Source organism: Sphaerisporangium sp. NPDC088356, from assembly GCF_040685555.1.
GTDB lineage: Bacteria > Actinomycetota > Actinomycetes > Streptosporangiales > Streptosporangiaceae > Sphaerisporangium.
Map to the genome: position 1 here is coordinate 1 of NZ_JBFBIK010000043.1, position 57,671 is coordinate 57,671.

The 57,671-nt window shown below is 69.6% G+C and carries 48 protein-coding genes and 1 pseudogene (1 of these 49 running past the window's edge); 24 read left to right on the plus strand and 25 right to left on the minus strand.

Features of this window, described 5'->3' with window-relative positions; all coding sequences use genetic code 11:
* Positions 1 to 717: 717 nt before the first annotated feature.
* The 3 genes from AB0O34_RS17945 to AB0O34_RS17955 form a co-directional block, all read right to left on the minus strand.
* Positions 718 to 1,299 (minus strand): hypothetical protein, encoded by a 582-nt coding sequence (locus tag AB0O34_RS17945; RefSeq protein ID WP_363916509.1) that lies wholly within the window; start codon positions 1,297 to 1,299, stop codon positions 718 to 720.
* 125 nt (positions 1,300 to 1,424) lie between these two features.
* On the minus strand, positions 1,425 to 1,793 hold the full coding sequence (locus AB0O34_RS17950; RefSeq protein WP_363916510.1) for a hypothetical protein: 369 nt from the start codon (positions 1,791 to 1,793) through the stop codon (positions 1,425 to 1,427).
* 592 nt (positions 1,794 to 2,385) lie between these two features.
* Positions 2,386 to 5,526, minus strand: coding sequence for a tetratricopeptide repeat protein (locus AB0O34_RS17955; protein ID WP_363916511.1), 3,141 nt, complete (start codon positions 5,524 to 5,526; stop codon positions 2,386 to 2,388).
* 320 nt (positions 5,527 to 5,846) lie between these two features.
* On the opposite strand from AB0O34_RS17955, the gene AB0O34_RS17960 reads away from it, so the two are divergent.
* The 3 genes from AB0O34_RS17960 to AB0O34_RS17970 all read left to right on the plus strand — a co-directional run bounded on the left by AB0O34_RS17960 (position 5,847) and on the right by AB0O34_RS17970 (position 8,826).
* The gene (locus AB0O34_RS17960; protein WP_363916512.1) at positions 5,847 to 7,088 is read left to right on the plus strand and encodes a hypothetical protein; all 1,242 of its coding nucleotides are present in this window, start codon (positions 5,847 to 5,849) and stop codon (positions 7,086 to 7,088) included.
* Positions 7,089 to 7,177: 89 nt separating this feature from the next.
* The gene (locus tag AB0O34_RS17965; RefSeq protein ID WP_363916513.1) at positions 7,178 to 7,843 is read left to right on the plus strand and encodes a hypothetical protein; all 666 of its coding nucleotides are present in this window, start codon (positions 7,178 to 7,180) and stop codon (positions 7,841 to 7,843) included.
* Positions 7,840 to 8,826, plus strand: coding sequence for a carbohydrate kinase family protein (locus tag AB0O34_RS17970; RefSeq protein ID WP_363916514.1), 987 nt, complete (start codon positions 7,840 to 7,842; stop codon positions 8,824 to 8,826). Before AB0O34_RS17965 ends, AB0O34_RS17970 begins: the two co-directional genes overlap by 4 nt.
* 82 nt (positions 8,827 to 8,908) lie before the next feature.
* Here the strand turns inward: AB0O34_RS17970 and AB0O34_RS17975 are convergent, their stop codons facing one another.
* Together AB0O34_RS17975 and bla are read right to left on the minus strand one after the other, a co-directional pair.
* The gene (locus AB0O34_RS17975; protein ID WP_363916516.1) at positions 8,909 to 11,011 is read right to left on the minus strand and encodes a tetratricopeptide repeat protein; all 2,103 of its coding nucleotides are present in this window, start codon (positions 11,009 to 11,011) and stop codon (positions 8,909 to 8,911) included.
* Between the two features lie 282 nt (positions 11,012 to 11,293).
* Positions 11,294 to 12,292: a class A beta-lactamase gene (gene bla / locus AB0O34_RS17980; RefSeq protein WP_363916518.1), complete on the minus strand. Its 999-nt coding sequence runs from the start codon at positions 12,290 to 12,292 to the stop codon at positions 11,294 to 11,296.
* A 417-nt stretch (positions 12,293 to 12,709) separates the two neighbouring features.
* Between bla and AB0O34_RS17985 the strand changes: the two genes are divergently transcribed.
* On the plus strand, positions 12,710 to 12,934 hold the full coding sequence (locus AB0O34_RS17985) for a hypothetical protein (RefSeq protein WP_363916520.1): 225 nt from the start codon (positions 12,710 to 12,712) through the stop codon (positions 12,932 to 12,934).
* Positions 12,935 to 13,442: 508 nt separating this feature from the next.
* Here the strand turns inward: AB0O34_RS17985 and AB0O34_RS17990 are convergent.
* Complete coding sequence (locus AB0O34_RS17990; RefSeq protein WP_363916521.1) at positions 13,443 to 14,132, minus strand: DUF305 domain-containing protein; 690 nt, start codon at positions 14,130 to 14,132, stop codon at positions 13,443 to 13,445.
* Between the two features lie 254 nt (positions 14,133 to 14,386).
* On the opposite strand from AB0O34_RS17990, the gene AB0O34_RS17995 reads away from it, so the two are divergent.
* Complete coding sequence (locus tag AB0O34_RS17995; RefSeq protein ID WP_363916523.1) at positions 14,387 to 16,123, plus strand: hypothetical protein; 1,737 nt, start codon at positions 14,387 to 14,389, stop codon at positions 16,121 to 16,123.
* A 66-nt stretch (positions 16,124 to 16,189) separates the two neighbouring features.
* On the opposite strand, the gene AB0O34_RS18000 is transcribed toward AB0O34_RS17995, so the two are convergent.
* The 3 genes and pseudogenes from AB0O34_RS18000 to AB0O34_RS18010 form a co-directional block, all read right to left on the minus strand.
* Positions 16,190 to 16,615: a DUF6508 domain-containing protein gene (locus tag AB0O34_RS18000; RefSeq protein WP_363916599.1), complete on the minus strand. Its 426-nt coding sequence runs from the start codon at positions 16,613 to 16,615 to the stop codon at positions 16,190 to 16,192.
* Between the two features lie 21 nt (positions 16,616 to 16,636).
* Positions 16,637 to 17,143: pseudogene (locus AB0O34_RS18005) on the minus strand (O-acetyl-ADP-ribose deacetylase); the annotation flags it as partial.
* 243 nt (positions 17,144 to 17,386) lie between these two features.
* On the minus strand, positions 17,387 to 18,328 hold the full coding sequence (locus AB0O34_RS18010) for an acyl-ACP desaturase (RefSeq protein ID WP_363916525.1): 942 nt from the start codon (positions 18,326 to 18,328) through the stop codon (positions 17,387 to 17,389).
* A 449-nt stretch (positions 18,329 to 18,777) separates the two neighbouring features.
* Here AB0O34_RS18010 and AB0O34_RS18015 point away from each other — a divergent pair, with 449 nt between their 5' ends.
* From AB0O34_RS18015 to AB0O34_RS18045, 7 genes are all read left to right on the plus strand, one after another.
* Positions 18,778 to 19,371, plus strand: coding sequence for a hypothetical protein (locus AB0O34_RS18015; RefSeq protein WP_363916527.1), 594 nt, complete (start codon positions 18,778 to 18,780; stop codon positions 19,369 to 19,371).
* Positions 19,372 to 19,484: 113 nt separating this feature from the next.
* Positions 19,485 to 19,790, plus strand: coding sequence for a hypothetical protein (locus AB0O34_RS18020; protein WP_363916529.1), 306 nt, complete (start codon positions 19,485 to 19,487; stop codon positions 19,788 to 19,790).
* 42 nt (positions 19,791 to 19,832) lie between these two features.
* Positions 19,833 to 20,486, plus strand: coding sequence for a hypothetical protein (locus AB0O34_RS18025; protein WP_363916532.1), 654 nt, complete (start codon positions 19,833 to 19,835; stop codon positions 20,484 to 20,486).
* Positions 20,487 to 20,517: 31 nt separating this feature from the next.
* Entirely contained in the window at positions 20,518 to 20,796 is a 279-nt protein-coding gene (locus AB0O34_RS18030) for a type II toxin-antitoxin system Phd/YefM family antitoxin (protein ID WP_363916534.1), read from the plus strand.
* Positions 20,793 to 21,068 carry a type II toxin-antitoxin system RelE/ParE family toxin gene (locus AB0O34_RS18035; RefSeq protein ID WP_363916536.1) on the plus strand — a complete coding sequence of 92 codons (276 nt, stop codon included), beginning with the start codon at positions 20,793 to 20,795 and terminating at the stop codon, positions 21,066 to 21,068. Before AB0O34_RS18030 ends, AB0O34_RS18035 begins: the two co-directional genes overlap by 4 nt.
* Before the next feature lie 217 nt (positions 21,069 to 21,285).
* Positions 21,286 to 23,019, plus strand: coding sequence for an ABC transporter ATP-binding protein (locus tag AB0O34_RS18040; protein ID WP_363916538.1), 1,734 nt, complete (start codon positions 21,286 to 21,288; stop codon positions 23,017 to 23,019).
* An 83-nt stretch (positions 23,020 to 23,102) separates the two neighbouring features.
* Complete coding sequence (locus AB0O34_RS18045; RefSeq protein WP_363916540.1) at positions 23,103 to 25,019, plus strand: ABC transporter ATP-binding protein; 1,917 nt, start codon at positions 23,103 to 23,105, stop codon at positions 25,017 to 25,019.
* A gap of 47 nt (positions 25,020 to 25,066) precedes the next feature.
* Here AB0O34_RS18045 and AB0O34_RS18050 read toward each other — a convergent pair whose 3' ends face one another.
* From AB0O34_RS18050 to AB0O34_RS18065, 4 genes are all read right to left on the minus strand, one after another.
* Positions 25,067 to 25,894: an SAM-dependent methyltransferase gene (locus tag AB0O34_RS18050; protein WP_363916542.1), complete on the minus strand. Its 828-nt coding sequence runs from the start codon at positions 25,892 to 25,894 to the stop codon at positions 25,067 to 25,069.
* 74 nt (positions 25,895 to 25,968) lie between these two features.
* Entirely contained in the window at positions 25,969 to 26,877 is a 909-nt protein-coding gene (locus AB0O34_RS18055) for an alpha/beta fold hydrolase (protein WP_363916544.1), read from the minus strand.
* Between the two features lie 3 nt (positions 26,878 to 26,880).
* Positions 26,881 to 27,591: a response regulator transcription factor gene (locus tag AB0O34_RS18060; RefSeq protein ID WP_363916546.1), complete on the minus strand. Its 711-nt coding sequence runs from the start codon at positions 27,589 to 27,591 to the stop codon at positions 26,881 to 26,883.
* A 320-nt stretch (positions 27,592 to 27,911) separates the two neighbouring features.
* Positions 27,912 to 29,075 carry a cytochrome P450 gene (locus AB0O34_RS18065; protein WP_363916548.1) on the minus strand — a complete coding sequence of 388 codons (1,164 nt, stop codon included), beginning with the start codon at positions 29,073 to 29,075 and terminating at the stop codon, positions 27,912 to 27,914.
* A gap of 267 nt (positions 29,076 to 29,342) precedes the next feature.
* On the opposite strand from AB0O34_RS18065, the gene AB0O34_RS18070 reads away from it, so the two are divergent.
* Positions 29,343 to 30,392: a methyltransferase gene (locus AB0O34_RS18070; protein WP_363916550.1), complete on the plus strand. Its 1,050-nt coding sequence runs from the start codon at positions 29,343 to 29,345 to the stop codon at positions 30,390 to 30,392.
* A 68-nt stretch (positions 30,393 to 30,460) separates the two neighbouring features.
* Here the strand turns inward: AB0O34_RS18070 and AB0O34_RS18075 are convergent, their stop codons facing one another.
* From AB0O34_RS18075 to AB0O34_RS18100, 6 genes are all read right to left on the minus strand, one after another.
* The gene (locus AB0O34_RS18075; protein ID WP_363916552.1) at positions 30,461 to 32,122 is read right to left on the minus strand and encodes a prenyltransferase/squalene oxidase repeat-containing protein; all 1,662 of its coding nucleotides are present in this window, start codon (positions 32,120 to 32,122) and stop codon (positions 30,461 to 30,463) included.
* 54 nt (positions 32,123 to 32,176) lie between these two features.
* Positions 32,177 to 33,190: a UbiA family prenyltransferase gene (locus AB0O34_RS18080; protein WP_363916554.1), complete on the minus strand. Its 1,014-nt coding sequence runs from the start codon at positions 33,188 to 33,190 to the stop codon at positions 32,177 to 32,179.
* Positions 33,187 to 34,548 (minus strand): cytochrome P450, encoded by a 1,362-nt coding sequence (locus tag AB0O34_RS18085; protein WP_363916556.1) that lies wholly within the window; start codon positions 34,546 to 34,548, stop codon positions 33,187 to 33,189. The genes AB0O34_RS18080 and AB0O34_RS18085 overlap by 4 nt, the downstream gene beginning before the upstream one ends.
* Before the next feature lie 48 nt (positions 34,549 to 34,596).
* The gene (locus AB0O34_RS18090) at positions 34,597 to 35,802 is read right to left on the minus strand and encodes a cytochrome P450 (RefSeq protein WP_363916559.1); all 1,206 of its coding nucleotides are present in this window, start codon (positions 35,800 to 35,802) and stop codon (positions 34,597 to 34,599) included.
* A 118-nt stretch (positions 35,803 to 35,920) separates the two neighbouring features.
* Positions 35,921 to 37,555: an MDR family MFS transporter gene (locus AB0O34_RS18095; RefSeq protein ID WP_363916561.1), complete on the minus strand. Its 1,635-nt coding sequence runs from the start codon at positions 37,553 to 37,555 to the stop codon at positions 35,921 to 35,923.
* Complete coding sequence (locus tag AB0O34_RS18100) at positions 37,515 to 38,153, minus strand: MarR family transcriptional regulator (protein WP_363916563.1); 639 nt, start codon at positions 38,151 to 38,153, stop codon at positions 37,515 to 37,517. The genes AB0O34_RS18095 and AB0O34_RS18100 overlap by 41 nt, the downstream gene beginning before the upstream one ends.
* Positions 38,154 to 38,333: 180 nt before the next feature.
* On the opposite strand from AB0O34_RS18100, the gene AB0O34_RS18105 reads away from it, so the two are divergent.
* A complete protein-coding gene (locus tag AB0O34_RS18105) occupies positions 38,334 to 39,512 on the plus strand; it encodes a class I SAM-dependent methyltransferase (protein WP_363916566.1) in 1,179 nt (392 codons plus the stop codon).
* 13 nt (positions 39,513 to 39,525) lie between these two features.
* Entirely contained in the window at positions 39,526 to 40,698 is a 1,173-nt protein-coding gene (locus AB0O34_RS18110) for a nucleotide disphospho-sugar-binding domain-containing protein (RefSeq protein ID WP_363916568.1), read from the plus strand.
* On the opposite strand, the gene AB0O34_RS18115 is transcribed toward AB0O34_RS18110, so the two are convergent.
* The 5 genes from AB0O34_RS18115 to AB0O34_RS18135 form a co-directional block, all read right to left on the minus strand.
* On the minus strand, positions 40,695 to 41,525 hold the full coding sequence (locus AB0O34_RS18115; RefSeq protein WP_363916570.1) for a TylF/MycF/NovP-related O-methyltransferase: 831 nt from the start codon (positions 41,523 to 41,525) through the stop codon (positions 40,695 to 40,697). The genes AB0O34_RS18110 and AB0O34_RS18115 overlap by 4 nt on opposite strands.
* Positions 41,512 to 42,486, minus strand: a complete 975-nt coding sequence (locus tag AB0O34_RS18120; RefSeq protein WP_363916572.1) for a 4-hydroxy-3-methylbut-2-enyl diphosphate reductase — start codon at positions 42,484 to 42,486, stop codon at positions 41,512 to 41,514. Before AB0O34_RS18120 ends, AB0O34_RS18115 begins: the two co-directional genes overlap by 14 nt.
* Before the next feature lie 31 nt (positions 42,487 to 42,517).
* Positions 42,518 to 43,705, minus strand: coding sequence for a flavodoxin-dependent (E)-4-hydroxy-3-methylbut-2-enyl-diphosphate synthase (gene ispG, locus AB0O34_RS18125; protein WP_363916574.1), 1,188 nt, complete (start codon positions 43,703 to 43,705; stop codon positions 42,518 to 42,520).
* A 100-nt stretch (positions 43,706 to 43,805) separates the two neighbouring features.
* Complete coding sequence (locus AB0O34_RS18130; protein WP_363916576.1) at positions 43,806 to 45,602, minus strand: 1-deoxy-D-xylulose-5-phosphate synthase; 1,797 nt, start codon at positions 45,600 to 45,602, stop codon at positions 43,806 to 43,808.
* 41 nt (positions 45,603 to 45,643) lie between these two features.
* The gene (locus tag AB0O34_RS18135) at positions 45,644 to 46,612 is read right to left on the minus strand and encodes a polyprenyl synthetase family protein (RefSeq protein WP_363916578.1); all 969 of its coding nucleotides are present in this window, start codon (positions 46,610 to 46,612) and stop codon (positions 45,644 to 45,646) included.
* A 390-nt stretch (positions 46,613 to 47,002) separates the two neighbouring features.
* On the opposite strand from AB0O34_RS18135, the gene AB0O34_RS18140 reads away from it, so the two are divergent.
* Complete coding sequence (locus AB0O34_RS18140) at positions 47,003 to 48,958, plus strand: KedN5 family methylcobalamin-dependent radical SAM C-methyltransferase (protein WP_363916601.1); 1,956 nt, start codon at positions 47,003 to 47,005, stop codon at positions 48,956 to 48,958.
* Positions 48,959 to 49,001: 43 nt separating this feature from the next.
* On the opposite strand, the gene AB0O34_RS18145 is transcribed toward AB0O34_RS18140, so the two are convergent.
* Positions 49,002 to 50,183, minus strand: coding sequence for a hypothetical protein (locus AB0O34_RS18145; protein ID WP_363916580.1), 1,182 nt, complete (start codon positions 50,181 to 50,183; stop codon positions 49,002 to 49,004).
* 257 nt (positions 50,184 to 50,440) lie between these two features.
* Between AB0O34_RS18145 and AB0O34_RS18150 the strand changes: the two genes are divergently transcribed.
* From AB0O34_RS18150 to AB0O34_RS18185, 8 genes are all read left to right on the plus strand, one after another.
* Complete coding sequence (locus tag AB0O34_RS18150) at positions 50,441 to 51,037, plus strand: class I SAM-dependent methyltransferase (protein ID WP_363916582.1); 597 nt, start codon at positions 50,441 to 50,443, stop codon at positions 51,035 to 51,037.
* A 454-nt stretch (positions 51,038 to 51,491) separates the two neighbouring features.
* The gene (locus AB0O34_RS18155; RefSeq protein ID WP_363916584.1) at positions 51,492 to 52,565 is read left to right on the plus strand and encodes an NrtA/SsuA/CpmA family ABC transporter substrate-binding protein; all 1,074 of its coding nucleotides are present in this window, start codon (positions 51,492 to 51,494) and stop codon (positions 52,563 to 52,565) included.
* A gap of 5 nt (positions 52,566 to 52,570) precedes the next feature.
* The gene (locus AB0O34_RS18160; protein WP_363916586.1) at positions 52,571 to 53,437 is read left to right on the plus strand and encodes an ABC transporter permease; all 867 of its coding nucleotides are present in this window, start codon (positions 52,571 to 52,573) and stop codon (positions 53,435 to 53,437) included.
* Positions 53,434 to 54,168, plus strand: a complete 735-nt coding sequence (locus tag AB0O34_RS18165) for an ABC transporter ATP-binding protein (RefSeq protein ID WP_363916588.1) — start codon at positions 53,434 to 53,436, stop codon at positions 54,166 to 54,168. Before AB0O34_RS18160 ends, AB0O34_RS18165 begins: the two co-directional genes overlap by 4 nt.
* Positions 54,169 to 54,199: 31 nt before the next feature.
* Entirely contained in the window at positions 54,200 to 55,246 is a 1,047-nt protein-coding gene (locus tag AB0O34_RS18170; protein ID WP_363916590.1) for an ABC transporter substrate-binding protein, read from the plus strand.
* The gene (locus tag AB0O34_RS18175) at positions 55,246 to 56,313 is read left to right on the plus strand and encodes an LLM class flavin-dependent oxidoreductase (RefSeq protein ID WP_363916592.1); all 1,068 of its coding nucleotides are present in this window, start codon (positions 55,246 to 55,248) and stop codon (positions 56,311 to 56,313) included. The genes AB0O34_RS18170 and AB0O34_RS18175 overlap by 1 nt, the downstream gene beginning before the upstream one ends.
* Positions 56,303 to 57,466 (plus strand): LLM class flavin-dependent oxidoreductase, encoded by a 1,164-nt coding sequence (locus tag AB0O34_RS18180; RefSeq protein WP_363916594.1) that lies wholly within the window; start codon positions 56,303 to 56,305, stop codon positions 57,464 to 57,466. Before AB0O34_RS18175 ends, AB0O34_RS18180 begins: the two co-directional genes overlap by 11 nt.
* A protein-coding gene (locus AB0O34_RS18185; RefSeq protein ID WP_363916596.1) for an ABC transporter substrate-binding protein crosses the window boundary here: on the plus strand, positions 57,466 to 57,671 show its 5' end (the start). 709 nt of this gene lie beyond the right edge of the window; 206 of the gene's 915 nt are visible here — the first part of the coding sequence; it begins with the start codon at positions 57,466 to 57,468; its stop codon lies off the right edge, out of view. Before AB0O34_RS18180 ends, AB0O34_RS18185 begins: the two co-directional genes overlap by 1 nt.

Sequence of the window (57,671 nt, forward strand, 5' to 3'; positions counted from 1 at the left end):
GTGGGCATTCACCGCCCCAACGGCGCGCCGGAGGTTTGCGGCACTCGCGGAGCATCGGAGGGTGCCGGCAGGTTCAACCCGGACCGGTGCCCATTCGCAGAGTGGTCCGCGGTCAGCCCGCCCGTCCTTGTACGGCCACCGGATTATCTGTGGCCATTCCAGTGGTGACCGTGATGCCCGTGGTGGTGGCCGTAGGGATGGCCGTGGCGCCAGTGATCGCCGTAGGGCTGACGCTCGTCGCAGCGGCCTTTGTATCGGCCGTAGGGATCCAGGTCGCAGTGGTGGCCTTGGGATACGGAATGGATTTCCGGGTTCATGGCGCTTGCGCCTGCAGGCTGCGCCGACATTGTCACGGGAACGATAAGGCTGAACGCTGCCAGCGAGGCGGCCGCGAGAGCATTTTTGAGCATGGGACATCTCCGTATCTGGTGATGGGAGCCCGGCGTGGTGCCTGGACTTACGGAGCGTCGAATCGGCTACCGGGAACATGTCGAATCGACGGCTATGTCCTAAGACGCTAGCTGAGCGCATCCGGAATGGTCATCCCATGGAGGCAAAAGCCGGGAACCGGATGGTTAAGTAATTCGACAGGTCGATAATTCCGGCTTTTGCGTGATATGCGGCACCAGTGACGGCGAGCGGATCGCCAAGGCTCACGATGAGCTTCAGGTCCGTCGTGGGCGGTCGCCTCCAGGTGAGTGCGAGACCGGCGCCGGGTCAGCCGGGTGTCTGGGCGGTTTCCAGTTTCTGGATGATCGGGGTGAGCAGGGCGTTGAGCTCTCGGGCGAGGGCGGCGACTGCCAGGCGTGCGGTGCCGGGGAGGGACTTGGAAGGGCCGTCGGGGGCGGGTGGCAGGGCGTCGAGGGGGACGGGCGCGTCGATGAGCAGGGTGGTGCGTAGGAAGGGGGCGCGGGTGAGGTCCTGGTCGGTGGGCTCGAGGTACTGGCCGAAGGTCTGCGGCCACTCGCGCCAGCCACGGTCGCGCCACCATTCGCGGGAGGCGGTGAGCTCGGCGGGCAGTGGTGACACGAGCAGGATGTGGGCGGTGAGCGTGCCGTCCCAGGGGTTGCGGTCGCAGGCGGCGGACAGGACGCGCCGGTGCCGGCGCACGTACGGTGGCGAGGGTGTGATGGCGAGCCGCCACGCGGTGCAGGCGAAGGTGACCGGCGCGATGTCGCCCCACGAGCTCTCGAACGCCGCGACGTTGCGCTCTACATGCTGCGCGTAGTGGCTCGACCCGTCGGTCGCGAGTTCGCGATCGTGGCCGTGGTCGATCCAGAAGGCATCGTGCTCGCCCATGCGTTCCTCTCCGCCGCCCGGCGCCGACCTGGCGTGCGTGTCCAGGAGCAAAGCGGACAGCGAGAGCTCGCCGGCGAAGGTGTCAAGAGGAGCGGTCGAGCCGGCCGAGGATAGTGGGCACCGCCTCAGGCGCGATCGAAGCTGACCGAGCCGTGGATGTCGCCGGCCTGGATCACTGGGCCGGTGATCTGGGCTTCGCCAGATATCGTGTTGGACACGTCACGCCTCTGCTGGATGATGTGCGCGGCTTCGGTCGTCCATCTGTGAAGCTCTTTTCCGAATTCGGGGTCTATCGCTGCCAGGTCGACGAGGAGCCCGGCGATCTCATCCGGCTTGTCGGAATCGGCTTGTTCCAGCGCTGTGACCGCCGCCGATTCTCGTCCGAACCGTCGCCGCGCGAGGGTGGTCAGCGACGCCCAGGCACCCTTGCCCAGCTCACCCGCCGCCCCGCCGATCAGCGCGGACAGTATCCCGGTGAGCACGGTGGGGTCCATCACATCTCCCTGCGACCATCGTGGGTCAGACCTTCCCCGGAGGGTGGGGGCGCCAGCGGAGGTCTCGCGGCGAGTGGTGGATACGCCTCGTCGTGGAGCCTCCTGGCCAAGGTAAGGGGAGACAGGAGAAAAGTGTAGTAACGCGGCTGAAGTGTAGCGGTTGGACCGTTCATCCGGGAGTTCCTGAACGTCCCTCCGGGAGGAACCTCGTAGTGCTGACATCCGCGGAGGGAGGTCGAATCTCGCCCCCCTCCTTTGCGGTGTCATATCATCTGGTCTACTGGACGCCAGCAATTCCTGGGATGAACGGTGCCACGTGCGTCATCCAGATGGCCGCCGACAGCAGCGCTGCTGCCAGCACATAGTCTCGTGCTTTCACGTATATCCCTAACTGTGTGGACGTGTTACGGCCGAACCTCTTTGTTCGATTCGTACAGCCCCAAATCCTAGTTGCTCGGCGCTCGGCGCGCCACCATTCCCGCCTTGCACACGCATGTTGGAGAATTATGGGATAAGGCGAGTGGTGTGCGTTTTGTCCGATCGGTAACTGCTGCGATAGCGTTGCGAGCTTTCTGGCGGGAGGTCTTCGGTGTTACGAATCTGCCGCTTCAGGAAAGCCGTGTAGGCGGGTCCGGAGGCCCCGTGCCTCGGGGACGCCCAGGTGCTCATAGAGCTCCAGGGCTTGGCGCCAGAGCCGCCGGGCTTGGGAGCGGTCGCCGATCCGGTCGAGTGCGGAGCCCAGCTGCCGCAATGCCTGAGCTTCCTGGTGGACGTCGCCGATGCCTTGGGCGACACGCAGCGCTTCGTCGTAGAACTTGAGCGCGGTGTGATGGCGAGCCGCACGCTGATGGGCGTCGCCGATGCCCAGCAGGGCACGCGCCTGTTGCTGCCGCTCCAGAAGCTCCGTGGAGATGTGCAACGCCTTCTGGTGATGGATGAGCGCGGGCCCGTCGTTCCCGATGCTCGCATAGCAGGAGCCGACGCTGTTGAGCGTGTGCGCTTCGCATCGCCGGTCGCCGATATCGCGATAGAGGCGCAAGGCGCTCCTGTAGCGTTCCAGCGCCTCTCCATGACGGCCGAGATGCTGCAGTACGTTGGCCGTGTTGTGCAGCAGAGTGGCCCTGTCCTTGGGGCCCGTCTCTGTGGCGAGGGCGGATGCCTCCTCGTAATACTTCAATGCGCTGGTGTATTGGCCGAGGCGTGCCTCCAGCTCGCCGATGTTGTTCAACACCACCTGACGGCCATGGAGGTCGCCGTCCTTCTCATGCAGTGCGAGAACTTCCCGCAAGCGGTCGGACGCCGCTCGGTACTCTCCTCTGTCGTGGGCGATGCCGGCGATGTGGTTCAGGCTCAGAGCCTGGCCGTAGCGGTCATCGATCGCCCTTCTGATATCGAGCGCCTGCTCGAAATAACCCAGCGCCACATCGAATTCCGAGCGGTGCCAGTGAGCCCGGCCGCTCTGGTCGAGGAGCTCCGCGACACCGTGCTGATCGTCCCGTCCGCGCTGGATGCGCAGGGCCTGGGTCGCCACGTCAAGGCATTCGTCGAGCCGGCCGTCCCGCCAAAGCACCTCGCTGAGGTCGGTCATGGCACGTGCGACTCCCCGCTCGTCGTCCAGTCGCCGCCATGCCTCGATCGCGCTCGCGTGAACACGGATGGCATCCGCCCAGTGTCCCCAGAAGCTGAGGTGGCGACTCAGCACATGAGGGAACATCGCGGCGTGCCGTGTCCAGCCATGTTTCGCGGCATAGCGGGTCAGCCGCAGGAGATCGTCGAGTTCCGTGCTCAACCATTTCCGGGCTTGGTCCGCGGTCGCGATGTCGGGTGATGTTCGCGGTGGAATATCCACCTCAACGGGGATGCGCACCCGGTGCTGGTAAAGGAGCCGGTCCGCACGGTCCGCCAGGAAGAGGTGGTAATCCAGGATGCGCTGAAGGGCGCCCGTACGCTCGCCCTCCGACTCCTGATGGGACAGCGAGACGGCGTAGTCGCGGATCAGATCATGAAAGCGATATCGGCCGCGTCGCGGTTCGGCGATCAGATGGTGGTCCAGAAGGTCGTCGAGGAGATTCTCCGCGTCAGCGAGGGGCGATTCCAGCAGCGCTGCCGCGCAATGGGCGGTCAGTTCCATCCCCGGATGGAGCCCGAGTCGGCCGAACGCCCGCCGCTGGGCTTCGGTGAGCCCTTGATAGGAGAGATGGAATGCGGCGGTGATTTCGCGGTTCTCGGCTCTGATCTCGGCCAGGCGCTGGTTGTCCCGTCCCAGCCGTTCCGCCAGATCGGCGACGCTCCACGCTGGGCGGTGCCGGAGCCTGCCGCCGACCAGCTGGATGGCGAGAGGGAGGTGGCCGCAGAGCCGCGTCACCGCGGCGACGTGCTCGGCTTCGAGCTCGCGACCCGTGCCGGCGGCACGATGAAGAAGCGTGGCGGCGTCCTCCGGAGGCAGGACGTCCAGCGAGAGCGACTCGACGCCCTCCAGGCCGGCCAGTCTCCGCCTGCTCGTGACGATGACCAGACAGCCGGGCACGCCGGGCAGTAGGTGGCGGATCTGCTGATGCCCCGTCGCGTCGTCCAGCACGATGAGAACTCTGCGTCCGGCCAGTCGCTCGCGCCACAGCCCGGCCCGCGCGTCCAGTTCCTCGGGGATCTCGCTTCCGGGCACGCCGAGATGGTGAAGCAGCCGGTCGAGGGCGGCGGCCGGCTCGACCGCCTCGTGGTGGGCATGGTGACCGCGCAAGTCGAGATAGAGCCGGCCGTCGGGATACCGGGCGGCAAGACGGTGCGCCACGTGTACGGCGAGCGAGGTCTTGCCGACCCCCGCCATGCCGTCGATGGCCAGCACGGGCACCGCCGCCTCCGCGAGCACTTTGTCGGACGTCAGGAAGGCGACTTCGGCCGCCCTGCCGGTGAAGGTGGGGACATCGCGCGGCAGATCGTTGGGAGGAGGATTCTCCGCCGTCCCTCGTGCCCCGGCTTCGGGCAGGAGCGTGGGGTCGCGGCGGAGAATGCGCTGATGCAGTTCCTGCAGTTCGGTCCCTGCCTCGGTGCCGAGGTCGTCGACGAGTCGTTTCCGCGCTTGCCGGTAGGCCGCCAGCGCGTCCGCCTGACGCCCGCCGGCATACAGCGCTCGCATGAGAAGCTCGACGAGCTTCTCGTCGAAGGGGAAGCGGGTGACGAGTTCGGACAGCTCCGCGATCGGCCGGATGTGGTCACCGTGGCCGAGTTCGAGTGTGATGCGCTCGATGGTGCAGCCGACCAGCTCGTCTTCGAGATTCTTGCGAGTCGTGTCGGCCCACGAACCCTGGAGGCCTGCCAGTGGTTCCCCGCGCCACAGGTTCGCCGCTTGCTGGTAGAGCCGAAGAGCGTGATCGGGATCGCCACTCGCCGCCGATTGCCGGGCTTCCGTACGCAGTCTGCGGAACCGGTGATAATCGATGTTTTCGACGTCCGTTTCCAATATGTAGGCCCCGGAAAGGTGGTACAGGTGCGTGCCTTTGTCTTCGCCGATATCATGGAGGCGGCTCCGCAGGCGGGCAATGTGGGTCTGTAAATGAGCTCGTGCTTTCTCCGTTGGGTTGCCGTCCCACATCTTGCCGATGAGTGATTGCGCCGAGACCGGGCGCCCCGGCGTCATGAGGAGAACCGCCATGACGAGCCGTTCCCTGGCCCAGCCCAGGTCATGGCGCCGTTCGCAGGACCAGAGTTCCACTGGACCCAAAATGCGAAATTCCATTCGAGTCTCTTCTCGGGACGTCGCCCTTCCGTGCCCGGTAGTTTTTCACCGGCCGCGCGATAGATCCAGTGCCTGACCGTGGGTGTAGTAAAAGCGTCTCTTACTCGAAGTGGTTCCGCGTGTAAAACGCAAGTCCGCCGCAAGGATTTCCGCAAGGCGTGGGGCCGACGCTTGCGATGAGGGCGAGGGGGCCTCGTCCGAACAGCCGAGGGCCGGCGAGGGGGCTGGGTATACCAATGTCTGATCAGGAATGGCGTCGGGTTCCGATCGGGCTCGACGCGCGCAGATGGGTGACACGCCCCAACTGCAAGGCGGTTCTCGTGGTGGTCCACACCGTCACATCGGGACAGCGGCTGCTGGAAACCATGCGACTTGTCGAGTCGGACCTGCGGATCCAGGTGGTCTTCACGATGGCCCCTGATGTCTTCGGCAATGGGGTGGCCGAGTTCCTGGATGGCCTGCGTGTGATCCGCTTACCCTGGCGTCAGGCGACGCAACAGCGATTCGATCTTGCTCTCGCGGCCGCCTTGGGAGCGGTGCACGAGATTCACGCGCCTTTGATCGTCATGCCCCATGGCGCCGGCTTCAACAAGCTGGTCAGGGCGCGCGAAGGTGCTCGCGCTGTCGGCGGAGCCGTCGCGTACGGGCTCGACACGCAACGGTTGGTCTACGACGGCGCGGTCGTCCCGGCGGCGATCGTCCTGTCCCACCGGTCCGAACTGGGACGGCTCGGCCGGACGTGCCCGGAGGCGGTGCCTTCGGCCGTCGTGGTCGGTGACTCGTCATACGACCGGTTGGCCGTGAGCCTGGCGCATCGAGCCGCCTACCGCAGGGCGCTGGCGGTCAGGCGGGACCAAAAACTCGTCGTGGTCACCTCAACGTGGGGATCGCAGTCGCTGTTCGGGCGGCGCTCGGACCTGCTGCCTCGCCTGCTGTCCGAGTTGCCCGAGGAGCAGTTCCGCATCGTGGCGCTTTTTCACCCTAATGTCTGGTTTGGGCATGGTGTGTGGCAGGTGAGAACGTGGCTCGCGGACTGCCTGCGGCAAGGGCTCGGCCTGGTGCCGCCCGAGGCGGACTGGCGATCGGTGCTCGCCGCGGCCGACCTGATCATCGGTGATCACGGATCGGCGACCCTGTACGGGACCGTCACCGGAGCTCCGGTGGTGCTCGCGAGCTTCCCCGAGTCCGAGGTGGATCCGGCCTCCGCGCAAGGCGAACTCGCCGCCGTCGCGCCGCGGCTGACCCCGCACGAGTCCCTGTACGGGCAACTGACCAGGGTGAGCGCCGAGTTCCGGGACGACCGGTACAAGAGCGTGGTGGAGCGGATCACCTCGGCGCCAGGTCGCTTCGACCGCAACATGCGCCGGCTCATGTACCGGCTGATGCGCTTGAAACAGCCCGCGACCATCACGGCGACCGCACCGGCCGCTGTGCCGTTCCTCCTGAACCATTGCGCTGTTCACGGAGGTCCACCTGGTCTCCCGCCGTTCGCGGCGGCGGTCCAGCCGTGCTGCACGACCAGCCCCGGAGGTACCCGGGCAAGCCGGGGCAAGCGGACATGACGACGCACCCGCCACGCCCGGTGAACACCTCGGCCGGCTCTTCCTCTGCCGTCACGAGCCTTTCCTGTCGATCGGAGATGGAGGCGAACGTGCTCGAGAAGCTTGTCGCCGTTCATTTGTTTCGGCTCCAGGACGTGTTCCACATGAGGCGTACCGCGTCCATGACGCGAACGGCGACGGTGCGGCTCAGCGCACCGGCGATCCTCGTGATTCCCCGGGAGGGGCCGCTCCGCGAACCCCACTTGATGGTCTTCACGGGTACGCGGGGCTACTGCGCGATGCCGCCGGGCACGCTCGTCTCCGAGGGCGTTCATGTCGTCGTCCATCTCGATGACGGTCTGGACGAAGGATGGCGCGAGGCCGCGGACGTGGTGGTCGGGGCCAGGAGGCGCCCGTACCCGTTCCAGGCCCACCGGGTGACCCGCATCCTTGACCGCTACCCCGGCTGCGAGGTCGCCACCGGCAGGCGGCGGCGGGGCTGCCTGGTGGGACTGCGTGACGGGCGACTCGCGAAGATCACCGAAGTGGGTGGGTCAGCGGCCGGCGCGGGCCTGGGGCCGGCGGTGTACGGATCGTTCCTCTACGGATGGCTGGTCGCCGGCATACCGCTTCGGTGCCTGACGACCGCGTCGGTGATCCTCGGCCGTTACATCGGCTCGGCCGCAGGCACGCCGGGTTCGCTGGAGGTCGCCGGCCGGGCACAGATCCGGCTGACCGATCCCTTCCCGGGAAGCGCGCGAAGGAGCGTCTCATGACATCGATGTCCCCGGGCGGCCCGCGAGAGGGCGGACGCACGACACGGAAGATCGTGGTCGCGGGTGCCGTCAGCTTCTACCTGTCGGTCGGTGTGCCGGGCTTCCCCCTGCGCTACTCCTCGAAGTGCACGCCACGCTGGATGGCCGGAGGGGTGTCCGGAGCGGCGGGTCACATCGCGCGTATCCTCCGCACGCTGGAGGAGGACGTACGCCTGTGCACGGTCGTCGGACGCGATATCCTCGGTGTGGAGATACGCGCGGAGCTGGACCGGGTCGGGTTGCTCGGCCCCGAGGTGGTCGACGGTCCGGCGTCGTCCATGGGAGTGGCCCTGGTCGCACCCGATGGGAGCCGTATGGGTCTTCCCCACCTCGCGCCGGTGAACGGGATCACTTATCCGTTCGAGGTGATGGGCGCGGTGGCACGCGACGCCGACCTGCTGGTCCTGACGAACGCGAAGTTCGTACGGGCCATGGTCGCTTCGGCGGCCCTGCTCGGCGTGCCCATCGCGGTGGACGTCCATCTCATCGCGGACCTGACGGACGAGTACAACCGGCCCTGGCTTCAGGCGGCCGAGATCGTCTTCTGCAGCCACGAGCTGCTTCCCTGCCCGCCTGAGGTGTGGGTGGCGAGAGTCTTCGACCACTACCCGAGATGCCGGTTGACGTGCGTGGGGATGGGAGCGCGAGGCGCGTTGCTGGGCACGCGTGACGGGATGCTGGTACGGGTGGAGGCGGTGACGCCACGGGGAGTCGTCAACACTTCAGGGGCGGGCGACGCGTTGTTCGCCACCTTCCTTCACGTGTGGCTGCGTACGAAAGACCCGGTGCGCGCCCTGCAGACGGCCGTGCTGCACGCGGGCTGGAAGATCGGAACCCGCCTTCCGGTGACCGCGTCGCTGACCGACGGGGAACTCGCGGAACTGCGCAACTCGCATCCACCCACAACCGTTCTCGGACGCTGGGATGGCGGTGGGTGGCCATGAGCCGCTGATCCGTGACAGCCGCGCCGGCCGCTCGAAGGCCGCTGAGCCGTCAGTCCGACCGTTCAGAACTCGGCGTACCGGCTCACTCGCTCGTCTGCTCCGACCTTCCCATTCGTGCGACGATCTGCCGCGCCTCCTCGTGGTACCGGCGCGCGTCGTCCCTCCTGCCTTCTGACAGGGCAAGGTTTCCTAGTTCCCGCAGCGCGAGCGCCTCACCGGTGGCGGAACCGCTGTCCCTCATGAGGTGCAGGCCCTGCAGCAGCAGATCGGATGCGACCGCACCGTCTTTGGCTCGCGCACGGCCGAGCAGGATGAGCACGCGTGCCTGATTGTGCGGATCCGCCTCCGCCCCCAACAGGCTCCGCGCCTCCGTCAGATGCGCGACGGCCTCTTCCTCACGCCGCTTCTCGATCAGAGCCTCGCCGAGATCGCACAACGTGAGAGCGACCCTGCGGGACTCCTTCTCCTCGCGATAGCCGTCCAGCGCTTCGCCGAACAGCGTTATCGCCATGTCGAGACGGCCGAGATCCTTCTCCACCAGCCCCAACCGCCGCAGCGTACCCGCGACACGCTGCCGGTTGCCTATACGGCGCCAGATGCGCAGCGCCTGGCGGAAGTCATCGGCCGCTTCCTCCGTCCGGCCCAGCTCGCGCAGTGCCAGCCCTGTGCGGTTCAGCATCTTGGCCTCGGCAAGAGCGTCGGAGCACGCTCGTGCCGCCTCCAGCCCCAGTTGGTCCACCTCCAACCGTTCGGCGTGGTGGCCTCGGTAGAGGAACAGCGGCCACATCTCGTCCACGAGCTGCCACGCCACGCGGAACGCCCCGCGATCGAACGCGGTTCGTACAGCCGTGCGCAGGTTGCGGAACTCGTTTTCCAGCCAGTCCAGCGCCTGCGCCGGGCCGGAGAAAACGAAAGGTTCAGCAGGTATGTGCTCCACCACCGGTGCGGGTGAGCCCCGATACGGCAGTATGACCCGGCTCGCGGTGGACGCGGTGTGCAGGAACCAGTCCAGTGCGCGTCGTACGGTCTCGTCGAGAACGGCCGGAGCCTCGTCCTGCTGGGCCATTTCACGAGCGTGGAGCAGGGTGAGGTCGTGGAACTTGTAGTTTCCACCGGTGACGTCGTCCAGCAGATTGGCGTCCACCAATACCCCGAGCAGTTGCCTGATGCGCGTACGGGGAAGCCCGACCGTGGCGGCGGCTGCCCAGCTGTCGAAGGGCGCGCCCGGGAAGAGCCCGAGTAGCCGGTAGACCCGTGCCTCCGGCGGCGAAAGCTCGCGGTACGACAGCATCAGGGCGGCGCGGATCGTAATGTCCTCCTCCACGGAAAGCGCGTTGAGGCGCTGCCTTTCCTGCCTCAGCGCATCGACCATCTCGCCCACCTCCCAGGTCGGCCTGGTCGCGAGCCGCGCGGCGGCCACGCACAGCGGCAGCGGGAACCGCGAGCACAGTTCGACGAGTTCCACGGCGGCGTCCGGCTCGCTCTCGACGCGGTCGTCGCCGAGGGTACGTCTCAGTAGTTCCAGCGCTCCCTCGGCGCTGAGCCGATCGAGCTGTACGCCGCGAGCGCCGCGCAGGAGCAGGCCCGCGAGCCGCCAGCGGCTGGTGACCACGGCCACGCTGTTGGCCGAGGCAGGAAGCAGAGGACTGACCTGGGCGGCTGAGAGGGCATCATCCAGCACGATGACCAGACGACGTTCACTGACGACCGATTGGAAGAGCGCCGCGCGCTCCGCCAGGCCTGCGGGGATGCGCTCCGGGGCGATACCGAATGCCCGGATGAAATGTCCCAGCACCTCCGTCGGCTCGACGGGCTCGTCCGCCGCGTGCCCGCGCAGGTCGGCGTAGAGCTGGCCGTCGGGAAAGGTGTGACGCTCGCGGTGCGCCCAGTGCAGCGCCACCGCTGTCTTGCCGATGCCGGCCGGGCCGCTGACCAAGGCGACCTTGGGCACGCCCGGGCCACGGTGGTCGGAGCGTACGGAATCGAGGAGTGCCAGTGCTTCGACGCGGTCCACCAGGATGCTGCCCGCCGGGAGCTGGGACGGCTTTGGCAGGGGCTCGAATCCGTGATGCACATGGATTCCGCCCCGGACATCGCGTGCTTGGACTACAGGTCCCAGAACCGACCCACTCAAGTCGTTGACATGACCATCAGGGGTGTCGTCGTCGCCGGAACCGCTATTCATCACCCTGCACACATCGTGGGACGGGAAGCCTGGTGAACGCGCTCGGCCAGTGGATGGCCGTCACCTGTCGACATTGAATCGGACTTCTATGCTTGCTCGTGCCCTAAGGCCCCGTCAAGGTGGATCGCTCCCTTGCTCTGGCTGGGAGATACCCGATTGCCCCGCGACCGCGGACTCGATCGCGTACGAAGAGCGCAGGACGTCCGATCAGGATCGCCACCCGGCCATGGCCTGGCGGGGCCGGTTGCCTAGGAGCGGGCACCTGCCCCGCCGCCATGATGGCTAGGGGAGTTTGCCGAGGGCGTGGGCGAGGGTGGTGGCGGTGTCGGCGATGAGCTTGTTGTCGCCGAGGGCGTCGGCGGCCTTGTGGGTGGTGTAGATGGCCATGATCAGCGGTGCGGCGGACTCCGAGGTCTGGATGACGGCGATGTCGTTGGCGGCCCCGTAGGTGTCGGAGGTGCCGGTCTTGTCGCCGATGATCCAGGTCTTGGGCAGTCCGGCGCGGATCCGTGCGTCACCGGTCGTGTTCCCGCGGAGCCAGCCGATCAGCTGCGCCTGGTCCTTGGCGTCGAGCGCTGTGCCGAAAGTGACTTTTCGCAGGTTGCCGGCCATGGCGGCGGGGGTGGTGGTGTCCCGCTTCTCCTTGGGATTCCAGTTGTTGAGCTCGGTCTCCCAGCGGTCCAGGCGGGTGATCGGGTCCTTCAGCGCGCGGAAGTACCTCGTCAGTCCCGCCGGGCCGCCGACTTGCTTCAGCAGCATGTTGCCCGCGGTGTTGTCGCTGTAGTCGATGGCGGCCGCGCACAGTTGGGCGACGGTCAGTCCATCGTCCACGTGCTTCTCGGTGATCGGTGAGTTGGCTTTGAGGTCGCTGCTCTTCCAGTGGATGACCCGGTTCATCAGCCCCGGGTCGGACGTGCGGGCCTTCCGCAGCACCGCGGCGGCCGCCAGCGCCTTGAAGGTGGACAGCAGCGGGAAGCGCTCGCCGGACCGGTAGTTGATCGTCTTGCCCGTGGCCGTGTCGACGGCGTACGCCCCGATGCGGCTCTTGGTGGACACCTCCAGCGCGCGAAGCCGCCGGCGAGCGTCGGCCTGGCCGGACGCCCCCGCCCGCAGGTCGTCGAGGACGGCCTGCCCGGTCCAGGAAGCCGCGCTCCGTGGGAGCGTCTGGCTGTCGGCCGAAGCGGAGTTCGCACCGTAGGCGGCACCGCTCGCCAGAATGGATATCGCCAGTCCGGTCGCTTTCAGCATCGCGGGGAAGCGGCGGGTACGGGGGTGTCGCATTCCATGTCCTTGCTCTTGATCAGTAGGAGGAGAGAGCAAAGCAGACTGCACGAGTTGATGTCCAATATCGATATTAGTCATGTATTGATATTGGAATGCGTATCAGCACAGCTCACAGTGGGTCTCGGTGCCATGGAGCGGTATTTGCACCGCCGATCATCGTCCGCGGGCACGAGAACCGCTCGATCGCTGTGCCGTCTCCACGGCGGACCCGCCGTTCCTTCGAGGATGCGGAGGGTCCGCCGCTCGCGGCGAAGTCGGGTGGCTGGTGATTCGCGCCTCCGGCTACGCGTTACGCCGGGCGTCGTATCTGTGTGTCGACGAAGGAATGCCGGACGTTCTCGCGCCACCGCATCGTCGATCGCGCTGTTCAGGGTGGTGTGAAGGTCCGGGTCGGATAGATCACCGGTGGTCGCCGTGACCGTGGTGCCAGTGGTGGTGCCCGTACGGATGACCGTGGTGCCAATGACCGTGGTGCCAGTGATGGTGGCCGTACGGATATCCCTGGTGGCAGTGGCGGTGGTGGCCGTACGGACCATGGTGGTGGCAGGGGTGGGCTTCCGATATTTGCCGGCCGGTGGCGGCGCCGGCGGGCTGGGCCGGCGTCACCGCGGGAACGACGAGGCTGAACGCTGCCAGTGAGCCGGCGGCGAGAGCGTGCTTCAGCATGGGTTCACTCCGTTTCTGACGGTCGGGCCCGGCGTGATGCCTGGACCCACGGAGCGCCGAATCGGTTCCCGGGAATGTCGAATCGACGTGTACGTTTCGAGACGCTAGTCGAGGAGGATGCGAAACGTCACCTCGGAGAGGCCAAGCCAGAGTTCGGGATCTTTAGCGTTTAGAGCCACCGATAATCGGGATTTACCGCAATATAAGCCGCCGTGGGTTGGTATTTCCGCTGCTGACCTCCGGCTGTGATTTTGGCGCTCGATCGGCGTTCTGATGACCTGTTGAGGCCGAGCACTGACCCTCCTCTGACATCCCGCTGTTCATGACCAGATGGGTCGGGTGATGCCACGTGAAACAACCGAGAGCCGATCCGCGTCTACGGGAGCGTGCCCGGCACGGTGAGGGAGCCGATCCGCTGGAGGACCGGTGGGCGACCTTCGCGTTGATGTGTTGACGGTCTGAAGGGATGTCGGGTGAGGAGTTACTCGGAGGTGTCGCGCATTTCGGCCTGAAGTTGTCGCATGCGGTCGATCTCGATGCGCTGGTCGGCGTCGACGTGGGTGGCGAACTGGTAGGTCTCGGGTTCCTGGCCGCCATTGTCGGCGAACAGCTTTTCCACCATTCCGAGCGCACCCGTGTGGTGGTAGATCATGAACTTGACGAAGAGCTTGTCGAACTCGGTGCCGGTGGCCTTCTTCAGTTCGGCGAGTTGCTCGTCGGTGAGCATCCCGGGCATCAGGTCACCGCCGTGCGTGTGGCCGGAGGTCCCGTTCGGCACCTGCTTGAGGCGTGCCTGGAGCCAGTGCTGGATCAGCGTGATCTCGTCCTCCTGCGAGACCTTGATCCGTTCGGCGAGCAGGGTCAGGTCCTTGCGTGTGGTGCGGGCGGGGACCATGCCGGCCATCACCAGGGCTTGGGCGTGGTGCAGGACCATCCCTTGCATGAAGCGCACGTCCGCCTCGGTGTACAGCTGCCCCTCCGGTTGCGGGACCTTGTCATCGGTGAGCACCTGGCCCGGTTCACCTGGCGCGCCCGGCTGAACGACCGCCGGCGCACGCTCGCTCACCTGCGCGGATCCCGCGGGCGAGCAGGCCGAGAGCAGGGTGACGGGCACGGTGGCGAGAAGAGCGAGCGGGAGCAGACGCCGTAACGGGGATGACGAGAACAACACCTGAACCCGCTTTCGGCCGGTTAGACGATGGAAGTCCGGAATCAAGATGTATCGCAGGGTATAGCACATTTTTAACGCTTACCTTATGGTTTCCCTACCGATGTGTGGATCTTGACGGCTTAGGGACGTATGAGCATCTAGTTCCCATATCGCGCTGTGTTGGTCACGTCAATGGAGTCACCGGAGGAACTGCGCCCATGAGGAATGGCCTTGCGGCACGTTGGGGACGTGCTGGTTTAAGCAAGCTAGGGGTGATGGTCGCCACGGGGGCGATCGTGGTCGGGCTGCTTCCCGCCACAGCCATGGCGGACGCGGATCCGCGCATCGAGCTCGGTGCTGGATGGCTGGACGCGCAGGAGGCCAGTAGCGGGCTGCAGCGACTGGCGCACCGCGACAGACCAGAAGGATTCTTCCAGTCCACGAACATCGGGAACCTCTCGTACGCCAACTCGGACATGGCGTTCGGCGGCGACTACGCGTTCGTGGGCAACTTCAACGGGTTCAACATCTACGACATCTCCACCCCGGCGAACCCGGTGCTGACCACTTCGGTGGTGTGCCCGGGCGGGCAGGGCGACATGTCGGTATACGGGAACCTGCTGTTCATGTCGGTCGAGGAGACGCGCGGCCGGCTCGACTGCGGGACGCAGGGCGCAAGCGGGACGGTCAACCCCGACCGGTTCCGTGGCGTCCGGGTCTTCGACGTGAGTGACATCCGGAACCCGGTTCAGGTGGCCGCGGTGCAGACCTGCCGCGGATCGCACACCCACTCGCTCGTGACCAGCAAGAACGACCCGGACAACGTCTACGTGTACGTCTCGGGCACCTCCAGCGTCCGGTCGGGGAGTGAGCTGGCCGGCTGCGCCAACACGGCCGCGACCGACCCGAACACGGCGCAGTGGCGGATCGACGTCATCAAGGTGCCGCTGGCGGCGCCCGAGACCGCCGCGATCGTGAGCCAGCCCCGGCTGTTCACCGACCCCGAGACCGGTGCCGTCAACGGGCTGCAGAACACCCCGCAGACGCCGCGGCACCCGTCCGGCTCGAGCTGGTCGCCGCAGCCGGTCACCACCCACTGCCACGACATCACGGCGTATCCGGAGATCGGGCTCGCCGCGGCGGCGTGCGCGGGCAACGGCCTGCTTCTCGACATCTCCGACCCCGTCAACCCGGTCAGGCTCGACGAGGTCTCCGACCCGAACTTCGCGTACTGGCACTCGGCGACCATCAACAACGACGGGACGAAGGTCGTCTTCACCGACGAGTGGGGCGGCGGCACCGGCGCCCGTTGCCGCACGACCGACCAGCCCTCGTGGGGCGCGAACGCCATCTTCGACATCGTCGACCGCAAGATGACGTTCCGCAGCTACTACAAGCTCCCGGTCCCCCAGACTCTCCAGGAGAACTGCGTGGCCCACAACGGGTCCCTTGTCCCGGTGCCCGGACGCGACATCATGGTCCAAGCCTGGTATCAGGGTGGACTCTCGGCCTTCGACTTCACCGACTCGGCCAACCCGCGCGAGATCGCTTTCTTCGACCGCGGTCCGATCAACGCGGCCTCGCTGGTCACCGGCGGATTCTGGTCCGGCTACTACTACAACGGCAACGTCTACGGCAGCGAGATCGCCCGCGGTTTCGACACGTTCGCCCTGACACCGAGCAAGGACCTGGACCAGGCCGAGATCGACGCCGCGGCCCTGGTGCACTTCGACCGGTTCAACGCGCAGCACCAGCCGCAGGTGACGTGGCCGGCGAGCTTCGAGGTCGTACGGGCACGCTACGCGCAGGCGTTGCGCACCGGCACCATGAAGAAGAACGTCGCCGACAACGTCAAGAAGTTCGTCGACCGGGCCGAGCGGTTCAACGACGGGCCGCAGAAGCACGCCGCCGTGGCGCAGCTTCGGGCCGTCAGCAACCAGCTCAACCCCTACGACAAGGAGCAGGCGGCGCTGATCAAGGCCCTCCTCGACCTCGCCGACGCGCTCGGCTGACCTGAACGGGAGATCCACCCTTGAGAGGGGCGCCCACCCGGGTGCCCCTCTTCCATGTACGGGCCCTCAGCGTGCCGGACGCTCCTCGTCGAACCACCTGCGCAGCCGGGTGAAGATCGCCTGTAGCGCGCCGCTCTCGATCGCTCCTTGGATCGCGCCGTCGGAGAACCGCTCACCACGTACGAACGTGGTGGCCAGGCGGGCGGCGTCGGCCACGGGCGCGTCGGCCAGGCCGCGTGCGTCCGGGAACAAGGGGGTCGTGCGGTGCCATTCCGACCAGTTGAACACCACGACGACGTTCAGCTCGTACAGCAGGCCGATGACGGCGTTGATGGCGTCGCTGTAGACGGGGAAAGGGACCTGGACGGAGCCGTCGTCGAGCTTCTGCCCTCCATCCCAGGGCACCTGGAGGTCGGCCGTGGTGAGGGTGTCGACGAGGGCGAACAGACGCGCCCATCGTTCGGCCGGCTGGGCGGCGAGCGTCGAGGCGATCTCGCTGTCACCGGGCCCAGCGGAGCTGAGGGCCCGCTCGAAGGCGACGTACGCCTCGGCGGTGAACAGGACGAAGCGTACGTCCCTGACCTGCGACGGCATGGTGCGTACGGTGCTGATCGCGATGCGGGCGGCATCGTCCAAGGGCCATCCGAGGATCCCGGTGGACACCGCGGGGAACGCGACGCTGGCCGCGCCGAGCCCGTCGGCGACCCGGAGCGACTCGCGGTAGCAGGAGGCCAGCAGCCCCGAGCGGTCCTCGCTCGGGGAGAAGGCCGGTCCGGCGGTGTGGACGACCCAGCGGGCAGGCAACTCGCCCGCTGTGGTCGCCACGGCCTTTCCGGTCGGCAGCCCCTTGACGTACTGCGCGTCACGAAGTCGCCGGCATTCGGCGAGGATGTCGGGCCCGCCGCGCCGGTGGATCGCCCCGTCGACCCCGCCGCTGCCCTGGAGTGAGGGGTCGGCGGCGTTGACGACCGCGTCCACCCGCTGCTCGGTGATGTCACCCTGGACCAGCGTGATCCTCATGTGAACCGTCACTTTCGGCGATCGGCTTCGGGCCGTGGCATCTGTTCTCGTAGGACGGCAGCCCGTGACCCCGCTCGACGGAAGACGGTGCGGACCGCGCCCGGCCGAAGTGGAGGTGGGGTGAGTATGGCATGACGTTTTCCATCGAAAGCCGATATGCGGCCGGACGCATGGTCCGCCATGCGTGAGGACTTGCGCGTCACCTCGATGGCGGAAGCGAGAGCTCAGGGTGGCGTTGGAGTGTCAGTGGTTCTCCACGGCGCCGGCGAGGCGGGTGCGGCGGGCCGCACGGCGGTCGACGAAGCGGGAGGCGGAGACTTCCAGGCGGGCCAGGAATTCGGCGAGTTCCTCGCGGGCCTTCTCCGCTTCGCCGTCGAGGCCGGTGAGGTCGAAGACGGCCCACTGGCGCAGGACGGGCATGAGGACGTCGTCGAGGTGCAGGCGCAGGTCGTAGATTCCGGCGTTGGCGATGGTCATCGCCTTGCGGGTGAAGCCCTCGATGCCGGTGCCGGGCATCTGGAAGGTGGTCACCACGTCGGTGACGGCGCGCATGGTCTGGCTCGGAGCGAGCTGGAAGGCCGCGTTGAGCAGGTTGCGATAGAAGAGCATGTGCAGGTTCTCGTCGGCGGCGATCCTGGCGAGCAGGCGCTCGCAGTCCAGGTCCTGCGAGGCCTTGCCGGTGTTGCGATGGGACACGCGGGTGGCAAGCTCCTGGAAGGAGACGTACGCCAGCGAGTGCAGCACTCCCTCGTAGGAGTTGCTGAACCCCTCTCCCATATGCAGCATGCGTGCCCGCTCAAGGGCTACCGGGTCGACGGCCCGCGTGACCGTCAGGTAGTCGCGGATCGCGGTGCCGTGCCGGCCCTCCTCGGCGGTCCACCGGTGCACCCAGGTGCCCCAGGCCGCGTCCCGGCCGAAGGTCGTGGCGATCTCGTGGTGGTAGCTGGGCAGGTTGTCCTCGGTCAGCAGGTTGACGATGAGGGAGACCCGCGCCTCCTCAGGGATCGCCGAATCGGTCTCGTCCCACGCCTCGCCGCCGAAGACGCCGTCGTAGTCGCGGCCCCGCGACCACGGGACGTACTCGTGCGGGAACCATTCCTTGGCCACCTGGAGATGCCGGTCCAGCTCTCCGGCCACCACGGGCTCCAGCTCGAACAGCAACTCGGTGTCATTGAACGCACGCAAAGGATCTTCCCCTCGATAGGCTACGAAACCGTAACCTACGCTAGCGTAAGTTGAGGCCGCTCCGTGCTTCGGCGTCGCCGCTCCGGGGGATCCCTGAACGCTTCATCGTGCGGCGCGTGGCGGATCGGCGGCTGCCCGCCCCCTACCAGGGCCACGATCGCGGCACTGTGAACCCCTTGGCGACAGGGATTGGCGCGTGGAGTCAAGCGTAGATAGTTGAGCCAGTGTCCAAACTAATTAAGGAGTCAAGGAGGCCCTGAAGTGCTAGTCCACCGTCGTCGTGTCGCTCAGCGGGCGCTTGTCTGCGTAGTGATGATGACCGCCCTCGTCGCCGGTACGACCCTGCCGGCCCACGCCGCCAACACCTGCACCGCCTACGGGACGATCACCCAGGGCAAGTACTGGATCAACAACAATCTCTGGGGGCAGAGCTCGGGGTCGGGCTGGCAGTGCATCTGGGACACATCCACCTCCGGCAGCACGATCGGCTGGGGGACCTCCTGGGCTGGTCCGGACAGTCGAACCAGGTCAAGTCCTACGCCAGCTCGGTGCTCGGCTGGCACTGGGGATGGAAGAACTCGAACACCGGGTTGCCCGTCCAGCTGTCGGCCAACCGCAGCGTCAACACCGGCTGGAACTACAAGGTCACCCAGAACGGCGCGGTCACCATGAACGTGGCGTACGACCTGTGGCTGCACGCGATCTTGAACCCGAGCTACAGCGACAACCCCACCGATGAGGTGATGATCTGGCTCTACCGCTCCGGCGGCGCGGGCCCGGTCGGCACCAGGCAGGCCACCGTCAGCATTGCCGGCACGAGCTGGGACCTCTACCGTGGCAACATCGGCTGGAACGTCTTCTCGTTCGTGCGCACCAGCAACACCTCGTCGTCGACGCTCAACCTGCGCGACTTCCTTGGCAACCTCGTGTCGCGCGGCTGGATGAGCAACTCCAAGTACCTCACCAGCGTGGAGGCTGGAACCGAGGTGTTCATCGGCACTGGGCAGCTCGATACCAACTCCTACTACGCGAACGTGGCATAGCGCCCGTCCGACTCCGCGAACCGGAGGGCACGGACACCGAGCCGCCCCCTACGACGAAACGGCGCGGTCATCGATCCGCCTTTCTGGTCCAGCCTGGGGTTCACCGCCAATGGGTGCTCACCGGGCCGATCGGCTCGGGCGAAGCAGTGATCGCGGATGCCGAGTCGGAGATCATCCGATACCTGAAAGGCTTCAACGACAAGATCCTCGCCGTGGACATGGAGGCCGGCGGTCTGACGCAGGCATTCCACGAGCAGGACGGGTCCCAGGCCGTACGCGGCTGGGTCGTCGTGCGAGGGATCTCCGACGATGCCGGCCCGAACAAGAACGACGAGTACCACGACGTCGCCGCACGGCACGCGGCAACGGTCCTGCGTAGCCTCCTTTCTTATCTGCGTCTGCCGGCCGACAGGACGTGACGTTCTGGCGCTCCCCGGCGGCCGTTGACGAAGGAGACAGACGTGAACGAGTTCGTACTCGGTGTGGTGAGCTCCCTCCTCGCCACCGCCCTCACCGTCGCGGGAGGCTGGACCTTCTCCATGCGTTCCCGCCAGTGGCCAGTCACGCTTCTTTCCCGGCTGACCGGCCTGGGGGTCCGGCGCCTCATCTCACGGCAGCGCCTGGCCTCCGGGGAACTGGCGGCCGAGCTGACCCGTGCACGTTGGGTACGTGTTCTCGCCGGTCGCGGGAACGAACTGACGCGCGAAGGGTTCGCCGAGGTCTGGGAGGCAGCGGGCAGGCGACTGGAGTCCGTGCAGATCCTGCTGCCTGACGCCGACCTCGGCCACGACTCCTGGCTGTCCAGGCGGGAGAAGGAGATGCGCCGTGTGGACCTGGGCTTCTCTTCCGGCCTGCTCGCTGAGCAGGTGCGCGTCAACGCCGCTTATGTGAGCGAGGTCGCCCGGCATCGCGAGAACGTCTCGCTGCGCTTCTACGACCTGCCCAACGTGCATCGCGTCATCGTTACCGACAACGTCGCCTACCTGACCATCTACCAGCAGGCAGAACACGGCCGGAACTCGCCGTGCATCGTCGCCCCCCGCCCCGGGCTGATGTACGACTACGCTTCACTCCTTTTCAGTACCGCCTGGGACCACAGCCGCCCAGCCGAGTGATCTCGCAGATTTCATGGCTAGAATTATGTACATGACGGTTCTTTCTCTAGCGGACGCTCGTAACCGGCTCTCCGGCATCGTCGAGTCCGCCGTCAGCACCCATGAGCGATTCGAGATCACCCGCAACGGCGTGCCCGCCGCCGTGCTGCTGGCCGCCGACGACTACGACACGATGCGCGAGATGATCGAGATCCTCGCCTCGGCCGAAACCGTGGCGGCTATCCGCGAAGGGCTCGCCGACCTGGAGGCGGGCCGCACTGTCTCCCAGGAGGACGTGGAGGCCGAGCTCCGCCGGACCGGCCGCCTGTGAGCGGGCGGTACGAACTCAGTCTCACCCGCCGCGCCAGACAGGATCTCGCCGAGCGGCTACCGGCGAAGGTCGTGCCTGCGGTCTGGGAGTTCATCACCGGCCCGCTTCTGGACAACCCTCGTCGGGTGGGCAAGCCTCTCGACGAACCCCTCGCTCCGCAGTGGTCGGCGCGCCGGGGTGACTACCGGGTTCTCTATCTGATCGACGACGGCCGGATCGTCGTCCAAGTGATCACCATCCAGCCTCGGGCGGACGCCTACAGGTCGCGGTGAGTGGTGAGCTGCGGTCTGCCGCGGAATGCGAGCGACTCCGGATCGGCGACGTCGGCTGCCGGTGATCGCGCAGGACATCCGCTCCAGACTCGAGCCATCGGCACATCCGCGCATTGCGCTCGTCCCGAAAAAGCGTGCGTGAATGGGCTGCATGCTCCTATAGCGTGATGCAGGTGATCCCGCCCTCCCGCCGTGCGCCCTCCGTCGGAGCGCATCCATGCTGAGCCGACTGCTCCGCACCTACCTGCGGCCCTACTCGTCGGCACTGGCAGCCGTGGTGCTGTTCCAGCTGGTCGGCACCATCGCCTCGCTGTACCTGCCGAGCCTGAACGCCGACATCATCGACCAGGGTGTCGCCGCCGGTGACACCGGCTACATCCTGTCCACCGGCGGCTGGATGCTGGCCGTGTCCCTCGTGCAGATCGGCTGCTCGATAGCGGCCGTCTACTACGGGGCGCGGGTGGCGGCGGGGTTCGGGCGCGATGTGCGGTCGAGCGTCTTCCACCAGGTGGGCGCGTTCTCCGCCCGGGAGGTCGCCCAGTTCGGGGCACCGAGCCTGATCACCCGCAGCACCAACGACGTGCAGCAGGTGCAGATGCTGGTGGTGATGACCTGCACGATGCTGGTCGCCGCGCCGATCATGGGCCTCGGTGGCATCATCATGGCGTTGCGGCAGGACATCGGCCTGTCGTGGCTCATGCTGGTCTGCGTCCCGGCGCTGCTGATCTCGATCGGTCTGATCGTCTCGCGCATGGTCCCGCAGTTCCGCGCGATGCAGACCCGCATCGACCTGGTCAACCAGGTGTTGCGCGAGCAGCTCTCCGGCATCCGCGTCGTGCGGGCCTTCGTACGGGAGCGTGAGGAGACCCGCCGGTTCGCCGAGGCGAACGACTCGCTGACCGGCACCGCGCTGCGCGTCGGGCGGCTGACGGCGCTCATCTTCCCCACCGTGATGCTGATACTCAACGTCTCCAGCGTCGCCGTGCTGTGGTTCGGCGCCGCCCGGGTGGACAGCGGCGAGATGCAGATCGGCGCCCTCACCGCCTTCCTGATGTACCTGATGCAGATCCTCATGTCGATGATGATGGCGACCTTCATCTCGATCATGATCCCGCGCGCGGCCGTCTGCGCCGAGCGCATCGGCGAGGTGCTGGACACCGAGTCGTCGGTGCGCCCGCCGGAGGCTCCCGTACGGCAGGTGCACGGCCACGCCGAGCTGGAGATGCGTGACGTCGAGTTCCGCTACCCGGGCGCGGCGGCGCCGGTGCTGTCCGGCATCTCGTTCCGCGCCGTCGCGGGGCAGACCACCGCCGTCATCGGCAGCACAGGGTCGGGCAAGACGACGCTGATCTCCCTGGTGCCCCGGCTGTTCGACGCCACGTCCGGCACCGTGCTCGTCGACGGCGTCGACGTCCGCGAGCTGGACCCCCAGATGCTCTGGACGCGCATCGGCCTGGTGCCGCAGAAGCCGTACCTGTTCACCGGCACCGTCGCGAGCAACCTGCGGTACGGCAACCCCGACGCCACCGACGAGGAGCTGTGGGAGGCGCTGGAGGTGGCCCAGGCCCGTGACTTCGTCGAGGCGATGCCCGAGGGCCTGGAAGCGCCGATCACCCAGGGCGGCACGAACGTGTCCGGCGGGCAGCGGCAGCGGCTGTCGATCGCCCGCGCGCTGGTGAGCAAGCCCGAGATCTACCTGTTCGACGACTCCTTCTCGGCCCTGGACCTGACGACCGACGCCCGGCTGCGCGCCGCCCTGCGCCCGCACACCGCCGAGGCCGCCGTCGTCATCGTCGGCCAGCGGGTCTCCACCATCGCCGACGCCGACCAGATCGTCGTCCTCGACGACGGCGTGATCGTCGGCATCGGCGCCCATGACGATCTGCTGGACACCTGCCCGACCTACATAGAGATCGTCGAGTCCCAACTGACCGCGGAGAGCGCAGTATGAGCGACCGGCCAACGGCACCCACGCGACCGCGACCGCCCGTGGGAGGCGGCGGCTTCGGGCGTGGGCCCTTCGCGGGAGCGGGGATGCCCGCGGAGAAGTCGATGAACTTCGGGCCCTCCACCCGGCGGCTGCTCCGGCGCCTGAGCCCCGAACGCCCGAGGATCCTGGCCGTGATCGCCCTCGCGGTGGCCAGCGTCGGGTTCGCCGTCGTAGGACCCAAGATCCTCGGCCACGCGACGGACCTGATCTTCAGCGGCGTGGTCGGCAGGCAGCTGCCCGCCGGGACGACCGCGGAGCAGGCGGTCCAGGCCGCCCGCGCGTCGGGCAACGGCAACTTCGCCGACATGCTCGCGCGGATGAACGTCGTCCCCGGCCAAGGGATCGACTTCGGCGCGCTGGGCACGGTCCTTGCGTGGGCCCTCGGGCTCTATGTCGCGGCGTCGGTCTTCAGCTGGCTGCAGGGCTACCTGCTGAACGACGTGACGCAGCGCACCGTCTTCCGGCTGCGCGCCGACGTCGAGGACAAGCTCAACCGGCTTCCCCTGAAGTTCTTCGACGGCCAGCCGCGCGGCGAGCTGCTCAGCCGGGTCACCAACGACATCGACAACGTGTCGCAGACCCTGCAGCAGACGCTCAGCCAGCTGCTCGGCTCGCTGCTGACGGTGATCGGCGTGCTGGCGATGATGCTGCTGATCTCGCCGCTGCTCGCGCTGATCGCCCTGGTGACCATCCCGCTGTCGATGCTCGTCACCGGGCTCGTGGCGAAGCGCTCGCAGAAGCTCTTCGTCGCGCAGTGGGCCCACACCGGCACCCTGAACGGCCACATCGAGGAGGCGTTCACCGGGCACGAGCTGGTGAAGGTGTTCGGGCGCGGGCCCGAGGTCGAGGAGGTGTTCCGGCAGCGCAACGAGGAGCTGTTCAAGGCGAGCTTCGGCGCCCAGTTCATCTCCGGGATCATCATGCCGATGATGATGTTCATCGGGAACCTCAACTACGTCGCCATCGCGGTCGTCGGAGGCGTGCGGGTCGCCACCGGGTCGATGAGCCTGGGCGACGTCCAGGCGTTCATCCAGTACTCCCGGCAGTTCACCCAGCCGCTGACCCAGGTCGCCTCGATGGCCAACCTGCTGCAGTCCGGAGTGGCGTCGGCCGAGCGCGTCTTCGAGCTGCTGGACGCCGGCGAGCAGGCCCCCGACCCGGCCGACCCGGTGCTGCCCACCGCCCGGCGGGGCCGCGTCGAGTTCGAGCACGTGTCCTTCAGCTACAACCCCGAGCAGCCCCTCATCGAGGACCTGTCGCTGGTGGCCGACCCCGGGCACACGATCGCGATCGTCGGCCCGACCGGCGCGGGGAAGACCACACTGGTCAACCTCATCATGCGCTTCTACGAGCTGGACGCCGGACGCATCACCCTCGACGGCGTCGACATCACCGCGATGCGCCGGGAGGACCTGCGGTCGCACATCGGCATGGTGCTCCAGGACACCTGGCTGTTCGGCGGCACCATCCGCGAGAACATCGCCTACGGCAACCCCCAGGCCACCGACGAGCAGATCCACGCCGCCGCGCGGGCCACGTTCGTCGACCGGTTCGTGCGCACCCTGCCCGACGGGTACGACACCGTGATCGACGAGGAGGGCGGCAACGTCAGCGCGGGTGAGAAGCAGTTGCTGACCATCGCCCGCGCCTTCCTCGCCAACCCGTCCCTGCTCATCCTGGACGAGGCAACCAGCTCGGTCGACACCCGCACCGAGGTCCTGGTTCAGCACGCGATGGCGGCGCTGCGCACCGACCGCACCAGCTTCGTCATCGCCCACCGGCTGTCCACCATCCGCGACGCCGACCTGATCCTGGTGATGGACGCGGGAAGCATCGTCGAGCACGGCACCCACGACGAACTGCTGGCCGCCGGGGGCGCCTACCACCGGCTGTACTCCTCGCAGTTCAGCGGCGCCCTGGTCCCCGCCGACGGCGAGCCGGCCGGTGACGCCGTGAGGTGACCGCGCGAGCGGCCGGCCGCGAGCCCTGCGCTGTGAGCGCGGGGCGGTCAGCCGCGCGCGACGGCGGCGAGGATGGCGGGTTCGGCGGGGTCGAAGGCGGCGTCGCCCTCGTACTCGGGCCGCCAGGCCTGGACCGGCACGATGCCCGGCTCCAGCAATGTCATGCCCGAGAGGAGCTCGGCCAGCCGGTCCGCGCCGCGCGAGGTGAGCGAGCCGGTGGCGGTCGAGCGGTAGACCCGCTGGCCGGCCTCGCGCACCTCCGCGCCGACGTCGCCCTCGAAGGCGTGGGTGATGATCAGATGGCTGCCGGGGGCGAGGCGCTCGCGGATCGTGCGCACGATGCGCGTGACCAGGGTCTCCTCGGGGATGAAGTGCAGCATCGAGACCAGCAGCACGGCGACCGGCTGGTCGAAGTCCAGGCCGCCCGAGATCTCGGGATGGGCCAGCAGCGCCTCCGGCTCGCGCATGTCGGCCTGTACGACCGTGCTGCGCGGACTGTCCGCCAGCAGCGCGCGGCCGTGCACCAGGACGATCGGATCGTTGTCGGCGTAGACGACCCGGGTCTCGGGGGCGACGCGCTGGGCGATCTGGTGCACGTTCTCCTGCGTGGGCAGCCCTGACCCGATGTCCAGGAACTGCCGCGTGCCCTCGCGGGCCAGCAGGTCCACGGCCCGCGCGAGGAACGCCCGGTTCGCCCGCGCCATCTCCCGTATGCCCGGCAGGACGGTGATGAACTGCTCGGCGGCCCGCCGGTCGGCGGCGAAGTTGTCCTTGCCGCCGAGGTAGTAGTCGTACATCCGCGCGACGCTCGGGATGGTCGGGTCGATGCTCACCGGAAGGTTGGTGTGTTCGGGCATGCCTGCGCTTTCTGCCATGTGGATTCATAGCCTACGGGCAAATCCGCAACGGTGGATCTTCGCAGACATCCGACCTCTCTGCGCCCGCGCTGTCAAAGAACCGGCTTCTGGGTCTCGGTCCACCAGGCCCGGACGGCCCTCACGATGGCGGCGGGGTCCTCCTCCTGGAGGTAGTGGCCCGCGCGGGGGAGCCTCACGGTGCGGTGGTCGGGGAAGGCGGCCTCCAGGCGGTGGCGCGCGTCCGCCCTGAAGCCGGCGTCCGCCTCGGCCCAGACGATGAGAGCCGGCCTGGCCGCCAGGGACGGCAGGCCCTCCTCCACCTCCCGCAGGAAGTCACGCCCGGCGGTGATCTGCTGGGGGAGGACGAACATCGGGGTACGCGAGCGGGCGTCGGGGAACGGGCCACGGTAGGCGAGCAGCGCCCGGCGGTCGAGCCGGCGTGTCCGCATCGCGCCGGGGATGAAGGCGTTCACGAAGACGTTGAACCGCCGGATGAGCGCGCGCCCGACCGGCCCGCCCATGATGACCGAGAACCACCGCTTGACGGCGTCGTCGCTCGGCCACGCCCAGGTGTTGCCGATGACCAGCGCGCGGATCCTTTCGGGATGGCGGCCGGCCGCCCACAGCCCGATGGGGCCGCCCCAGTCGTGGACCGCCACCACCAGATCGGTCAGGTCGAGCCGCTCGATGAAGCTTTCGACGACCCTGGCGTGCTCCCGGGGAGTGAACCGGTAGCCCGGCCCGGCGCGGGAGAGCCCGAAACCGGGGTAGTCGAGGGCCACGCAGCGGAAGCGGTCGCGCAGGCCGGCGACCACGTCGCGGTAGAGGAACGACCAGGTCGGGTTGCCGTGCAGGAAGAGCAGGGTCGGACCTGAGCCTTCGTCGACGTAGTGGACGAGGTTACCGTCGACCTCCAGGTATCGGTCCGTGAAGGGGTACAGGTCGGTGGGGACCCAGGCGGGCCGTTCGGGGACCGGGGCCGGCCGGTCGTCGCCGGTCACGGGTCAGCAGATCCCCAGCGCGTGGCCCATCTCCGCCGCCTCGGTGCGGTTGCGGGCGCCCAGCTTCTGCAGCAGGTGGCGGATGTGGAACTCCACCGTGTGCTGGGTGAGGTAGAGCTCCTTCGCGATCTCCGCGTTGGTGTGCCCGTGCTTGATCAGCTCGAGGACCTGCTGCTGCCGGTCGGTCAGGTGGGGCGCCTTGGGCATGGAGCGCTGCCAGCGCAGGTACATCACATAGTCGACGATCTGCAGGTCCAGCAAGGCGGCGATCTTGAGTGTGTCGAGCACCCGGTCGAGGGTGGAGTTGTAGGCCAGGTAGACCGTGCACCCCCGGCGCACCCAGGCCTCCGCGCGGCCGCGGTCCTTCAGCGCTCCCAGCATCGCAAGCCGGGCGACCGGCGCCATCACCTGGCATTTGGCGACAAGCTCGGGGAGATCCTCCTCGTTGAGCATCTGGCCGATCAGCAACCAGTGCGGCTGGGCGCCGCGCACCTGCCGGGGCAGTGAGGTCATGTCGGGGGTGCCCCGTGTGATCAAGGTGTCGCGAAACCAGAACTCGTGCCCCTTCCCGTGGTCGGGGTCGGCCGCCCGGGACAACGCGGTCTCCAGAGCCGGCCAGCCGCCGATCATGAACACCCGCTGCCCGGCCAGGCGCCGCCGGCTCCGGGCCTCGGCGGATAGTTTCTCCTTGACCAGCGTCTCGGTGGGGACCATGCGGCTTCCTTTCCGGTTGGTGGCAACTCGATGCCCGATCGATCGCCACGCGAGGCTGGACGATCGTCGGGCCCTTGAGCAGTGGCTCTTCACTCCGGGGCTCGAGCTCTCAGGAGGCGCCCATTCCATAGCCGTTAGCGACGGGTCGGAATGATGCTGTCAGGTGCGGTGGGTTCTTCCACGCGGTCCCGCCAATTCCGGTAAAGCTATTCGGGATTGATCGTATCCCAGCGGCACCGAGTTTGGTATATCGACATCGTTCAGTAACTATCGTTCACACAAACGACTTACTGCCCTGTCACGCCGTGCCACCTGGGGGTCTAGTGGTCCCACGAGAGCGGTAACCGCTTGATTCCGAAGAGGAATCGCGGGATCGAAGTATCGAAGTCAATGCCCTCCGCCCACCACTTGCCGCCGAAACGCCGCAGCATTTCGGACACCACGACGGCGGTTTCCAGCCTGGCCAGAGGAGCGCCCAGACAATAGTGGATTCCGTGGCCGAATGCGAGGCCCGGACCGCCGGCGCGGGAGGCGTCGAACCGGTCAGGGTCGGGGAAGGCCGTCTCGTCGCGGTTGGCCGATCCGACGAAGGGGAAGACGGTGTCGCCGGCGCTGATCTGCCGCCCGCCGACCACCACGTCCGCCGTGGCGAACCGCAGGACGGCCTGCACGGGGGCCGCGTACCGCAGGACCTCGTCGATGACCTTCGGCAGGGAGTCGCCGCCGGACCGGCGTGCGAGGTCCAGCACGTCGGGCATGTTCTGCAGGCAGAACACGGTGTTGGTGATCAGGCTGGTCGTGGTCTCGTGTCCGGCGATGAGCATCAGCGCGCAGAAGTTGAGCAGCTGACGTTCGGTGAGGCGCTGACCTTCGCTCTCGGCGGCGAGGAGCCGGCTGATGAGGTCGTCGCCCGGGGCGTCCCTGCGATCCGCGAGCACGCCGCTGAAGTAGTCCATCATCGCGCCGATGTCGGAGCCGGCGCCTTCCTGCGCGGTGCCGCTGCCACCGGACACCACCACGTTGGACCAGCGCCGGAACTGCTCGACCCGGTCCGTGGGAACCCCGAGCATCTCCATGATGATCGTGATGGGCAGCGGGTAGGCGATGTCCGCGACCACCTCCATGCCGCCCTTGCCCTCGAAGGGGTCGAGCAGCTCCCCGCAGATCTCGCGCACCCGTGGTGCCAGGCGCTCCACCACGCGTGGAGTGAAGGCCTGATTGACCAGGCTGCGCAGCATCCTGTGGTGCGCGCCGTCGGCGCGCACCATGGTGTCCTCGCCGGGATCGAACACGTCCACCGCCGGCCGCCGGTCGGCGGGCCGGGTCGACTGGAACGTCTCGCCGTCCGAGAGCACCATGCGCACATCCTCGTACCGCAGCACGTGCCACGCGTTGAAGACGTCGTCGCGGAAGACCGGATTCACGGACCGCGTCTCGCGGTACCAGTCGAATATCGCAAGCGGAGAATTGTCGTCGATATGCATCACTAGGGCTCTTCCCCGTCCTCCCGTCGCGGCATGGCTTCCCCCGTGCCCCAACGAGACATTCGCCTTCGCTCACTGAGACAGTGCCATGAAGGACATGTGCCGCATACTGATGTAATCCTTAGTAGTTGGTCATCTTCTCCGGCGCACCTGGACTGATCAGCGCAAATAACGCGAGACTCGTCCCTGTTTCCTGGCATCGCCATCCGAAAGTAGCGGAGGGTAATCGTGAGTGCCGAATCTGATATCCGGACTTCCGAACAGCAAGTGGAGTTGCCGGACGCGCGTGATCACATAGCGGGAATCGCCGACGTTCCCGACGCCAGCAGGGACGTCACACGACTCGCCGACGCGATCTGGCCGCACGCTGTCAGGGCGGCCGCGACGCTCCGGCTGGCCGACCACCTCGCCGACGGCGCGAAGGACGTGAAGGACCTCGCCGCCCGCATGGGGCTCGACCCCGACGCCCTCGGACGGCTGCTCGCCTACCTGGTGTCTCACGGGGTGTTCCACCGCGCGGCCCCCGGCGTGTACGACCTGAACCCGGCCGCCCGGCTGCTGCTCGACGACCATCCTGCCCGGCTCCGCGCGCGGCTCGACCAGGACGGCCTCGCCGGCCGCCTCGACAGGGCCGCCGCCTTCCTGGCCGACGCGGTGCGGACGGGCGAGCCGGTCTACGAATCCGCGTACGGCCGTCCCTACTACGAGGACATCGCCGACGACCCGCGGCTCCTGGCCGAGTTCGACGGCTTCGCCCACTGGTACACCGGGCGCTCCGTGGCCGACGTCATCGAGGGATACCAGTGGGGCCGCGTCGGGACGGTGGTCGACGTCGGCGGCGGGTCGGGCATGCTGCTCACCCGGCTGCTCCAGGCGTACCCGCGGCTGCGGGGGGTGCTCATCGACCTGCCCTCCAGCGCCGCCAAGGCCGAGGCGGCGTTCGACGCCGCCGGGCTGTCGGGACGCTGCGAGGCGATCGGGGGCAGCTTCTTCGACCCCCTCCCGCGGGGCGGCGACGTCTACCTGCTCAGCGGAGTCCTGATCGACTGGGACGACCAGTCCGCCACCACGATCCTGCGCCGGTGCGCCGAGGCGGGCGGCGCTCACGGCCGGGTGCTGGTCGCCGAGCAGTGGGAGGTGGACGAGGCCGCCTTCACCGACGAGGACCTGCGCATCCTGGTGCTCGTGGGCGGGCGCGTCCGTACCCCCGAGCACCTCGGCACGCTCGCCGCGCGGGCGGGTCTCACCGTGCTCACCACCCGCCTGAATCCCCGCGGGGTGCGGCTCGTCGAGCTGGGCCCCGCACCGGCCGCGTAGCCGGAGCCGAGCCGCCGGCCATGCCGGGCGCGTACCCGAGTCCGCGCCCGGCCGCGTGGCGAGGGATGTCAGCGCTCCCGGTAGCGGGCGAGGGCCTGGAGCGCGTAGCCGTTCACCATCGAGTCACACCAGTACGTCAGGCCGTTGTAGTAGTAGCCGACCTGCCCGCCGTCCCACAGCCCGTCGTCGCGCTGGTGGTCCACCAGCCACTCGACGCCGGCGGCGACGGCGGGATCGTCGCCCCGGCCCGAGCCGACCAGGCCTAGCACCGCCCACGAGGTCTCCTCGGCGGTCGGGCCGAGCTCGCCACCGTCACCCCACCCGCCGCCAGGCGCGTGGTGGGCGAGGAGCCAGCTCGCGCAGCCCCGCGCGACAGGGTGGTCGCCCATGCCGAGCTGCCCCAGCGCGTCCAGCACCCGGGCCGTCCCCGCCGTGTGGTCCCTGAACCACACGCAGGAGAAGGAGCCGTCGGGCCGCTGCGTCCTTGTGAGCCAGCGCACCGCCCGGTCGAGGCGGTGGTCCCGGCCGCCCACCCGGTTGAGCGCGATCATGGCGTGCGCGGTGAGTGCCGAGCAGGGCGCGTCGAACATGGTCCTGCCGTTGCGGATGAAGCACCCCCACGAGCCGTTGCGGTTGCGCATGGAATGCAGCCACCTCACGCCAGCCCGTACATGGGGGTCGGTGGCGGGCACCCCCGCCCGCGCCAGCGTGTACAGCGCCAGAGAGGTGTCGTCGACGTCGGGCCAGGAGGACGGCAGGCCCCAGCCCCAGCCGCCGGGCGGACAGCCGGTCGCGGGAAGGCCCACCTGCCGCTGCGAGGCCTTGATCCAGTCCATGGCGGGGCGGAGCCGCTCGTCGTCGCCGAGCCCGGCCTCCTGGAGCCCCTGGCTGACGTAGCAGGTGCCGGACAGCTCCAGGTCCCTGTCGATGGGCCACGACCCGTCGGGCCGTACGGCGCCGCGCATGTAGGCGAGGTACTTGGCGACGAGGTCGTCGCCCACGCCGGCCAGCGCGAGCCCGAAGACGATGAGGGCGACCATGAAGGCCGACTCCTCAGACCCGCCGTCCGGCCCCTCGAACTCGGCCAGGTCGCGCAGGTATCGCAGCGTGCGCCGCTCGGCGACGCGGTTGGCCGCGCGCCTGAGCCGGCCGAAGTCACGCGTGTGCACCTGCATGATCGCCCAGGAGTAGACGCCCGGCAGGATGAACGACACGCGCTGGTGCAGCCGGTGCGGCATGAGCGAGATCTCGATGGGGATCCGCTTCACCCGCGCCGGGTCGTACAGCCCGGCGAAGGCGAGGTAGACGCGGACGATCACGTTGAGGGAGGTCCGCTCGATGTCCTCCAGCGCGGCCTGGCCGCCCATCCGCTCCAGCCAGTCCCTGGCCCTGCCGATCTCCGCCCCGGCCCCGGGGCGCACCGTCTTCAGCGCGGACACCGCGATGCCGGTCCCGTTGAAGGTGGACGGGCCGCCGGGCACGTCGGCCCAGCCGCCGTCGGCGTTCTGCTGGGCCACCAGCCAGCCGGTGCCCGCCTCGATGAGCGCGGCGCTGCCCTCGCGGTCGGCGACGTGCAGGGCGATGAGCACGGCCGCGGTCGACACGGCCGAAGACGGCAGGTATCCCTCCCAGGAGCCGTCCGGACGCTGCGCGGCCCACAGTGCCTTGACCGCGCCGGCGACGCTGCCCTCGACGTCCCGGTGCCTGCTGGTGACGGTCTCGATTCCCATGGTCGGGTGGTCCTCCGGATCGGGGAGACGATTGGTTCCCTGCGAAAGGCGGGGTCAGGCGAGGGTGGCCGCGCCGAACTCGTACCGCGTGCGCATCCCGGCCTGGAGCATGATCGTGGCCAGCAGGGCCGGCAGGGCGGTCGCGAGCATCACGGCCGGGCCCGCCGCGAGCCCGATGAACGCCCCCGCCAGGGCGACCCGCTCCACGACCAGCACCGCGTGCGCCCGCAGCGCGACGCGTGGCGGCATCGGCTCGGGGGCCCGGGCGAGCAGGCCGATCGCCGCTGCCGCGAGCAGCACGCACGCGCCGAGCACCGGCCAGTACGCGGACGCGCCGCCCGGCCTCGGGGGGCCCAGCGCGGGGACGGCCGCCGCGAGCGCCACCCAGAGCACGCTCACCGCCACCACGACGCGCACCGCCGGCCGGGCGCCGCGCCGCACGGGAAAGGTCTCGTAGCCCGCCTCCCGGTCGCCGCCGATGTCGCGCAGCGTGCCGACCAGGTTCGACTGCATGTCGTGCAGCAGGAACACCGCGGCCACCGGGAGCACGTACGGCGCCGGGTACGGGGCCGTGGCCATGGCGCCGAACAGCAGGGCGAACGCCGTGAGGCTGCCTCGGATGAGGTTGCCGCTCAGCCCCCGGGCCTTCAGCACGGCGCTGTAGCCGAGCCCGGCGGCGAGCGCCGCGGCCACGAGGACCAGCGTCCGCCAGTTCAGGAGCAGGGCCGCGACCGCGCCGCCGGCGGTGCAGGCGACCAGGCCGGCGAGCCCGTCGCCCGCCGGCATGCGTCCCGAGGGGATGGGCCGGTGCGGCTTGGCCACGGCGTCCAGCCGGCGGTCGAAGTAGTCGCCGCCGTAGTGGCCGCCGATCCAGCCGAGGGTCGGCACCGCCCACGCCCCGGCCAGCGCCCAGCCAGGCGCCCGGGGGTCGTTCAGCAGCCCGCCGGCCAGGCCCACCAGGCCGATGTACAGCATGGTGTACGGGCGCCAGGTCTGCACGTGGGCGAGCAGGCGCGTCCGGAGCCCGGCCGCCGGGGCGCCCGCGACCCCGGCTCCCGCGCCGGTCATCGCGCCGGGCGCCGGGCGACCACGCCGACCCGCATCGCCTCGTCGGCGTCGGCGTCGGCGTCGAAGGGCAGGCCCGGCCCGTCCAGCTCCCAGTCGCGCAGGATGGTCGCGACGTTCACCATGACCTGCACCTCTGCCATGCCGGACCCGAGGCAGGTGTGCCCGCCGACGCCGAACGGCGCGAACGCGCCGAGGCGGCGGTGCTCGTTGCGGGGCGCACGGTAGCGGTCCACGTCGAACGCGCCCGGGTCGGGGAACAGCTCGGGGAGGTGGTGGGAGGTGTCGTACACGATGATGACGCTGTCGCCCTTGGCCACCAGGTGGTTCTCGAAGACGAACGACTCCTCCGCCGTGTACCACTGGCGCGCCGGCCCCTTGTAGAGCCGCAGGGCCTCCATCATCCCGCCGTAGAGCGCGTGGCAGGTCTTGAGCCGGTCCCAGGTCAGCGGCCCGGCGAACCAGTCGTCGACCTCCTGGACGATCCGGCGGCCCACGTCCTGGTTTCCGAGGATCAGGTGGAGCAGGAAGGCTGTCCGGTAGGAGGCGGTCTCGAGGCCGGCGAGGAACGGGCCGATGGTGGCCGCCACCAGCAGGGGCGGCAGGTCGTCGCCGAGCTTGGGGTTCCAGACGGCGAGCATGTCGTCCAGCAGGTCGCCTGGGCGCTCGTCCGGGGGGATCCGCAGCCTCGCGTTGATCGCCCGGTAGCCGATCTCGAAGACGCGGTCGCGCGCCCGCTCGTAGGCGGGGTCGGCCAGCATCTCGGCGGCCCCGGTGCGCAGCAGCATGGTCAGCTTGGTGGTGCGGACGAAGGTGACGAGGTCGTCGACGTACTCGGCGGGGGAGAAGCCGATGAGGCTGCGTCCGAGCTGCTCGCCGACGATGCGCTGGATCTCCCGCACGGCGGGCACGTTGAGCCCGGGCTCCCAGCGCGCCGTCACGGCCTCGGCCATGGCGACCACCTCAGGCAGCCGGCCGGTGATCGTCGTGCGGGCGTACCCCCGGCTGGTCAGCATGCGGTGCTGGCGGTGCATGTCGCCCTCGCGGGTGAAGCCGTCCATGCCCAGCTCGTTGCTGAAGTCCTCCCAGTGGCTGTCGGACCTGAGCTTCACCGCGCCGTCGGTGCCCTGGTGCATGTTGGTGGTGCGCATCGCGAAGGCGTTGGCCTCAGGTCCGGCGAGCACGGTGAACTCGTCGCCCTCCTTGCGGGCCAGCTCGCCCTTCTGGAGCACGCGGAACACCGGCCCGTACTCCAGATAGCAGTCGATCAGGTACTGCTGGTCGTTGATGCTCCCGGGCCGGGTCACCGTGGGTGGCGGCGGGGCATCGGTGATGTCAACGGGTCCGGGCTGGGGTGCCATGGGGGGATCTCCTCGTACTCGAAACCAGTCGCGGACTGCCCTGACTGGTCACCAGGCGACCAGCAGCTCCTCAAGGCCGCTCACCATCAGTCCTGTCTTGCGCCGCACCTGGTCGGACGGCACCGCGAGGCGCATGCCGGGGAACTCCCGCAGCAACGTGCCCAGCACGATCTGCAGCTCGACCCGCGCCAGCGCCGCGCCCAGGCAGAAGTGCGGGCCCAGGCCGAAGGAGAGGTGCGGGTTGGGCTGCCGGGCGACGTCGAGCCGGTCGGGGTCGGTGAAGTAGCGCTCGTCCCGGTTCGCCGAAAGCACCCCGGCCATCACCATCTGGCCGGCCTGGATCGGCGTGCCGCCCAGCTCCAGGTCCTCCTGCGTGAACCGCTGCCGGTCGATGTCCCCGAGCGTCTGGAAGCGCAGCAACTCCTCTACGGCGGTGACGATGAGGGACGGGTCGGCGTGGATCCTCGCCACCTCGGCGGGATGCTCCAGCAGGCGCCACATGCCGAGGCTGATCGCGTTGATGGTCGACTCGTGGCCGCCGATGAGCAGGCCGGTGGCGAGGTAGACCAGCTCCAGCTCGGTCAGCCGTTCCTCCTTGTCGCTGGCCGCCACCATGTCGCTGAGCAGGTCGTCACCGGGCTGCTCGCGCTTGAGCGCCACCTGCTCGCCGAAGTAGGCGAACAGGTCGTGCCACGCGGTGACCACCTCCTCGCGGGGATAGGAGGTGACCGACAGCGTGCGGTCGGACCAGCCGCGGAACTTCTCGGAGTCCTCGTGGGGAACGCCGAGCAGCTCGCAGATCACCCTGATGGGCAGCGGCGAGGCGACGATCGAGACCAGGTCGGCGGGGCTGCCGTGGCGGCGCAGGTCCTCGATGAGGTTGTCGGTGTGCTTCTGTATCGCCGGGCGCAGCGACTCCACCCGCCGGGCGGTGAAGGCCTTGCTCACCACGGCCCTCAGCGTGCGGTGGGGCGGCCCGTCCATGCCGAGCGTACGGGTGATCTGGCCGAGGTCCGCGGGAGGCGTGGCCCGGTCGCCCGCGCGGGTCGTCCCCCGCGGGTTGAACGTGCGGTTGAACCGGGGGTCGGACAGCACCGCCGCCACGTCGTCGTACCGCGTCACCAGGAGGGCCTCGTCGCCGTTGGGCAGCTTCACCGGGCAGACGGGCTGCTCCTGGCGCAGCCGCCGCATGTGGGCAGGGGCCTGCGGTCCCATCAGGTCTTCGATCGTGCGGGGAGTGCTGGCGGGCGTCATCGCGCCATCCCTTCCGTTCCCGGGCCGCTTCGCCCCCACGATCGCATGACGACATTCCCCTACGGCCCCCCAGAAACCCCAGCATTTTGCACCGGCGTCGGCGAGATCACCGCGACGGTCAGACCTCCTCTGTGGCCCGTTCCTCGCGCCGGGAGCGGGCCGGTGGGATCGGGGTCTCCTTCAGGAACAGGCTGGCCAGCAAGGGTATGGCGAGGATGACGGCGGCCACGAGGAACACCTGGTGCAGCACATCGGCGAGGCCGGCGCGCATGGACCGCTCGACCAGCTCGAACAGCGCTCGTTGCGCCTCGGGGACCTGCGCGCGCAGCCGGTCGACCTGGGCCGGGTCGAACAGCGTGGAGAGGTTCTGTGAGCCGCCGCCGGTGAGCTTGCCCAGCAGTTCGGGGGGAGCGTTGACCGTGGCGAGCCTGGAGGCGATCTCCGTGGACAGGCGGCTGGACATGATGCTGCCGAGCACCACCACCGCCACCGTGCCGCCGAGGTTGCGCCAGAAGTTCACCTGAGCGGTGGCGACCCCCACCACCTCCTTGGCCATCGAGGCCTGGACGACCGCGGTGGACAGCGGCCAGACCAGGCCCATGCCCATGCCGAGCACCACGAGGTCGGCCACGACGTGCCAGTGGGGACTGGTCAGCGTCACCGAGGTCAGCATGAGCAGCCCGGCGACCATCGCGGCGAGGCCGACGGTGCCGATGAACCGGTAGTAGCGCACGCGCGCGATGAGCTGGCCGGACAACGGCGAGGCCACCAGCATGCCGAGCAGCAGCGGGGTGAGCAGGGTGCCGGAGCCGGTCGCCGTCTCGCCGAGCACGCCCTGGTAGAGCAGCGGGATGAACACCGCCAGGCCGTACAGGCCGACGGCGGACAGCCCCGCGATGACCATGGCGATCGTGAACACCGGGTCGAGGAAGAGGCCGAGCGGGACGATCGGGTTGGCGACGGCGCGCTCCACGAACAGGAAGACCGGCAGCCCGACCACCGACACCGCGATCAGGCCGAGCATCAGCGGCGAGGTCCAGGCGTGGTCGTTGCTGATGGACAGCGCGATCAGGATGGGGACGAGCGCGACCCCCAGCGCCACGCAGCCGGCGAAGTCGATGTCCCGCCAGCCGCGCCGGGTCGCCACGTACGGCAGGAAGAAGAAGGTGAGCCCGACCGCGAGGGCGCCGATCGGCACGTTGACGTAGAAGATCCAGCGCCAGCCCCAGTTGTCGGTGATGTAGCCGCCGAGCGGCGGCGCGGCCACCACCGACAGGCCGATGATCGCGCTGAAGATGCCGTGCAGCTTGACCCGCTGGCGCACCGGGTAGATGTCGGCGACCACGGCGAACGTCACGGCGGTGAGGATGCCGCCGAACAGGCCCTGCACGCCGCGGAGCAGGATCAGCTCCAGGGTGCTGGTCGAGGCGCCCACCAGCCACGAGGTGCCGAGGAAGCCGGCGAGGCCGATGAGCACCAGCGGCTTGCGGCCGAACAGGTCGCCGAGCTTGCCGGCGATGGGCATGAGGATGGTCGAGGTCACGAGGTAGGCCGTGACCACCCAGGCGTAGTAGTTCAGCCCTCGCAGGTCGGCGAGGATGCGCGGCATCGCGGTGCCGACGATGGTGCCGTCGAGGGAGACCACCAGCAGGGCGATGGCGACGCCCACGGTCGCCGCCACCTTGCGCGAGGCGGACAGGCGCGGCCCGTCGTCATCTGCCGGGGGAACGGACAGCTCTTCCTTCTGCGTCATTGCGACCTCCACGGTCGGCGGCATGCGGGGGATCGGCGGGCGGCGTCTCGCGGGGACCGGGGTCGTTCCGTTTCGCGGTGGCCCGCCTGACGTTCTGCACGAGACGGAGGCAGAGGTGCCGCAGCTGGAGCAGCTCCTCGGTGGTGATGCCGTCGGTGATGCCGACCTGGCGCTCCACCTGCGTCGACCAGATCTCGTCGACGCGCTCACGGCCGCGCGCGGTGAGCGTGGCGAGCAGGGAGCGGCGGTCGCCCGGGTCGGACTCGCGCCGCACCAGCCCGTCCTTCTCCAGGGAGTCGACCAGGCCGGTCACCGAGGGAGGGGCGATCTCCAGCGCCGCGGCCAGGTGGACGAGGCGCATGCCCTGCGGCTGCCGGCGCAGCACCAGCAGCACCTGGAGGCGGGCCTCGCTGAGCCCGTGGCGCACGGCCCAGCGCTCAAGCGCCCAGCGGTTGAGGCGGGCCGCCTGGTTGATCGCCGCGAAGGCCTCGACCACGGCGAGGGCCTCATCGCCCAGCTCGTGGCCGACCAGGGCCCGCAGCTGCGGGTTGTACAGCAGGCCGGTGTCGTCGGCGGCGAAGCCGGGCTCGTCGGGCATCGATCCCCCATCTCGTTAGGATCCTAACTATAAGGCTCCTAAGTATATCCGGCAAGCCTCGCCCGCCGCCTGGGGATCCGGGTCGCGTACAGCTACCGAATTCCTCAGTCGTGGGGCTTTCCGGCGAGCATCGACGGCCGTTTCCGGTGTTCTGGGGGAAAGCGCTGTTAGCGTGTTCCCGTGATCGGAAATGAAACGCCGATCTGGCGGCTTCTCCGCTCGGCCGGAGGCGCGGACGACGATATTCGCGCCGCGATAGAAGAAATCGGCGAGGCGCCCGCCGCCGCGCTCATGGCGGACGAGGTGGCCTCGCGGTGCGAGCCCCCGCCCGGCGGCTCCTCCGGCATCCAGCCGTACCCCTCCGGCGGTTCCTCCGGCATACGACCGGACCCGCCCGGCGGATCCTTCGACATCCAGCTCGAACTGGCCGGCGCCGGGCGCTCGCATCCGTACGTGCTGAGCGTCTCGGCCTCCGGGGTCACCGCCTCCGCCGCCACGGCCGAGGACCCCGCCGCGCTGATCGTCTACGACCTCGTGGCGCTGGCGCGGGCGCTGTACGGCACGGGCGTGCACGGCGAGGCGCGGGTCGAGGTGAACTGGCCGCCCGCCGAGCGGCTCGGCGAGGCGATCGCCTCCATCCACGCGCTGGCGCGGGCGGTGGAGTCCGTGCTGACGGCGTGCCGGTCGGCGGAGACGAACCTCGACCGCCTGGCCACCCGGTTCGGCTCCGACAAGTACGGGACCATGCACTGGTACACCCCGCACTACGCGCGCTATTTCTCACCGCTGCGCGACGAGCTCGTGCGGGTGCTGGAGATCGGCGTCGGCGGCTACCACGACCCCGCCTCCGGTGGCGCGTCGCTGCGCATGTGGCAGCGGTACTTCCGGCGCGGCCTGGTCTTCGGGCTCGACCTGTTCCCCAAGACGGGCGTCCAGGGGCCCCGCATCCGCACCTTGGCGGGCGACCAGGGTGACCCCGCCGCGCTGCGCGCCCTGGCCGAGGAGCACGGCCCGTTCGACATCGTCATCGACGACGGCAGCCACATGAACGCCCACGTGCTGGTGGCCCTGCGCGAGCTGTTCCCCCACGTACGGCCCGGCGGGCTGTACGTCGTGGAGGACGTGCAGACCTCCTACTGGCCCATGTTCGGCGGCGGGCGCGACGTGCCGGGCACCACGGCCGAATTCGCCAAGACGGTCATCGACGGCCTGAACCACAGGGAGTTCGCCGACCCCGGACACGTGCCGTCGTATTTCGACGGCCACGTGGTGGCGGCGCATTTCCACCACAATCTGATGGTCCTCGAAAAAGGCGACAACCACGAGCAGGCCGCTCCGTCATGGATTCCCCGCCGCTGAACATGGAGAATGAATGTCACGCGTTCTCATTTGTTCCATAGGCCAGCTCGGCCACCTCAATCCGATGATCTCCCTGGCCCGGCACATCGCGGCGGCCGGGCACGAGGTGCGCGTCGCCACCGGGCCCGACATGGCACACCAGGTCGCGCACACAGGCTTCCGCCACCTCCCCATCGGGGACCCGGGCGAGCTGCGTCCCGAGGCGTTCACCGAGTCGCGCGGCCGGCGCCTGATCGCGGAGCTGACGCCCCGCTGGATCGAGGACCTGGAGCGCCACGTGGCGGCCTGGCGGCCCGACGTGGTCGTGCGCCAGTGGCTGGAGGGCGCCAGCCTCGTCGTGGCCGCCCGGCTCGGCATCCCGCAGGTGATCTGCGAGGTCTGCCTGCGCCTGCCGCCCGAGCACTCCGCCTACCACCCGGCCCTGCGGATCGCCCGCGACTACGGCGTGGACCCCCGGGCCCTCGACGGCGACCTGTGGCTCGCCTGCTACCCGCCACGCTTCGCCCGCCCCGGCACACCCCGCCTCCCGCACGAGCACCACATCAAGCCCCTCCTGTACGACCTCCTGCCGGAAGGCGACCCGTACGACCTGATGCCGGACCGCGAGCGCGCGGACCCTCCCGTGCCGCCGCCGGGCAGGCCGCTCGTCTACGCCACCCTCGGCACCATGTACAACAAGGCCACCTCGGTGTTCGGGGCGCTGGCCGAGGCGTTCGCCGGCCAGGACTACGACGTCCTGATGACCACAGGCCCCGACTGCGACCCGGAGTCCGTGCTGCCGGGCGGGCCCCCCGGCAACGTCCGCCTGGCCCGTTACGTGCCGCACTCGGTCGTCTTCCAGCGGTGCGACGTGGTCATCTCGCACGGCGGCTTCAACACGGTGATGTGCGCGCTGGCCGAGCGACTGCCGCTGGGGCTCATCCCGCTCGGCTCCGACCACGGGACCAACGCCCGGCGCTGCGCCGCCCTGGGCGTCGCGCTCGTCTACCCCCGCTGCGTCCAGGAGCCCTACCTGCATGTCGCGCCCGAGGACGTCGATCCTGCGCTCGTGCGCGAGATGACCGCGACCCTGCTGTCGGAGGGGTCCTACCGGGACGCCGCCCGCGCCGTGGGCGCGGAGATCGCCGCGCTCCCCGGCCTCGACCACGCGGTGCGGCTCATCGAGGACCTGCTGAAGGCGCGCTAGGCGTCGCCCTTGCGCCAGAACGCGGCGGAGTAGTCCACCCGCTCCAGCACGACCTCCTCGTCGATGCTCTTCAAATAGTCCCGCACCGCCTCGCGGCACTCCTCGATGGCGTGGTAGTCGTCCGCGATCACGAAGCCGCCCGGCACCACCTTCGGGTAGAGCAGCCGCAGCGCGTCGTAGGTCGAGCCGTACAGGTCCGCGTCGAGCCTGAGCAGCGCGAGCCGGTCGATCGGCGCCCGGGGCAGTGTGTGGGAGAACCACCCGGCCAGGAACCGGACCTGCTCGTCCAGCAGGCCGTACTTCGCGAACGTCTGCTGCACCTCGGCCAGCGTGGTGCCGGCCAGGAAGCGGGCGTAGGCGGTCGAGGCCGGGTCGTCCACCTGCTCGGTCAGCTCGCTCAGTATGCCGAGGAGGGGGGAGGGGTGCCCGGCCTCGTCCCCGGTGCGCGGGAAACCCTCGAAGGAGTCGGCCGCCCACACGTTCCGGTCGGTCACCGAGTACGCCTTCAGCGTGCCCCGCATGAACACGGCGGCGCCCCCGCGGGCGATGCCCGCCTCCATCAGGTCGCCCGGTATCCCCTCAGCCAGGATCCGCTCGATCAGCAGCTGAAGGTTGTCCAGCCGGGACATGCCGATCATCGTGTGCGCGAGGCTCGGCCAGTCCTTGCCCTCCAGCCTCGCCTGCAGGTCGAACACGTCACGCGCCTGCCACGGGGTGGCTATCGGCGGATCGGTGTAGATCAGGTTGAGCAGGCACCGCTTCAGCAGGTCGAGGTAGAGCGAGGTCCCGGTGCCGCCGGCCACCTGAGGGTCGTCATCCGTGGGCACGGTCGTCTCCCCGAAGCTCCAGGGGCAGCGAGAAGACCAGGCTCTCGCGTGCCGACTCGACCTCCTCGACCTCGCCGAAGCCCAGCTCGCCGAGCCGTCGCAGAACACCGGTCACCAGCTCCTCCGGCACCGAGGCCCCGCTGGTGACGCCCGCGGTGGTGACGCCCTCCAGCCAGGCGGGGTCGATCTCGGCCGCGTCGTCCACCAGGCGCGCCCCGCCCGCGCCGGCGTCCAGCGCCACCTCCACGAGCCTTCGCGAGTTGGAGGAGTTCGCCGAGCCCACCACGATGACGAAGTCGGAGCGGCCCGCGATCTCCTTGACCGCCGTCTGCCTGTTCTGGGTGGCATAACAGATGTCGTCGGAGGGAGGGCCGGTCAGCGCGGGGAACCGCTCGCGCAGCAGGCCGACGGTGGCCTCGGTCTCGTCGACCGAAAGCGTGGTCTGCGACAGCCAGGCCACCCGCTCGGGGTCGCGGACGGTCACGTCGCGCACCCCGGCGGGACCGTCCACCAGGTGGATGCGGTCGGGGGCCTCACCCGCGGTGCCCTCGACCTCCTCGTGCCCCTCGTGGCCGATCAGCAGGATGTCGTAGCCCTCCGCCGCGAACCGCCTGGCCTCCTTGTGCACCTTGGTCACCAGCGGGCAGGTCGCGTCGATCGCGCGCAGCCCGAGCCGCGCGGCCTCCTCGTGCACCCGCGGGGCGACACCGTGCGCGGAGAAGACCACCACGGCGCCGGCGGGCACCTCGTCGGTCTCCTCCACGAAGACGGCGCCCCTGCTCTCCAGGTCACGTACCACGAAGCCGTTGTGCACGATCTGCTTGCGCACGTACACGGGCGCGCCGTACCGCTCGATGGCCCGCTCGACGGTCTGCACCGCGCGGTCCACGCCGGCGCAGTAGCCGCGCGGGCGCGCCAGCAGGATCCGGCGCGGGCGCTCGGTGGCGTTGTGGTTCTCCATGCGGGAGGGGCCTCCTGCCCGGTCGGGGGGTTCAGCGTGGAAGGGCGGGTTCGGGGGCCTCGTCCTCTCCGGGTATGGGCAGGCCGCGCTCGGCCGCGATGCGCAGCGCCTCCTCCACCAGGGTCTCCACGATCCGCGACTCCGGTACGGTCGCGACGACCTGGCCCTTGACGAAGATCTGGCCCTTGCCGTTTCCCGAGGCCACGCCGAGGTCGGCCTCGCGCGCCTCCCCCGGGCCGTTCACCACGCAGCCCATGACCGCCACCCGAAGCGGCACGTCCAGGCCCGCGAGCGCCGCCTGGGCGCGCTCGGCCAGCGTGTACACGTCGACCTGGGCCCGGCCGCAGGAGGGGCAGGAGACGATCTCCAGGCCGCGCTCGCGCAGCCCGAGCGACTCCAGGATGGCCGTCCCCACCTTGACCTCCTCGACGGGAGGCGCTGACAGCGACACCCGGATCGTGTCGCCGATGCCCTCCGCCAGCAGGATGCCGAACGCCACCGCGGACTTGATGGTGCCGGGGAAGCGGGGGCCGGCCTCGGTCACGCCCAGGTGCAGCGGGTAGTCGCACCGCTCGGCCAGCCGCCGGTAGGCCTCGATCATCACGAGCGGGTCGTGGTGCTTGACCGAGATCTTGATGTCGCGGAAGCCGTGCTCCTCGAACAGCGAGCACTCCCACAGCGCCGACTCCACCAGCGCCTCGGCCGTCGGCCTGCCGTGCTTCTCCAGGAGCCGCTGGTCGAGCGAACCGGCGTTGACGCCGATCCGGATGGGCACCGCCGCCTCGCCGGCCGCCTTGGCGATCTCGGCCACCTTGTCGTCGAACCGCTTGATGTTCCCGGGGTTGACCCGTACGGCGGCGCAGCCCGCGTCGATGGCCGCGAAGACGTATCTGGGCTGGAAGTGGATGTCGGCGATCACCGGGATGCGCGACTTGCGGACGATCGTCGCCAGGGCGTCGGCGTCGTCCTGCGACGGCACCGCCACCCGGACGATCTGGCACCCGCTCGCGGTCAGCTCGGCGATCTGCTGGAGCGTGGAGTCGATGTCGGCGGTGACCGTCGTCGTCATCGACTGCACGCTCACGGGCGCGTCGCCGCCCACCGGCACCGTGCCCACCATGATCTGGCGGGACGCACGGCGCCGCTTGGGCAGGCGTGCGGGCAGCCCGGGCAGGCCCAGGTTGACCACCGTCCCGCCGGCGGTCGAAGTGCTGGTCATTGGCGTCTCCTGCCGTGGTTTCCGTCAGATGCCCCGCAGTGCCGGTCCTCGCGTGCCCGGTTCCCGCCCGTGCTCGCCGGCCGCGTCGCCGCCCTGATGCTCAGATCGACCGGACGTGGCCGATCAGGTCGCCGTCGCGTGCCGCCGTCCAGGCGACGAGCTCGGCGGCGATGGCCTCACCGGTGAGGCCGAAGTCAGCGAGCAGCTCCGGGCGCCTGGCGTGGCCCGCGAACCCCTGCGGGATGCCGAACGTCCGGACGGGCCGCTCCACGCCGTGATCGCGCAACAGCCTCGCCACGCCGTCGCCGATGCCTCCGACCCGGCAGTTGTCCTCGACCACCGCGGTGAACCGGTGGCGCGCGGCCAGCTCCGCCAGCGACTCGTCAAGCGGCGCGACCCAGCGCGGGTCGACCACGGTGACGGCGAGGCCGGCCTCGCCCAGCGCGTGCGCCGCCGCCACGCAGACGCCGGCCATCGCGCCGCAGGCCACGAGCAGGACGTCCTCGCCCTTGGCGTGGTGGAGCACGTCCAGCGTCCCCACGGTGCCCACGGCCGGGATGTCGTCCCCGACCGCGCCCTTGGGGAACCGTACGACGGTCGGTCCCTGGGCGTGCGCGACCGCCTGCCGCAGCAGCTCGCCCAGCCGGGATCCATCCCGGGGCGCGGCGATTCGCAGCCGCGGCACCATCTGCAGCAGCGAAAGGTCCCACATGCCGTTGTGGCTCGGCCCGTCGTCGCCGGTCACGCCGGCCCGGTCCAGGACGAAGGTCACCGGCAGGCCGTGCAGCGCCACGTCCATCAGCAACTGGTCGAAGGCGCGGTTCATGAACGTCGAGTAGATCGCCACCACCGGGTGGAACCCGGCGCTGGCGAGGCCCGCGGCCGAACCGACCGCGTGCTGCTCGGCGATGCCCACGTCGTAGGTCCGCTCGGGATAGCGCTCGGCGAACGCCGCGAGCCCCGAGGGATGCAGCATCGCCGCCGTGATCGCCACGATGTCCGGGCGCTCCCCGCCGAGGGCCAGCAGGGTGTCGGCGAACGTCCTGGTCCAGGTGGCGCCGGGACGGGGGAGCTGCACGCCGGTGCCGGGGTCGAACGGACCGGGGGAGTGCAGCCGCTCGACCGGGTCGGTCTCGGCCGGCGTGTAGCCGTACCCCTTGCTGGTGACGCAGTGGACCACCACCGGCGCCCTGAGGTCCTTGGCGTGCCGCAGCGCGTCCTCCACCGCCGGCTCGTCGTGCCCGTCGACGGGCCCGAGATAGGCGATGCCGAGCTCCTCGAAGATGTTCCCGCCTTCACCGGCCGGCTTGTCGCGCAGCTCGGCGAGCCGGCGGGCGAGCCCTCCGGCGGTGGGGCAGTACGAGCGGCCGTTGTCGTTGAGCACGATGACGACCGGCCGGTTCCGCGCCGCGCCGATGTTGTTCAGCGCCTCCCACGCCATCCCGCCGGTCAGCGCGCCGTCCCCCACGACCACCACGACGTGGCGGTCCTCCTCACCGCTCAGCGTGTGGGCCTTGGCGAAGCCGTCGGCGTACGACAGGGCGGTGGAGGCGTGGGAGTTCTCGATGATGTCGTGTACCGACTCCGACCGGTTGGGGTAGCCCGACAGCCCGTCGCGGGTCCGCAGCCGGGCGAAGCCCTCCCGCCGCCCGGTCAGCAGCTTGTGCACGTAGGTCTGGTGGCCGGTGTCGAACAGGATGCGGTCGGCCGGCGAGCGGAACACCCGGTGCACGGCGATGGTGAGCTCGACCGCTCCGAGGTTCGAGCCGAGGTGGCCTCCGGAGCGCGACACCGCGCTCACGAGGAACCCGCGGATCTCCGAGGCCAGGCGGTCCAGTTCCTCGGGGTCGAGTCCGCCCAGGTCACCCGGCGCGGTGATGCCCTCGAGCAGGCTCATGCCGTTCACCTCGTGTCTCCTTGTGATCGCGCGGCTGGTCTTCATCTCACCCGGCTGACGGTGCGCTCGACGAATCCGGCCAGATGGTCCCGGCTCCGGCTCGGGGGCAGCAGGGCCAGCGCGGCCCTGGCCCGCGCCGCGTACGTGCGGGCCATCGACGTGGAAAGGGTGATGGCGTCGGTGCGCCGCAGCACGCCGGCGACGGCGTCCAGCGCCTCGTCGATGCCCATCTCCCCGTGGAAGGCGGCGTCGAGCACGTCCCGTTCGCCGGTCCCGCCGTTCTGGTAGGCGAAGATGATGGGAAGTGTCAGCCTGCGGTTCTTGATGTCGCTGGTCGCGGGCTTGCCCGTCATCTCGGCGTCGGTGAGGTATCCCAGCAGGTCGTCCTGGATCTGGAAGGCGATGCCCAGGCTTTCGCCGTAGTCGCCGAGGGCGCGCACCCATTCTGGCGGGCCGCCGCCGAGGACGGCGCCGCACTGGCACGCGCCGCTGAACAGGGCCGCGGTCTTCATCCTGATCATCCGCAGGTACGCGTCGATGTCGCGGACCGACCTGCTGGTGATCTCGGCCTCCAGCGCCTGCCCGCGGCAGAGCTCGACGCCCGCGCGAGCCACGATCTCCATCGCGGTGACGATGCGGTCGTCCGGAACGCCACGGTCACGGCACTCGGACAGGCACACGAAGATCTGGAAGAGCAGCGCGTCACCGGCCACGATGGCGTTGTCCATGCCGAACTTGCGGTACACGGCCGGGCGGCCCCTGCGCATCGCGTCGCCGTCGATGATGTCGTCGTGGATGAGGCTCGCCACGTGCCCGCACTCGGTGCCCACGGCGGCCGGAAGCACGTCGGGGATCCGGCCTCCGACCGCCTCGGCGGACAGGAGCAGCAGGATCGGCCGGAAGAGCTTGGCCGGCGCGGTGAGCGCGTAGGCGCATATCTCGTCCAGCGAGTCGACTATTTCCTCGGGTGACTCCTGTGGGCTTTCACCGTACGTCCAGCGCCGTTTCACCTCATTTTCCAGAAGAAACAGGTGGGCCGGTGGAATTTCGCCGTCCGGCGATCCGCCCCGGGGGTCGGATCGAACGGCGGCACGACCATCGCTGCGTACGGTGACATCGCTGTTACCCATGGCGCCTTCCGTTTATGTCGTCGGCCATGCCGCAGCCCATGTTTCGGGGTGGCGAAGATCCGGTCAAGGGAGATGCCGTGGCCCGGCCCCACAGACTAGGGAAACTCCTAGGGCCTCATCTGCGCTTATCCCTAGGTTCCATTGGTCGGGGGGATGTGTCTGAGTAACTTCGGGTGCAGATTTCAGGGCCAAGGGGGGAAAGCGGCTTCTGCGCCGGCAATGGCCCCGAGCCGTCATTATCGAGCCCGAACGAGGCCACCTGCCATGGACATGGAAAAACGCATTCTCGTTGGTGTCGTACAGCAAGGCGTATGGGATATGGCGCTGGAGTCCATGCCCCTCGCCGCCGGTTATCTCAAGTCCACCGCACTCGCCGACGACCGGATCAGGCGGGAGGCCGACATCCGGATATTCAATTTCGGAGGCGGCACGTCGATCTCCGCGATGGCCACCGAGATCTTCAGCGAGCGGTGCCCGCAGATCTTCGCCTGCTCGGTGCTCGGCTGGAACTTCCGCGCCTTCGGGTCGCTCGCCGAGACGTACAAGCGGATGAACCCGGACGGATGGGTGGTGTTCGGCGGCACGCACGTCGCGCACCAGGCCGAGCGGGTCTTCCGGCTGTTCCCCGCCGTGGACGTCATCGTCAACGGCGAGGGGGAGCTGGTCTTCCGCGAGCTCATCAACGCCCACCTCGACGGGCGCGCGACGCACGACCTCGGCCACATCGAGGGCATCTCGTTCCGCGACACCGAGCAGGTCATCCACACCACGGCGCCCAGGGAGCGCATCGAGAACCTCGACGTCATCCCCTCGCCGATCCTGACGGGCGCGCTGGACATGGTGGACGCCGAGGGCCGGTTCCGCTACGACGTCGCGCTGATGGAGACCAACCGGGGATGTCCGTACAAGTGCTCCTTCTGCTTCTGGGGCGGGGCGGTCGGCCAGCGGGTCAAGGCGTTCTCCCGCGAGCGGCTGCGCGCCGAGCTGGAGGTGTTCGCCAAGCTCCAGGTCGAGACGATCGCCCTGTGCGACGCCAACTTCGGGATGCTCCCGATCGACGAGGAGTTCGTCGACGACCTCATCGAGATCCGCGACCGGTACGGCTACCCGCGCGCCCTGGAGAGCTCGTGGGCCAAGAACAAGTCCAAGGTCTTCTACTCCATCGTCCGCAAGATGAAGCAAGCCGGCCTGCGCAGCTCCTTCACGCTGTCGCTCCAGACGCTCAGCGATGATGCGCTGTCGCTGATGAATCGCCGGAACATGAAGGTGAACGACTGGGAGGACCTGGTCACCTGGCTGAACGCGGAAGGGCTCGAATGCTACGCCGAGCTCATCTGGGGCGCGCCGGGCGAGACCGTCGAGTCGTTCTACGAGGGGTACGACAGGCTGGCCGGCCGGATCGCGCGCATCGCCGTCTATCCGCTGCTCCTGCTGCCCAACACCGAGTACTACGACAAGCGGGACGAGCACGGCATCGTGGCCGTGCGCGGTGACACCGACGACTTCGAGTACTCGCTGGCCCACAACACCATCAGCTTCGCCGAGAACCTGCACATGCAGAAGTTCATGTTCTGGGCGCGGGTGATGGCCGAGTACACGGTGCTGCGCCACGCCTGGGCGCCCCTGCGCGTCCTCGGCGGGCTCAGCCAGTCGGGGGTGCTGCGCAACATCCAGCACTGGATGGAGGAGACCGACGACCCGGCCGCCGAACCACTGCGGGCCCTGCTGCTGCGGGCCGCCGCCGACCAGGACGCCTACGGGCCCGCGGTCGCCTACCTCCTGAGCGACGGGGAGGCCAAGCGCCTGCTGACGCGCTGGTGGAACGAGTCGATGCGCCCGGTGCTGCCCCCCGAGACGCTGCCGGTGCTCGACGACATCTTCCAGTACGACCTGCTGACCCACCCGATCCTGCGCCGCGACGACGTCTTCGACACGGTCGAGGCGCTTCCGATGGTGCGGGTCGGCACCGACGACTACTTCCTGCGCTCGGGCCTGAAGTTCGAGCACGATGTGCCGGCGATCCTGGACGCGTTGCGCACAGGGCAGACGCCGGACCTGTCACCCTCCCCGGTCACGCTGGACCTGTTCTACCGCACCGGTTTCGAGAACTTCCTCGGTACGACGAACCACGAGGAGATCATCTACTTCATGGGCATGAGCCGCCACCAGATCGAACCCGCCACACCCCCACCTCCCGTCGAGGCCGGGTCGGCGGCCACAGTGTGACCTCCACCGGCCGAAACGCCCTGGCCGGGCAACGGCGGGCGCGCTAGCGCGTGACGGCCGCGTCCGAGGTGGCGGACCCCTTCGCCGCCCAGCCGAGGCGGTAGGCGGTCCAGTCGGATTCCGTTGCCGCGAAGTCGACGTAGAGGGCGACGCCGAAGCGGGTGCGGGCCTTGGTGCCGAGGCCGAGGCGGACGCCCTTGACGGCGGCGCTCACGGTCTCGGCGGAGGCGTGGCGGGTCCAGTTGTCGTCGTGATAGGCGGGCAGTCCCATCAGCAGCCGGGTGCCCGGCGGGACGGCCGCGAGGGCGAGCTCGGTCTGCCTGCGGACGTAGCCGGTGTAGAGGGCCTCGGTCGGCTGGGCCGTGTCGTAGCTCATCACCGCCACCTGGTCGAGACGCCGGGCGACCTGGGTCAGGTAGCCCGGCGTCCACCACTTGGCCTCCCCGGGGAGGTGGAGCAGGCTCATGCCGGGCAGTGGTTCGACGTGGTGCGCCGACATCGACAGCACGCCCCGGCCGGGCGGTATGGCGGCGCGCGTGGCGTCGAGGAGGGTCAGGAGGCCCTGGTCGCCGTCGGGCACCGGCTCGAAGTTGTAGTGGATGCCGTCGAAGCCCGTGGCCAGCGCCTGCCCGGCCGACCGCACGATGTTGGCGCGCACCGTGGCGGAGGAGAGGTCCAGCTCGCCCGGCTCGACCCGTTGCCCGAGCCAGGCGTGTACGCGCAGGCCCGGCATGATGCTGTGAAGCGCGGCGACGGCCCAGGCGGCGCGCGGATACAGGGATGCGGGCAGGGTGCCGTCGTAGTCCAGCGGCCCGGTGTGCAGATACAGGTCGCTGATGCCGCTGCCCCGGAGCCGGGTGGCGAGCGCGGCCAGCTCGCGGTCGCCGTTGCGCCCGTCCACCCAGGCGTGCCCGAGCCACACCGCGTCCTGGCCGCGCGTGTACGAACGCGGCGCCGGAGTGCCGAGGCTCAGCAGGTACAGCGAGGCGCCGCTCGCCGTGAGGACCAGCACGGGAACGGACACCAGCACCATGACCGCCCGCCACAGCCGCGACCACCGTCCAGGCACTCCCGCCGCGACGCGTCCGGGATCCTCCGGCCCGGTCGTGCGCGGCTGGTCGTCGCGTCCCGGTTCCGCAGACCCGGTCGTGGGCGACCGGTCGTCGCGCTCCGGTTCCGCAGACCCCGGCTGGTCGTCGAGTCCCGGTTCGTCCGGCCCTGTCATCGGAGGCCCGTCGTCGTGGCGATCTTGGTGCTCAGCGTCTCGGTCCCCTCGACGTGACGGCCTCCGCGCGCGGGCCTTGGCGCTCGTACGGCCCTGCGTCCTGGCCGGGCGCGGCCCGCTCGCGATCAGTGATCCGGAACCACCCGAACCGCCAAGAAGAGTACCGCCCGTACCCGGTCCCCGAGCCCCGGCTGTCGAAGGTTCTCCCTTTCGGGGCCGGTCCGCTAGTTTGACGTTCCCCTACATGGAGGTGCCGCGTGAGCCGTTGGGCCGAGTTGACCGGTGGTGGTTCGGGGGCGGAGTACGCGTCCCGGTTCGCGAGGTTGGCGGGCTCGGGGGTGGACGTGCACGGCGAGGCGACGCTGTGCGCGTCGCTGGTAGCGGCCGGCGCGCGGGTGCTCGACGCGGGTTGTGGCACCGGGCGGGTGGCGATCCGCATGGCCGAGCTGGGATACGACTGTACGGGTGTGGACCTCGACGTCTCGATGCTCGCGGAGGCCCGGCGACGTGCACCCGAAATGAGCTGGATCGAGGCCGATCTGGCCACCCTCACAGGGCTGCGTGGCTTTGACCTGGTGGTCGCGGCGGGCAACGTCATCCCGTTGCTCGCCCCGGGCACGGAGCCCGCCGCCGTCCGGGCTCTGGCCGGGGCGCTGCGTAAGGGCGGCCTGCTGGTCGCGGGGTTCGGCCTCGACGCGGCGCACCTGCCGATCCCGCCGAGCGTGGAGCTGGCCGAGTACGACGGCTGGTGCGAGGCGTCCGGCCTGACCCTGGAACACCGCTTCGCCACCTGGGACGCCGCGCCGTACGAGGGCGGCGGCTACGCCGTCAGCGTGCACCGCCGCGCCCTCTGATCCCCCGACCGCCGAACACGTTCGTCCGCTTCTGCGATGAACCTCGTTGGGCGGGCTCGACGCCGGCCGCTAGGAGCGGACCCGCCGCCGCGCCGTACGGGCGCACGTACCCCGCGTACGTGCGCCCGTACGGCTTTTTGTGGGGTTTGCGGTCTTTGTGGCATCTCGTCATGTGAGACACGACTTGACTGCTATATTCCCTACCTGAAATATAGGTATTGTGCCGAAAGTGACCTTGACCGCCCGGCGCGTGATCGACTTCATGTACGTGGACAGCAGCCTCTGTCGGTGAACGTGGTCCGTCTCGCGCGTGGGTCGCGCTGGAGACGTCTCTCCTGATCTCCATCCCTTCTGGTCGCCCCTGGTCGCAGGGGTCTCTCGCCGTGCCCGGTGGCAGGACGCCGCCGGTCGCGACCGCCGCTACATCCCACTGTCTAAGGGGCTCGTCATCGTCATGTGGAATCGCCATCTCCTGGATCCCCGGCCTCGCCGCCGCGTGCGCGCCGCGGTCGTGGCCCTGGCCATCTCGCTCGCCGGCCTCGCCACCGCCTGCGGCACGCCTTCCGCGGCCGGTGAGGAATCCTCGTCCGGGGGGACGGGGGCGGTGCTCAAGCTCCAGGACCCCGGCAACGCGGGCCCCCTCGCCTACGCCAAGCGCGAGGGCATCCTCGAGAAGCGGCTCAAGGCGGTCGGCGCCTCGGTCGAGTGGGGCGGCTCCTACGCCTCGTTCACCGCCACCATCGACGCGGTCCACTCCGGTTCGGTGAACGTGCTGGCCGGGGCCATCTCGCCCGCCGTCGGCTACCTGGCGAACAGCCCGGACATCAAGATCTTCTCGGTGACCGACCCGATCACCGACCCGGCCGCCCCGCAGACCGACGGCCTGGTCGTGGCCCCCGACAGCCCGGTCAGGTCGGTCAAGGACCTGGTGGGCAAGCAGGTGGCCGTGAACAAGGGCGGCAAGGGCGAGTATCTGCTCCTGCTCGCCCTGGAGAAGGCCGGGGTCCCGGTCGACCGGGTCAAGCGGGTGTACCTCAACCCCGACCAGGGCGCGTCGGCGTTCGCGACCGGCAAGGTGGACGCCTGGTGGGCGATCGTCAAGGCCTACCCCGAAGTGGTCGCCAAGGGCGCGCGGGTGGTCGTGCACGGCCGCGACCTCGACGACAGGGACCTGACCATCGCCGCCGCGCGCGACGAGCTGCTCGACCGGCACCCCGAGGCGGTACGCGTCTACCTGGACGTGCTGCGGGAGCTGACCGCAGAGGCCAAGAAGGAGCCGGAGAAGTTCGAGAACGTCTTCCTCAAGCAGGGGCCGACGGCCGTCACCGGTCCTCGGCTGGAGCTGGACATCGCCACCGCGAAGTACGCGAACATCCCCCGCACCGTGACAAAGGAGGACGGCGCCAACATCCAGGAGGTCGCCGGCCTGTTCCAGAAGTACGGCGTGGTGTCGGGCTCCATCGACCCTGCGGACGTGCTCTTCGACCTCAACGCGGCCGGGTCCTCATCGCCCGCCGCGTCCGGGTGACCGCCATGACCCTGGAGAGAGTCCACCCGGCGGACCAGACGGCGACCCGTCCGGCCGTTGAGAGCGCCGGGCTGGAGGTTCCGAGGTACCTCGGTTCGCGCCGCCGCCCGGCGGCCCTGTCGGCGGGCGTGCGCATCGGCGTGCCGCTACTGCTGCTCCTCGCCTGGTGGTACGGGGCGGGCAGCGGGCGCATCCCCCCGGACGTGCTGGCCGGGCCCGCCTCGGTGCTCGCCGCCCTGCGCGAGCTGGCCGCGACCGGCCAGCTCGCCGAGTACCTGCTCGCCTCGGCGCAGCGGGCCGGGCTGGGCGTGCTGGCCGGCGGGGGGATCGGGCTGCTGCTCGGGGTCGCCGCCGGCATCTCGGCGCTCGGCGAGGAGCTGGTCGACCCGACGATGCAGATGATGCGCGCCGTGCCGTTCCTCGCGCTGGTGCCGCTCTTCATCTCGTGGTTCGGGGTCGGCGAGACGTTCAAGATCGTGCTGATCGCGGTGTCGGCGGCCATCCCGATGTACGCCTACACCTACCTCGGCGTGCGGAACGTCGACCGCAAGGTCGTCGAGGCGGCGCGCGGCTTCGGTCTGCGGGGCCACCGGCTCGCGCTCGGCGTCATCATCCCGAGCGCCCTGCCCAACATCCTGATGGCGCTGCGCATCTGCCTGTCGGTCTCGCTCACCGGCCTGATCGCGGCCGAGCAGGTCGGCGCCACCGAGGGCATCGGCTACCTGGTCACGCTGGCGCAGCAGTACTTCAGGCCCGACTACATGGTGCTCTGCATCCTCATCTACGCCGTCCTCGGGCTGGTCTTCGACGCCGTGATCCGGCTGGTGGAGCGGCTCGCCATGCCCTGGCGCGGGCATGTGGTCGCCCGATGAACCCGCACGACGAGATGAGCGAGCCGGCGCGCGACCTGGCCGTGCGCATCAGCGGGCTGAGCAAGGCCTTCGGCGCCAAGACCGTGCTCTCCGGCCTCGACCTTTCGATCCGCAGGGGCGAGTTCTTCGCCCTCCTCGGCCCGAGCGGCACGGGCAAGACCACCCTGCTGCGCATCCTGGCGGGCCTGGACCTCCCCGACGAAGGGACCGTGCTCGCCGCTCCCCGCCGTACGACCGTCTACCAGGAGCCCCGGCTGATCCCCGCCAGGAGGGTGCTCGCCAACGTCACCATCGGCCTCCCGTCCTCCGCCCGCGAGGCCGGGCGCCGGGCCCTGGCCGAGGTCGGGCTGGACGGGTACGGCGGGGCGTGGCCGGCGACCCTGTCCGGAGGCGAGGCGCAGCGCGTGGCCCTCGCCAGGGCACTGGTCCGCGATCCGGAGGTGCTGCTGCTCGACGAGCCGTTCGCCGCGCTGGACGCGCTGACCCGGCTCCAGATGCAGGAGCTGGTCGCCGAGCTGTGCGCGCGGCACCGCCCGGCCGTCGTCCTGGTCACCCACGACGTGGACGAGGCCGTCCGGCTGGCGGACCGGGTCGTGGTGCTGCGGGAGGGGGCGCTGGCGGTCGACAGGACGATCGACCTGCCCCATCCCCGGGACCGCGACAGCCCGCCTTTCGCCGAGTACCGCCGCCTGTTCCTGAACCACCTCGGCGTCGTCACCGCCTCGCACTAGACGTATCGCCAACGAGCCGATGAGGAGACACATGTCATCCATAGACAAGATCTGGTACACCCGCTGCCCCGTGCCCACCGCCAGCGGCCTGGCCCACAACCAGGGCTGGCTGGCCGAGGAGTTCCAGGCGGCCGGCCTCGCGGTCGGCATCCTCCAGGACGCGGGACCTGAGCTGGCCCAGCACCATTTCGACCACCAGCTGCTCGGGCTGTTCCGGGAGGGCGGCAACGTTCCCGCGCTCGCCGCGCGGTCGGCGGGCGCCCCGACCCGGCTGATCGGCCTGACCTGGATCGAGGAGTGGCAGTCCATCCTGGTCAGGGCGGACTCCGGCATCACCGGGGCGGCCGGCCTCGCCGGTGCCAGGGTGGCGCTCCCCGCGTGGGCTGAGACCAGGGCCAAGAGCTTCCCCAGGGCCATGGCCCTGCACGGGACCAAGGGCGCGCTGGCGCAGGGCGGGCTGACCCTCGACGACGTCACGTTCGTGGAGGTGGCCGCCCCGACCAGGCCGTCGGTCGGCCGGGGCGCGGGCCGGGACACAGACGGCCGCGCGTTCTCCTGGCCCGGCATCGCCGAGCTCGCCCGCGGCGAGGTGGACGCGGTGTACGCCAAGGGGGCGCGGGCCGCGGAGCAGGCCAAGGAGACAGGCGCCGTGGTGGCCGTCGACCTGGACGCGCACCCCGACCGCCGTACGCGGGTCAACAACGGCACCCCGAGGCCGATCACCGTGCACGAGCGGCTGCTGGACGAGCACCCCGACCTGGTGGTGGGGTTCCTGGCCCAGACCCTGCGCGCCGCGGACTGGGCGGAGGGCAACCTCGATCGGGTACGCGAGATCCTGGCCGGCGAGACGCGGTCCGGGGCGGAGGCCGTGGAGACCGCCTACCGGGGCGACTTCCACCGCTCGCTCCACCCCGACCTGTCGCGGGAACGGCTGGACCTGCTGCGCGTCCAGAAGGACTTCCTGCTGGTGCACGGCTTCCTCGACGCCGACGTGGACCTCGACGCGTGGGTGGCGCCCGAGCCCCTCGAACTGGCCCGCGGGCGCCTCGCCGCACAGCCCGCGGGGGTGGGTGCGTGATGGGCGGGCACCCGGACTTCCTGATCACCGTGCCGACCCGGGGTGACGGGCGCGACCCCGGGCGCGGGGACCGGGGCGACTGGCGGCCCGGCGCGCGGCGCCCGCCGCCCTCACTCGTCACCGATCCGCGGCCCGGCGCCTTCGGGCCGTTCGACCACCTCGCGCAGATCGGCAGGGCCGCGGAGATCGCCGCCCTCGGCGGCGCGCTGGTGCCGTTCGACCCGGCCGGCGAGGAGTCGCTGGTGGTCGCGGCCGGGCTGCTCCGGCAGAGCCGTCACCTGCGCGTCGTGGCCGGGTTCCATCCCGGCGTGGCCACGCCGGTGTACGCGGCCAAGTTCTCCGCCTCGCTCCAGCGGTTCACCGGCGACCGGCTCGGCTGGCAGCTCGACGTCGACCTGGAACCGGCCGTCGCGCGCTCGCAGGGCGACCACCTGCGAGGCGCCGACCGCCACGCGAGGGCCGACGAGTTCCTCACCGTGGCGAGGGGCGTGTGGCACGAGGAGGGCTACACCTACGAGGGCCGCTTCTACCAGGTGCTCGCGGGCGGCTTCCAGCCGCCGAACTCGGGCCTGCCCTTCCCACGCGTCCACCTGACCGGCACCTCGCCGGAGGCGCTGGCGCTCTCGGCCCGCCACGCCGACGTCCACCTGTTCACCCCGGACCAGGACGTCCAGGCGGGCATCGAAGCGCTGGCCGCGCTCGCGGAGGGGGAGGGACGCCGCGTCGGGTACGGCCTGCGGATTCCCGTCCTCGCGCGGGATGACGACGACGAGGCCTGGGACGAGGCCCGGCGGCTCTGGGTGCTCACCGGGGGCGAGGAGGCGGGCCTGCCGGACCCCGACCCGCGCACCCGCCTGTGGCCCGGTTTCGCCCGGATCGGCGGTGACGGTTCCGGCTGGTCCGGTCTGGTCGGCTCGTACGAGACCGTCGCGGCCGGGATCCGCGGCTACCTCGGCCAGGGCGTCACCACCTTCATCCTGGAAGCGCGGCCCGCCATCGAGGAGACCTACCGGCTGGGCGAGCGGCTGCTGCCGCTGTTCGCGAAGGAGATCGAGCATGCCCATTGACATTTACTGGCGTATCGGGACCCACGGCGACCAGCAGTCGCTGCGCCGCCGGGTGACCAGCCGGGGGGAGTGGGCGCCGGTCGTGCCGGGCAGCCTGACCCCCGGCGTGCGGGACGGCCGCCGCGACGGGTACTCCTACGTGGACCACATGGCCGACGTGGCGAGGGCGTCGGAGATCTCGGGGTTCGTCGGCGGCCTGCTGCCGTCGTTCCCCTTCACCGACGACCCGTGGGCCACGGCCGCCGCGCTGGCCCGCGAGACCACGACCTACCGGTTCATGATCGCCTACCAGCCGGGCTTCCTGCACCCGGTGCAGGCGGCGCGGATGTCGGCGAGCCTCCAGCGGGCGACCGGCGGGCGTGTCGTGTACAACATCATCTCCGGCGGGGGCGGCCCGGCCCAGCTCTGGTGGGGCGACAAGGTCGACCACGACGACCGCTACGCCCGCACCTCGGAGTTCCTCGACGTGCTCAAGGGCGTGTGGAACGGTGGCCCGTTCGACTACCAGGGCCGGTTCTACCAGGTCGAGGGGGCGGGCCTGCCCGAGCCGCTCGCGCGGCAGCCCTTCCCCGAGATCTACTTCTCCGGCTCGTCCAAGGCCGCGATCGAGGCGGCCGGGCGGCACGCCGACTACTACCTGTCGTGGCTGGAGCCCTTCCCCGAACTGGCGGCCAAGTTCGCCCAGGTGCGCGAGCACAGCACGGCGATCGGGCGCTCGCCGAAGTTCGCCGTGCGCATCGACGTGCTGGCCCGCGAGACCGAGGAGGCGGCCTGGGACGAGATCCGGCGCGGCTGGGAGCACGTCGACCCGACGGCGCTCCGCGGCCCCGACGGCGACTCCGTCGGGTGGCTGCGCAGCCAGTCGTTCGTCTCCTGGCCGGTACGCGAACCCCGGGAGCTGGAGGTGTCGCCCAACGTCTGGGGCGGCTTCCACCTGCTCCGCGGCGGCCCCGCGTTCGGGCTGGTGGGCAGCTACCAGCAGGTCGCCCAGCGGCTCGACGAGCTGATCGGCATCGGCGTCGACGCCTTCATCCTCGCCGGCGTGCCTCACCTGGAGGAGGCGTACCGGGTCGGCGAGGAGGTGCTTCCGCTGCTACGCGGCCACGACATCCGCCACAACTCCCCGCTTTCCACTTCGAAAGGATCCATCTGATGAGCGTTCGCGTCGGATACTTCCCCAACAACAACTCGCTGTGGGTGCTGCGCCACCGCGGCACCCTGGAGCGTTCCCTTCCCGGCGTGGAATGGGTCGACCTGCGCAGCCTGCCCGCCGGGGACCGTCCCGCCCCCACCGACGGGCTGCCCTCCGCGCACGGTGACCACCTGTTCGACGGGGGCTACGACTTCATCGGCACCGG

Coding starts and splice junctions, on each gene's coding strand:
- AB0O34_RS17945 (WP_363916509.1), bottom strand. CDS start 1,299: ATGGGCGAGCACGATGCCTTCTGGATCGACCACGGCCACGATCGCGAA.
- AB0O34_RS17950 (WP_363916510.1), bottom strand. CDS start 1,793: ATGGACCCCACCGTGCTCACCGGGATACTGTCCGCGCTGATCGGCGGG.
- AB0O34_RS17955 (WP_363916511.1), bottom strand. CDS start 5,526: ATGGAATTTCGCATTTTGGGTCCAGTGGAACTCTGGTCCTGCGAACGG.
- AB0O34_RS17970 (WP_363916514.1), top strand. CDS start 7,840: ATGACATCGATGTCCCCGGGCGGCCCGCGAGAGGGCGGACGCACGACA.
- AB0O34_RS17975 (WP_363916516.1), bottom strand. CDS start 11,011: ATGAATAGCGGTTCCGGCGACGACGACACCCCTGATGGTCATGTCAAC.
- bla (WP_363916518.1), bottom strand. CDS start 12,292: ATGCGACACCCCCGTACCCGCCGCTTCCCCGCGATGCTGAAAGCGACC.
- AB0O34_RS17995 (WP_363916523.1), top strand. CDS start 14,387: ATGGTCGCCACGGGGGCGATCGTGGTCGGGCTGCTTCCCGCCACAGCC.
- AB0O34_RS18030 (WP_363916534.1), top strand. CDS start 20,518: ATGACGGTTCTTTCTCTAGCGGACGCTCGTAACCGGCTCTCCGGCATC.
- AB0O34_RS18040 (WP_363916538.1), top strand. CDS start 21,286: ATGCTGAGCCGACTGCTCCGCACCTACCTGCGGCCCTACTCGTCGGCA.
- AB0O34_RS18045 (WP_363916540.1), top strand. CDS start 23,103: ATGCCCGCGGAGAAGTCGATGAACTTCGGGCCCTCCACCCGGCGGCTG.
- AB0O34_RS18050 (WP_363916542.1), bottom strand. CDS start 25,894: ATGGCAGAAAGCGCAGGCATGCCCGAACACACCAACCTTCCGGTGAGC.
- AB0O34_RS18060 (WP_363916546.1), bottom strand. CDS start 27,591: ATGGTCCCCACCGAGACGCTGGTCAAGGAGAAACTATCCGCCGAGGCC.
- AB0O34_RS18065 (WP_363916548.1), bottom strand. CDS start 29,075: ATGCATATCGACGACAATTCTCCGCTTGCGATATTCGACTGGTACCGC.
- AB0O34_RS18075 (WP_363916552.1), bottom strand. CDS start 32,122: ATGGGAATCGAGACCGTCACCAGCAGGCACCGGGACGTCGAGGGCAGC.
- AB0O34_RS18080 (WP_363916554.1), bottom strand. CDS start 33,190: ATGACCGGCGCGGGAGCCGGGGTCGCGGGCGCCCCGGCGGCCGGGCTC.
- AB0O34_RS18085 (WP_363916556.1), bottom strand. CDS start 34,548: ATGGCACCCCAGCCCGGACCCGTTGACATCACCGATGCCCCGCCGCCA.
- AB0O34_RS18090 (WP_363916559.1), bottom strand. CDS start 35,802: ATGACGCCCGCCAGCACTCCCCGCACGATCGAAGACCTGATGGGACCG.
- AB0O34_RS18095 (WP_363916561.1), bottom strand. CDS start 37,555: ATGACGCAGAAGGAAGAGCTGTCCGTTCCCCCGGCAGATGACGACGGG.
- AB0O34_RS18100 (WP_363916563.1), bottom strand. CDS start 38,153: ATGCCCGACGAGCCCGGCTTCGCCGCCGACGACACCGGCCTGCTGTAC.
- AB0O34_RS18110 (WP_363916568.1), top strand. CDS start 39,526: ATGTCACGCGTTCTCATTTGTTCCATAGGCCAGCTCGGCCACCTCAAT.
- AB0O34_RS18120 (WP_363916572.1), bottom strand. CDS start 42,486: ATGGAGAACCACAACGCCACCGAGCGCCCGCGCCGGATCCTGCTGGCG.
- ispG (WP_363916574.1), bottom strand. CDS start 43,705: ATGACCAGCACTTCGACCGCCGGCGGGACGGTGGTCAACCTGGGCCTG.
- AB0O34_RS18130 (WP_363916576.1), bottom strand. CDS start 45,602: ATGAGCCTGCTCGAGGGCATCACCGCGCCGGGTGACCTGGGCGGACTC.
- AB0O34_RS18140 (WP_363916601.1), top strand. CDS start 47,003: ATGGAAAAACGCATTCTCGTTGGTGTCGTACAGCAAGGCGTATGGGAT.
- AB0O34_RS18145 (WP_363916580.1), bottom strand. CDS start 50,183: ATGACAGGGCCGGACGAACCGGGACTCGACGACCAGCCGGGGTCTGCG.
- AB0O34_RS18155 (WP_363916584.1), top strand. CDS start 51,492: ATGTGGAATCGCCATCTCCTGGATCCCCGGCCTCGCCGCCGCGTGCGC.
- AB0O34_RS18160 (WP_363916586.1), top strand. CDS start 52,571: ATGACCCTGGAGAGAGTCCACCCGGCGGACCAGACGGCGACCCGTCCG.
- AB0O34_RS18165 (WP_363916588.1), top strand. CDS start 53,434: ATGAACCCGCACGACGAGATGAGCGAGCCGGCGCGCGACCTGGCCGTG.
- AB0O34_RS18170 (WP_363916590.1), top strand. CDS start 54,200: ATGTCATCCATAGACAAGATCTGGTACACCCGCTGCCCCGTGCCCACC.
- AB0O34_RS18175 (WP_363916592.1), top strand. CDS start 55,246: ATGGGCGGGCACCCGGACTTCCTGATCACCGTGCCGACCCGGGGTGAC.
- AB0O34_RS18180 (WP_363916594.1), top strand. CDS start 56,303: ATGCCCATTGACATTTACTGGCGTATCGGGACCCACGGCGACCAGCAG.